This window comes from Bacillus sp. SD075 (assembly GCF_017355165.1).
Classification (GTDB): Bacteria; Bacillota; Bacilli; order Bacillales; family DSM-1321; genus Peribacillus.
This window is the reverse complement of sequence record NZ_JADILK010000004.1, coordinates 173,015-229,243: the sequence shown is the minus strand read 5'-3', so window position 1 is coordinate 229,243 and position 56,229 is coordinate 173,015. Positions and strand designations below refer to the sequence as shown.

The window sequence follows — 56,229 nt, the reverse complement described above, 5'->3', positions numbered from 1 at the left end:
GGACCCGAGCACATCGGGTCCTTTTCAAGTTATATGGATGTCCGTCATAATCCTTTAAAACGGTTTCTCTGATTTAAGCTATGAAGAATTATGAACAAAACAAAAAATAAAATAGGGGAGGTAAAATACAGAGGAATGAGATTCATGATACCGAGTAGCTGGACAAATAGCGACCCGATCAAGAGTATGAGTAGAATAAAGCCTTTCAATTTGGTCACCTCCAACCTGGCAGCAGTAAAAGCCCATCTGCACTTTATTAGATAGTATGTTTTAGAATAAGCAGTATTCTAAGAATATGACAATAATGTGAAGTTACGCACAAAGTTCTTGCAAATAAGGTGTATAATCTGCTATAGTACAGATATAGAAGTTATCACATCCCAAACATATACCCCTTTGTTTGTTCGTCGTGAAATTTCTCCCATCCCCTTATTCGTATAAATAGATGAAAACCCCAGCAAATTTCGCGATTTGCCGGGGTTTTTCATTTGCATCAAAAGTAAAAAGATTAAAATGGAACCGGTTGTAACAAAAGTTGAACAAAAGATAAAGTAATAAAATGAAATGATGATAGATAATTGTGATTTATTTCACAACAATGATTATTCCCTATCCATGATATGAAGCATATATCAAAAATACTTATGAATTTAAATTAAAAAGGGCTCTTATTTAGCTCTATACAAAAAATATATATTGTGAACAATTTGTGAAAAGTTACACATATAGTTGAAACTTAAAGGGGTTATCTGTTATATTATTTATTGTGAAGTAAATCACAAACAAACTTATACCCCTTTGTTTGATCGTGAAAAAATTTCTCCCATCCCCTTATTTCTTATAAAAAAACCATGCAATCTTTTGATTTGCATGGTTTTTTCTTTTTTATATAACATACAAAGAAGCAGTCAAATTCATGACTGCTTCTTTGTATATCTCCAAAACGTTCCGTATTTAGCAGGTATTTTCTCTGCCAACTGTTTTAAAACAAGTTTTTTCATTTCCAACTCGACGTTATTCTTATTCATATTATAAACTGTTTCAATTTCCTTTGTGGCCACTAGTTTGAAACAGCTTAAAAACTCTTCGAGAGAGGGGGGAGTTGCAGGGGCGGGAAGGCCATTCAGCATATCTTCTAAAATTTGAACATATACCTCGTAAGAATAGACACCCGAAACTTTAATTCCCTCTTCTTCAATATTTTGATTGAAAAAAACAAGGGAAGGTATTTCTGTGACTTCCATTTCGCTTGTGATTTTCATGTCACACTGAAAGCCTTTAGCTGCACTGGAAGAATTGATGTCATAAAGGAATTCCTCCACATCCAATCCAACCATTTTGGCACATTCGGTCAAGACTTCGATATTGGATATATCCCTTTTTCCTATGAATACATATTCTTGAAGCTGCCTTAAAAAGCGGATGGCCAATTTACGGCCTTGCAATTCCGCTGCTTTTATTGCGATGGAAGCTGTGTATGGAGAAGAGATTGGGTTTTCGGACCAAAGGCTCCCGTCGCAGGACATTCCCGAGCGGCTGGCTGTCTTTTCCCAAACTTGAGCAATGTTTTCATAATTTTTATTTTTCCCCATATTAAGAGAATCGATTTTACCGCTTAAAACATGGCGTAAACTGAACAATTGGCCATATTCTATCTGTAATTTCCTAATAATTGGTTCTAAGCCCCAGCATTCTGGACAAAGCGGATCAACAAAAACATAAATTTCAATTGGCTTTTTTCCTATATCATAGCAATGCTGCGTCTTGATCCAATCGGAAATATTGAAAACTGGTTTTTGTGCGCTCAACTGTCTTCTCCTTTCCCGTCAGTTCCGGATGTATTGATCATATGCTGTGCCGTCAAATAGAGGCGGTGATAGAAAAACTCCCTAATCTCACCCTCAAGGCCAACTTCGTCCATAGCTTGATACATGCAAGAGAGCCATGCTTTCGCACGTTCTGGTGTAATTTCAAAAGGTATATGTCGAGCCCGCAACATAGGATGGCCATGCTCTTCGGTATATAAAGAGGGACCGCCTAAATATTGAGTCATAAATTGTTTTTGCTTACGGACCGTTTCAGTTAAATCGTCAGGGAATATTGGCTGCAGATCCGGGTGTTGGCTAACGTTGGAGTAAAACACATCAATTAATTTGTGTAATTGCCCTTCTCCAATTAATTCATATGGTGTAGGGTTCCCTTGCATCATGTTGATTACTCCTTTTAAAGAAAGATGGTTGATATTTATTCATATTTTATCAATGACGTACTGATATAACAAATATATAGCTTAAAGAAAATTTTACATCTGTAATATGACACAGGGGAATGATCGGAAACGATAGCCTTCGGATAACTTTCCCGATTGTTATAGGTTCGTGGAAGAAGCATATATAGACATGAAAAAACTGACCCGTCACAAAACACAGGGTCAGTCTGCTTTAGCTTGAAAATGTGCCGTAAACTTTTTGAACATAGTTCTGAGTTTCTTTAAAAGGCGGGATGCCGTTATATTTATCGACGTTTCCTGGCCCTGCATTATAAGCAGCTAGGGCAACTTGGATGTCCCCGTCATAGCGTGCCATCATTTGACTTAAATATTTACTCCCGCCCATGATGTTTTGTTCTGGATCGGTTGCATCATTTACGCCAAGGCTTTTTGCAGTCGCTGGCATTAACTGCATAAGGCCAATTGCACCCGCATAACTGGTGGCTTCAGGGTTGAAGTTCGATTCTTGTTTAATGACAGACATAATCAGTTTTTTCGGGAGATTATATAAACTGGCCGCCTTGCTGATGATATGATCATAGTTTGTTACGGTTTCGGCGCTCTGATTGTTAGGATGGGCAGTGGATATCGGATTGATGTTCATGGATGTCAGGCCGCCGGGTTGAAGAAAGGACTTCGTTTCCGCTTCCACACTGGATAATAAGGAACCCAATGTCTGCGAAGTGCTTTCAAGAGCATCACCCGAAACCAGTTCCGAGAGCATGTCCTGGAAAACGGATCGAGATGAATTTGTATTTATGATGTTGCCATTTGTGAATTGCTGGATTGCCTGCAATTCCATAAAAGTTTTGAAATCTTGGATTTTCAAACTCTCCACCTCCGAATGGGTTCAAACAGGATTATTCCTGAAATTTGGCACGATAAAACCTCTTAACTTTATTTTCGGTTTCCCTTAAGGGAATTTGTAGGGTTTCAAGGAGGGTCAGGAAATTTTTTTTCCCGGCTATTGCATCCGATACTTCATATTCAAGCTCAAAGTCTTCCTGGTTCAAATACGAACTATGATCTAAAACAAGTAAACCCTCTTTGTAAGGACATTCAAAACGGTCCGTCTTTAATGTCCCAAAGCAGGTAAAGTCTTTTGGATCAATTCCGCATTCGAGGATAAGATGTTGGATCTCGCCATCAGGGAATGTGTTATGTTTCAGAAACGCATAGGCGGTTTCTTCAGGAATATCTTGATTCGTTTCCAATAACCCTTCTGTAGCGGGCTGTTTTAAAGTCAGCTCATAACGCCCGTTTTTCTCCCGGATCCTAAGCGCGGATTCTTGATTTTTCAAAGAGAATCCGCGTGTATCGAAGTAATGATTTTGCTGTGTTTTAAAGTTCGATGCCCCGACATCAAAGTATTCGATCAGTTGTCGAAATTCTTTTTCGCTTAAGAGGTTTTTATATTCAATTTCAATATGCTGGTTCATTTGTTCCTTCCTTTCTGGCTGATTCTTAGGTTAATCATATAAGAACCATTCCAGCTGTCAAATTGAATTCAATAATTTTTTTTATTGTACTTGAATATTTAGGAATCAATTGCAGGATATGATAAAATATAAACGTTGAGCATTGGAATTGGATTATCGTATATAGAAATTTAATACATACTTTTTGCTAGATAGAGATTTAATAGGATCCAGTTGTGAATTGGCATAAAGTCATGTGACTCCTGGATTTAGGAGAGCGTTCTGCCCATACCAGAGTTGAACAGGCGCTTTTTAGATAGATATAGGTGGTGTGGCAATGGAGAGTTGGGACGATTTCTTGGCGCCTTATACTCAGGCAGTCGAAGAATTAAAGGTTAAGTTAAAGGGATTGAGGAAACAGTTTGAAAGAGAGAATATTCATTCACCGATCGAATTTGTAACAGGAAGGGTAAAACCGATTGTCAGCATTTTGGATAAGGCGAGCCTGAAGGATATTCCCATTGATAAATTGGGAACTGAAATTCAGGATATTGCAGGGCTTCGCATGATGTGCCAGTTCGTGGATGATATCGAACAGGTAGTTGAACTATTACGAGGCCGCAATGACTTCGAGATAGTCGAGGAGAGGAATTATATTTCCCATAAAAAAGCAAGCGGCTATCGTTCTTATCATGTTGTAATCCGTTACCCGGTCCAGACGATCCATGGCGAAAAAAATATCCTTGCCGAAATTCAAATCAGGACTCTTGCAATGAATTTTTGGGCGACGATTGAACATTCTTTAAATTATAAATACAAAGGCATTTTCCCGGAAGATATTCAACTGCGACTCAAACGTGCGGCGGAAGCGGCCTTCCTGCTGGATGCGGAGATGTCGCAAATCCGTACGGAAATCCAGGAAGCGCAGCGTCTGTTTTCCAGGAAGAAAGATTCTTGAACGCATGAATGGGTAAAAAGGAAGAAATCTAATTTGTAAGGTGGGATTACATGAAATTCGCGATTACGTCAAAAGGAGATGCGAAATCGAATACTTTAATGCAAAGGATGCGGACGTATCTTCAGGACTTTCAGTTGGAATATGACGAGGATCAGCCGGATATTGTCATTTCTGTCGGTGGTGATGGCACTTTATTATATGCTTTTCACCGTTATAAGAATCGATTGGATAAAACCGCCTTTGTTGGTGTACATACAGGACATCTTGGTTTTTATGCAGATTGGACCCCTGATGAAATTGAAAAATTGGTAATAGCTTTAGCAAAAACCCCGTTTCAAATAGTGGAATATCCACTGCTCGAAACGATCGTCCGTTATCAGCATGGAGGACGGGAAGCCAGATTTTTGGCTTTGAATGAATCGACAGTCAAAAGTGTTGAAGGGACGCTCGTCATGGACGTTGAAATACGCGGCCAGCATTTCGAGACGTTCCGTGGAGATGGTTTATGTATTGCAACGCCATCTGGAAGCACGGCTTATAATAAGGCGCTTGGCGGGGCCATCGTCCATCCATCCATCGATGCCATACAGATTACCGAATTGGCATCCATTAATAACCGGGTGTTTAGGACGGTAGGATCGCCTCTTCTGCTGCCGGCGCATCATACATGTATGTTCAGGCCGGTCAATGCCGTCAATTTTCAAATTACGATCGACCATCTGTCCTTGCTACAAGAAGATGTAAAGTCGATACAGTGCCGAGTGGCAGATGAAAAGATCCGATTTGCCAGATTCCGCCCTTTTCCATTCTGGAAGAGAGTGCATGATTCATTTATTGCTAACTAAGGAGATAGACTCACCTCATGTCAAATCAAAACTTTTCTTTGACCTGGTCGGTTTTTGAAGAGGATTCTGGCTCTTTATTGCGAGAGTTCCTCAGCAAATGCGATATTTCAAAACGAGCATTAACGGATATTAAGTTTAAAGGTGGGTATATCCAGTTGAACGGCGAAGAAGTAACCGTAAGAGAACGGATTGAAACTGGTGACATCGTCACCGTCATATTTCCGCCGGAACAGGCAAGCGAAGGTCTCTTGCCGGAACCCATCCCCCTGAATGTCAGGTATGAAGATGAGTTTGTATTGGTGGTGGCCAAGCCTCCTTCCATGAATACCATTCCTTCCCGGGAGCATCCCAACGGCAGTCTGGCGAATGGCTTGGCTGGTTACTATAGGAAGACGGGAATTCAGGCAACGATCCATATTGTTACACGGCTTGACCGGGACACTTCCGGTCTGGTTTTGATTGCCAAGCACCGGCATATCCATCATCTTTTAAGCGAACAGCAAAAATCTGGGAAGGTTAAACGGAGATACCAAGCCATAGCTGAAGGAATCGTTGAAGGACCTATAGGAGAGATAGTGGCACCAATCGGACGAAAATCGACCAGCATCATTGAACGGGAAGTCAGGGAGGATGGCCGGTATGCCTGTACACTATTTAAGGTATTGGCATACACGGATTCCTGTACATTCCTTAATTTGGAACTGCAAACGGGGCGTACTCATCAAATCAGGGTGCATATGGCGCATATTGGTCACCCGCTGGCTGGTGATGATTTATATGGAGGGAACAGGAGAGATATCCCTCGTCAGGCCCTTCATTGTTTTGAATTGAAATTTTTACATCCTTTCACAAAGAAGATGATGTTGTTTCAAGAAGAGTTACCAGAAGATATGAACCGTCTGCTCGAGGGAAGTAAAGGATGGGGCTCCTGACTTGATAACGTGGCGCATTAAAATGAATTCAAGTTTATGAAAAAATCCATAAACGAAAAAAAACTCACCAAGATGGCGAGTTTTTTTGGTTAATCAAAAGATGTCCTGAATTTTTCCGCTATATATGGCATGGTAGAAGGTACCTCTTGAAGATCCATTTCGGGATATCGGACAGCCGTCAGTTTTCCACCGAAGACGCAGCCTGTATCAATGTTGTATGTATGATTGACTCGCCTAGCTTCAGGGACAGGTGTGTGTCCATATACGATCCATGTTTCCCCTTTGTATGATTGGGCCCAGTCTTTCCTGACCGGAGACCCATCGGGATGTTTGGAGCCATTGATATCACCATAGAGGACAAAGGTTTTTACCTTACTGCTATATTGACCAATAAAGTCACTGCGAATTCCTGCATGGGCAATGATCAATCTTCCTTCATCAATGAGTTGATAAAGTGGTGAACGTTCATACAGATCCATGAATTTTTTTCGGATCTTCTTCTGCTCCCGAATGTTCAGTGATTCATATTCAGATACAGTAGTCTCTAAACCGTGGGATATCTGAACTTTATTGCCTGAAAAATAACGATACAATTTATTGCAGTGGTTACCTGGGGCATACCTTGCTATATTTTGGTTAATGACTAATTCATGGACAACCTCGATTACTTGTAGGGAATTTGGACCGCGATCGGTTAAATCCCCTACAAAGCCGAGAATCCTTCCAGAGGGATGTATTGGAAACCCGGACTCCCATGTATAGCCCATTTTTTCTGTCAGCTGCCTGAATTCAGCGAAACATCCATGAATGTCCCCTATGATATCGATGTTCATTTGACACACCCTTTGTTTGTTTTGTATATGTTTATGGTATTAGTATAGTATTATTTAAAAAAATAAAATATAAACGAGGAAATGAAAAAATATCTTTTAGGAGGTGTATGGTTATGGAGGAGATGAAGGACCGGGAGCGGGAGAGTAGTCAAATGAATAATGAGCTTTTGCTTGAAGCGCTTAAAACGGAAAATCTAGCACGATTTCGTACGGAGTTCCTTGAAATGCATCCGTATGATCAGGCTCAATTTTATACAAGCTTGTCAGATGAATTCAGATCCGTCGTTTACACATATTTGTCACCGGAAGAAATGGCGGACCTTTTTGAAAATATAGAAATAGATGAACAGGATTACGAAAGCCTGTTGGCTGAAATGAATCCTTCTTACGCAGCCGATATGCTTTCCCATATGTATGCGGATGATGCGGCTGACGTCCTGAATGAAATCAATGATGAGCAGGCCGTAAGCTATTTGACCATCATGGATGATGAAGCGGCAAGTGAAATCCAGGAGCTTCTGAACTATGAGGAATCTACGGCAGGAAGTATCATGACGACAGAGTTCATTGCCATTGAAGCAAACGAAACGGCTCGATCAGCCATGCAAATCTTAAAAAGGGAAGCACCGGAAGCGGAAACGATATATTATGTGTTCGTTACCGATCAGGATAAGAAGCTGCTTGGTGTTTTATCGCTAAGGACATTGATCATAGCTGATGAAGATGCTTTAATCGGTGAATTAATGGATGACAGGGTAGTTTCCGTACCTGTATCAGAAGACCAGGAAGAGGTGGCACGAAAAATAAGGGACTATAACTTCCTTGCCGTGCCGGTCGTCGATTTCCAAAACCATTTGTTAGGGATTATTACGGTTGATGATATCATTGATGTCATGGATGAAGAGGCATCCGATGATTATTCAAAATTGGCAGGTATATCTGATCTTGATCATGTTGATAAGAGTCCATTTACAGCTGCAAAAAAACGGCTGCCATGGTTGGTCATCCTCTTGTTCTTAGGCTTGCTGACTGCAAGTTTGATCGGCCGATTCGAAGAGACACTAAGCCAAAAAGCGATTCTGGCTGTATTTATTCCATTGATTGGCGGCATGGCTGGAAATACAGGAACACAAGCATTGGCAGTAGCGGTCAGAGGGATCGCGACAGGTGAATTAGAACAGGAAAGTAAGTGGAAACTAGTCCTTCGAGAGGCTGGAACTGGCCTTATTATTGGCCTGACATGTGGAATTGCCATCATTTTTATCGTCTATTTTTGGCAAGATGATTTTATGCTAGGATTATTAGTCGGTATTTCGATTTTCATAACGCTGATCGTTGCCACACTTGCCGGTTCAATTGTCCCACTTCTCATGCATAAAATGAAAATCGACCCAGCGGTAGCTTCAGGCCCTTTCATTACAACTATCAACGACCTTATCAGCATTCTAATTTATTTCGGATTAGCCACATTATTAATGGGCTATTTACAATAAGCCAAAGAAGGCCTACTAGGAGGGTTATTCCCAAAGGACTTTAGAAAACGGTGTTTTTATTAAAGGAATTTTGATATACTGTCATTAGTAGCAGGTACTAATAACTTGTATTAAAAATAGGAGGTCACATACGATGACTTTTTCATTAGAGGGAAAAACGTTTGTCATAATGGGTGTAGCGAATAAAAGAAGTATTGCATGGGGAGTTGCCCGTTCCTTACATAAAGCTGGTGCAAAGCTGATATTCACTTACGGAAAAGACCGTACAGAAAAAAGCGTTAGGGAACTATCTTCTACATTGGAGGGGGAGCCCTCCAGCATTTTGCAATGTGATGTAACAAAGGATGAAAGCATTGAAAAATGTTTTGCGACGATTAAGGAAGAAGCAGGTATCATTCATGGCGTGGCACATAGTATCGCATTTGCTAACAAGGAAGAGCTTGACGGTGAATTCGTCAACACGAGCCGTGAAGGATTCTTGCTTGCCCATAATATCAGTTCATTCTCTTTAACGGCTGTAGCTAAAGCGGCGAAGGAAATCATGCCGGAAGGTGGCAGCATTGTCACAATGACGTATCTTGGCGGAGAACGGGTTATGCCAAATTATAATGTAATGGGAGTGGCTAAGGCTTCACTTGAAGCCAATGTCCGTTACCTATCAAGTGATCTTGGCAAAGATAACATTCGAGTGAATGCAATTTCAGCAGGTCCAATCCGTACCTTATCCGCTAAAGGTGTTCGTGACTTCAATACAATTTTAAAGAAAATTGAGGAAGAAGCACCGCTCCGCCGTACAACGACTCCTGAAGAAGTTGGGGATACGGCAGTATTTTTATTAAGTGACATGTCCCGCGGGATTACCGGGGAAAATATCCATGTGGATTCCGGTTACCATATAATCGGATGACAACAAAAAAGGGGGCCGATATCGGTCCCCTTTTTTGTTGTCCACTCTGCATATCTTGAATTGCTCTGATTTTTTCATCTTCAAATGATTTAGTTTTTCTCCCCTCATCCCCAACATATCCAGAATTGATTACTGTCCTTTTTTTGGGGAGTGGCACATCCCCAGCATAAAGAAGGATGAATCTCATATAAATGATACATAGAGCTGATATTCATTGATTGCGAGAACCGGCAAAAACCTGCTTTCAACCCTATTCGTGAAAAAGGAGGGGCATCATGGACGTAAAGAAAGTTGGTCTGCCTTGCACTGTTGGAAAACAAACCATACACCATACGCTGAAGAGACAAATTATTGTGAATGAAAAAAATATCAGCACTTCATATACCGCCGAGGAATTGGTGGAGCTATTGTCACGACTTCCAGCCTTTGCACCTAAGCCTGTATGTAAGTTCATCATCAATGACCGTATATTATTCGGGAAATTGGAACAAAAAAAAGAATCAAGATTGTTCATAAGGCATAAATTCGGGAAAAAAGTGCTCCAATACCAGATGGAACAGCTGCAGTCTGTGGACATTCTGAAATATTAAGGAGGGTTTTCATGTCAGAGAAAAATGACGATAAGGAATCCAAACCGCTTTTATATGTCGATCAAGCAAAAATATCAGATCTGCGTGGGAATATGCAAAGTGATTTTCGAACGAAAAAGGGTACACCTCAAGACAGCGTTGAGCCGGAACTTCAGGATGGCGAGGATGATAAGGAAGAAAAAATAGAAAAAGTCAAACGCGAATTTGGTGTTTATGAGGCCATGAAGGAAATTGAAAAAGAGATTTCGGGATTAAGGGAAATCACCGAACAATATGTCCCTGAGCAAACTCCGGTTGAACAAATGGCACATCCTGAACAAATAGAACAGGAAAACGAAAAGCCAGTTAAGAGAAAAAGAAAAAAGGCGGAGAAAAAAGAATCTTCACGGGACATTATTTCCCGCCTTTCCAATCATCAAGGTTTTCCGAAGCCATTATGTGAGGCTGTTATTAACGGTGAAACGCTTCAGTTTCATGTGTTGGGAATGAAGGGGGAATCAGTGAAGATTAAAAGAGGGAACCATATTCGTTTCGTGGGTCTGCCGGATATTATCAATGCTAAAATAATTGAAGAATCCAAGTGAAGGAGCAATATTAGATGTATCTCCCACAAAATGAATTTACCTTATTTATTATATTAGGCTTGGCTTCATTCAGGCTTACACGCCTGATCGTTTTCGATAAAATCATGGAGCCGCTGCGCCTCCCCTTTTTTAAAGAGATAGAGGAAAAAAATGAAGAAGGAGAAGTGGAAATATTTTTAATGCCCAAGGAAAAGGGCTTGATTGGCTGGTTTGGACAATTGCTAAGCTGTTTTTGGTGTGTGGGTGTCTGGGTCAGTCTTTTTCTGGTTTTTCTTTATATCCAACATTGGTTTATAGGTGACGTACTGATATTGATCCTTGCCGTAGCAGCATTAGGAGCGATGATTGAGGTTATAATCAGTAAAATTATGGACATTTGATTGGAAACAACTTGTCTCTTCGTTCATATAGTATGTTATAGATCTTAAAGGAGGGTCATAAATTGAATCAGAAACAGAATCCATGGACTTATGCCAAACCGATGAAAAAAGATCAGCCGGTCAAAATCAAAAAGGACTGTGGCTGTAATAATAACAATAAAAATAAAGGCTATTGAGTAAAAAAACCTTTCCGTTTCGGAAAGGTTTTTTTATTTCCTAATCCTACCATTCATAAAAAAACAGTTAAACAAGAAAATAACAATAGAACGATAAATTAGGATGTGATTCAATGTTCAAACAAGGAACGGTTTTTAAGGTCAGCATGCTGGTGTTTATAGTTGTTATGTGTGTGCTTACTGCTTGCAGCAATAAGAATGATGGAACAACGGAGAATTTAGCCATGATTAAACGTACGAATCCTGAACCGATGGATATCATTAATGGAATGGATGAGGAGGATGAAAAGGGACTGATTTCAAAGGTAAAGGAAACAGTGGCTAATGAAGACACGATCTATGACGTGATTGTCGTGAAAAACGATAAAAAGATTATCGTCGCTTATAAAGTTAAGCATTTGCAACGTTTTCATATGAAGAAAATTGAAAAGACTGTGACTGAACATCTGGAAGAGCAGTTTCCCAACAATGATTTTATCGTATCAAGCGATTATAAAATCTTTTTGGAGTCTGTAAGATTGAACGAGTTACTCAAGGACAAAGATGTACCCGAGAAAAAGGCAAGGAAGAAGTTTAAAGAAATTGAAGAACTTCAAAAAGAATTAATTTAGAAGAGAGGTTCGGTACTATGAGCGGCAAGGAGAAAACGACCCCGCTGCAGGATGCGTATCAAGAGCTCCAAGGAAAGCATGAAATTAAAAGACCAATAGTGAAGAATTGTTTGAAAGCCTTTTTAGTAGGCGGCATTTTCTGCATAGTGGGACAATCCATTTCCTACTTCTATATTTACTTTTTCAACTTTACGGAACAGACAGCAGGTGGTCCCACAACTGCTACCATGGTGTTCCTGGCTCTTTTGATGACCGGTTTCGGATTTTATGACCGGATTGGCCAGTTTGGCGGGGCAGGAAGTGCCGTCCCTGTTACAGGATTCGGTAACGCAGTCATTTCGGCAGCAATCGAACATCGGACGGAGGGTTTTGTACTTGGCGTTGGATCCAATATGTTTAAATTGGCCGGATCGGTCATTTTATTTGGAGTATTTTCAGCCTTTGTCGTGGCATTGATAAAAACGCTTTATCAAATGATTGGGGGCTAAGCGGTGTTAAAGGGAAAACAATCATGGATGTTCACCAATAAGCCGGTCATCTTGGAAACAGGGGTAACAGGCGGGCCATTTGAAGCAAATGGAGAAATCGCGGGTGATTTCGATATTCTATTCGATGATTTGTGGATGGAGCAGGATTCATATGAGAAGGCTCATCGACATTTGATTGAAAAAGCGGTTGAGCTTGCATTGGAAAAAGGTAAAATCGACAAGGAACAGGTACAATTTTTATTGGCGGGTGATTTAATCAATCAGGTTACACCTACAAGTTTTGCAGCCAGAACTAATGGAATTCCATATTTCGGCTTGTTTGGAGCCTGTTCCACTTCAATGGAAGGGCTTGCTCTGGCTGCCTTCATCACTAATTATGGTGGGGCTAACTATGTGTTGACAGGCGCCTCAAGCCACAATGCAGCTGTTGAAAAGCAATTTCGTTATCCAACTGAATATGGAGGGCAGAAACCACCTACAGCTCAATGGACGATAACAGGAGCGGGAGTGGCGCTGGTTGCTCCCAATGGAAGCAAGCAAGGGGAATTTCCCCATATTGTCTCGGCCACTATCGGAAAGGTCATTGACATGGGATTGAAAGATCCTTTCAATATGGGGGGAGCGATGGCCCCGGCGGCCGTCGATACGATAATTGCCCATTTTAAAGATACTGGTTTGACCCCGGATGATTACGATTTCATCATTACCGGTGATTTAGGTCAAATAGGGAGGGAGACAGCCATTGACTTATTGAAGCAAAAGGGCTTTGACATCAATCAGGAAAAATTCAAGGATTGCGGATTGATGATTTTTAAAAAGGATCAGCCTGTTTTGGCTGGCGGGAGCGGTGCGGGATGTTCGGCAGTGGTTTTATACGGTCATATACTCAATGAAATGATATCTGGTAAATATAAAAAAATCCTGCTTGTTGCAACAGGAGCATTATTGTCTCCACTTTCCGTCCAGCAAAAGGATACGATTCCCTGCATTGCCCATGCGGTAGCCATTGAATATGGGATGAATTCATGAAAAAGGAGAGATTTCGATGTTAGCAATGTTTTTTTGGGCCTTTGTCATCGGTGGCTTGATCTGTGTAGTCGGCCAGCTTCTTTTTGATGTTGCTAAGCTGACACCAGCACATACGTTAAGCTTATTCGTTGTAATAGGGGCTGTACTTGGCGGATTTGATTTATATGAGCCACTTGTTGACTTTGCCGGTGCCGGAGCAACCATACCGATTGTTTCGTTTGGGAACTCGCTGGTGAACGGGGCGATGATGGAATCGGAAAAACATGGTTTAGTTGGCGTACTGACTGGTATGTTTGAAATTACAAGTTCGGGTATCTCTGCAGCAATCATTTTTGGATTCATCGGAGCTTTGGTTTTCAGACCAAAAGGATAAAATAAGCTAAATAGGCAGCCTGGACTAGGACATGGCCTATACATATTTGTCCAGACCTACATATGTTATCAGTAAGCTTTAGCGAGAGCGAGGTGATATATATGTTTGGTTATGGTGGCTACGGTTGTTGTGCCGGCAGCGGTTATGGATACGGCGGCGGTTATGGCGGAGGATACGGTGGCGGAGGCTCTACTTTCGCGATAATCGTTGTATTATTTATCCTATTGATCATTGTAGGGGCTTCTTTCTGCTAAGGTAAATGGAATAGGCAGAAGAAGCCTATTCCATTTATTTTTTTTGTATGGGCCAAGCACCATTTTTCTGATAATACCATAGGATAGGTACAGAAAAGGGAGGGGCTTAGGTATGGATAATAACTTTTTTAAAAACATAGAAGGTAAAACGGGCGTGAATATGAAAGATGTATTAGAATTGGCAAACTCGCTGCAAGGGGCCAATTTCAAAGATGAAACAACAGTTAGAAACGTCATTAAGCGCGTATCAAAAATAGCGAACAAACCGGTCAATAAGGAAACGGAAGATAAAATCGTCCATTCCATCATAGCTGAAGGGAATAAACTGGATTTCGGGACTATTTCCAATATGATAAATAAAAAGTGACAAAAAGGCCTGCTATCATGCAGGCCTTCAGACTGTAGACAAACTCGAAGAAAAGCGAGTTTGCCTGCAGTCTTTTTATTTAAAAAAACTGTAGTTGATTTCAGAAATCCGCTCCCTTTTCGCCGACTGTCTGCCAAGTCTCATAGCATGCATCTAGTGGGGTCTCGGCTAGCCAGTTATTCGGCAGGAGTGTCGCAAATTACTTCAATCCAATGAGGATTCGTCTCATAATAAAGACTTGGTTAGTGTTTTAAAACCTGGTCTGGTAATGAAAACCTTGATGAAGTTGTGGACCATTCCGAACCTCCCTTTTGTTTTATCCCTCCTTTTCCCAAGGTGGATAGCATCAGCTTTTTGTCAAAGCTTCAGGAAACGTGATGGGTGGGCGTTCCGGCCGCGTCTAGTTTGCAGGATGGAAAGGTAAAGTTCCTTTTTAGCCCTGGTTGCCGCTACATAGAGCAATCGTCTTTCCTCCTCAAGAGGGGATAGTTCCCCTTTTCGGTAAGATTCAAGTGCGAAATCATGAGGAATGCTGCCATCGACAGCAGCAAGGACATAAACGGTTTGATATTCAAGCCCTTTGGAACGGTGTATGGTGGTAAGCTGTATGGCATCCTTAAAATGTTTCGATAGCTGTTTAATCTCTTGGACCATCGCAGTCATATGATCGACATGTTCAAGGAAAGCGGCGACGGTCGGAAAACGCTTTGCTGCCACCTTTAAGTCACGGATATCATCGGACCCTTTTTCCAGGTTCGCATCATTTCCGCGTTTTTTTACATATTCCTGGTATCCTAAATCTTTCTCGATGATTTCTAAAGCTACGAGTGGCGACAAATTTTTTAAAGAGCGGATCTGTCCTGGAACCGTTTTTAATTTTCGTTCCTGAAAAGCATGTCCTGTCTTAACAAAAGCAAATGCATCGATGAAATCACAATCCTGCAATATTGTCATTGCTTTTAACTCCTGTAATATACTTTGCTTTAAGAATAAGGAGGAAAGGACATCAGATGCTGCCTTGCTGTCATGCGGGAACAAACTCAAGCGCATAAAGGCAAGCATGCCGCGAATGACCCTGCGCTGATAAAACGAATCCGCATCCTTTTCAATGACGAATGGCAGGTTGGAAGCGGCTAGCCGTTCAAAAATGGCCCTGGACATCGTGTGTGTCCTGTACAATACTGCAAAGTCCCCAGGATTTGCTCCCTTGGATATTTTCTCTTGGATATCGGATACGATCATCGTTGCTTCCAATTCCTCATCATAAGGATAAAATAAAACAGGGGGTGGGCCTGAATCATGCTGTGCCCTCATCTTTTTCTCCATCCGGTTCTGGTTGCGCTTGATCAATCTGTTCGCTGTAGCGACAATTTCATGGGAAGATCGGTAATTCTCCGTAAGCTTCACAACTTGGGATCGAGGGAAATCATGATTGAAATTCAAAATATACTTCGGATCACTTCCCCGGAATGAATAGATGGATTGGTCATCATCTCCAACTGCACATACATTTTTTGATTCAGCAGAGAGGAGTTTTATCAATTCATATTGAACTTTATTGATATCCTGAAATTCATCTACCAAAAAATAGTTAAACCTTTGCTGATATTTCTTTAAAAAATCCGGGTGGTTTTTTAAAAATACATAACAGCCTACAAGCATATCATCGAAATCATACTTCCCTGTTTGTTGTTTATATTCTTCATATTTCTTATATAAAAATAAACACGACTTCTCCCAATCGTCTTTAGGGTGAATATCTTCTGGAAAGGCTAATGAGTTTTTCCAAAGCCCAATTTGTTGAAGGGCTTGATCATATGCAAATTCCTTATCATCAAGTTCCAATTCCCTTCCAGCCTGTTTTAATACCTTTTCCTTTTCCCACTCCCACTTCAATAGGAAATCGCGCTGCCATTTGGCTGGTTCATGAAAAATCAGGATTTTATAAAAAATGCTATGAAAGGTCCCGCTAACAATTTGAGAAACAAGGGAAGGAGTCATATAGGGATAGCCGAGCAGACGCTGCTGCATTTCCTTTGCTGATTTCGCCGTAAATGTTACAAGCATGATACTTTTTGGATCAATCTTTTTTACTGTAAGCATATAGGCAGTACGTACCGTCAATACGCGGGTTTTCCCGCTGCCTGCCCCTGAAAGGACGAGAATGGGACCATCGATCGTCATTACTGCCTTGAGTTGCTCTGCATCGAGAATAACCCCTGAGGAGGATAATTCTTGAAAGTATGGTTCCTCTGATTGTGCCAGACCATATGATTTATCTGAATAATTTGGATTGCCGGTTATGGGCCGGCTTTTAAGGAACGGTTCTGTAATGGTTTTTGTTTCCGTAATGGTTCGTGATGTAGGAATCCTAAATCCATTCTGTTCCATATATTCTAATGGCTTGTCCCCATCTATTGGATCTGAAATTGGCATTTCACAGGGTCCCTGCAAGGGGTCACTATGATAAAAATAAGGTGTATCTTGGATTCCAATAAATAATTTCACTGGTTTATGACAAATGATACAAGAAAGCTGATCACGTTTTCCTTTTTCAAAAAGTGTCTGCAGCTCACCAGCTGAAACGGTATGTAAATGTACGATTTCATTGCCAGATTTTGCTTGATTCATATAAATGGATACCTCTAATCTATTAAAAATATCGGCAATACTCATCATACCAGAAGATTAGAAAAAAAGAATGCGGAAATCATGTTTAAATATTGTTCTGGACGGGTAATTAAGTGACAACATAACTAGTAAAATATAAGGAGGGGGGTATTATGGGATACATAGCACCTGTCACACAATTTGATTATATTCAATATGCCAACCGGACGGTCGAAGCTTCAGAGAAAGTAAGAATTGTTAAAGGAACGACACCCATTCAACCTATCCGTTTTGATCAGTTGTTGGATAGGGAAAGGGGAAGCGTTGAAGGATTAGATCAAAATCAAGATAATGATCGGGTAAGTACAAATAAATATCAAATGGGCATGAGGGTCAGTAAAGATTTAACGACTGAAATGACAGGAAAAGGAAGGTTTTTCAACGAAATTGTCTAGTTCCTCCATGAAAGACAAAAGAGGACACGTGAAGTGCCCTTTTTGTATTGATTTTCTTATAGAATGTCAATTTCTACGATTAGAGCTAACAATAGTTGCAGTAATAGTTGGATGTTTAGTGCGATTTGTGCATCAGTTGTTGTAATGTCGATATCACGGCTGTTTTCAACAATTGTTTTTTGGCGCGTGATTTGTTTAACATTAGAAGATTGGATTAATTCTTGAGTGATCTTTTCAGCATTATCAGCATCTGCAATGGAAATGCTTACGATGACCGCAATTGCAGCTTGTAGAGCAGCTTGTAGAGAAAGGGCCGCTTTAACATCCGTTGAAGTGACATTTACATTACAAGAATCTTTAATGTAAATAAGTTCTTCAGAAAGCTGAACTTGATTATTATCCTGTCTTGCATCTTGGTCGATCTTTGTGTCATCGTCGTTACAGAATCCTGACAGGGGATGTCTGGAAGCGGAATCTAGAGCCGACCATGATCTTTCAGAGTCATCATTTGTGTTACAGTTGCTACGATATACATTTTGGTTCATGTTGTTTTTTCCTCCTTAGGTTTTATTCCCTATTAAAATATGCTTTGATGGGTAATCGGGTTGGACGAATAAATCAGTTAATTCGTCTATTTTTTAAATACTTAGATAAAGTATTAATGTGTGGGGGGTGAATAATAAAGAAGCTGGAGCTTTAGGAATGAAATGTAAGTGCTGCTATGTCTCGTTTTACTTATTCTCGCCAGCAAGTAAGGTTTGATTAGGTGATATGGTGCGTCATTTATCTTTGGAATCAGTGAATTTGTTGTGAATGGAATTTGTAACTGGATTAACATCATGTTCCGTGATGTTCTTTTCTTGGTTTATGATTTTCAGTGATTGTTCTTGTAAATAACGAATGGTTTCTTTAAGGTTGTTTCTCTCTCTTTCAGTTAGATCGACTTTTTCCTTTTTAAAACCATGTTTTCTCATAGTCCTCGAAACCAGCAGCTCCATCAGTCTTTTTTGAGACTCCTCCAGGTTAAATTCATTGTTACCCATAAAATTTTCCCTCCTTCTTGCTTTCTATATATAGACTATGTATTTCTGCGTAGATTGCCATTGAACGGAAATGGTTTTTTAAATAAAAGGATAAATTAAGTTCCTGAACGAACAAAAAAAGCTGTCCAATCAGAAGACTGAAAGGACAGCTTTTTTAAATCATAAAATGGTTTTCTTCATCGTTTTATGAGGAATGCCAGCATCCATGAATTCGTCGGAAACGATTTCATACCCTAATTTCGAATAAAAAGGGATGGCATGCACTTGGGAATCAAGCTTCAATTGAGGTACTTCCTGCTTGCTTGCATAATCCTCAATAGCATTCATGATCATGGCACCGGCACCATTTTTTCGGCCCGATGATAGTACACAAATGCGCTGGACTTTACCGATGTTGTCAATGACCCTGAAGCGGCCGGCACCGATTGGCTGATTCTGCTCATCATATAAAACGAAATGTGTAGACTCTTCTTCATATTCATCGATCTCTTCTTCAAGAGGGACGTTTTGTTCTTGGACAAACACTTTGTTTCTAATCATATAAGCATTTTCAAGTTCTTGGCTGTTCTCTGCGATCTTTACAAACACGAAATCATTCAGCTCCTAATCTAAATGTTTCATAAACGGTCCATGCCCCGTCTTCAAGTTGATACAGCAAGTGAACTCGTTTCACCTCTTCTTCATGGCTGATGTCAAGCATGCTTAATTGGCCTAAAACATCAGAATGCTCATTATCGGATAAATCTTGAGCGATGGTAATATGAGGGACAAATGGATGTTCACTTTCGCTTTTTATGAAGTCATCATTGTTAAGTGCATCATGCAGCTTTTGAAGCCCTTCGGATAATTCCACTTTGAAATAAATAGTATTGCTTACGGGTTGGAAAGACTTCGTTTTCGTTACGTTCAACGTAAAGGGCATGCACTTTTGAGCAATGCCTTTTAATTGTTCTGCAATTGTTGAAATTTCCATATCCGTCGCTTCGAACGTTGGTTTAAGCGTCAGATGCGGTGGTATGAAGGCATATTTCGTATCATACCGTTTGCGATAGGAGTTAGCTAAATCTTGAAGTTTTTTTGAAGGGAAAATTGCAACACCATATTTCATAAATAAAACCTCCTGATATTTTTTATTGTTGTATTATAGTTGGACATGTTTTTTCTAGAAACCATCTCAACGTGATGATTTCTAGAATGTTAGAACATTTCCAATAGTGCTCGTCTTAAATCTGCCTGCCAGTATTTCCAGGTATGATTACCTTCAAATTCTTCATAGAAGCAAGGAAATCCTTTTTGGTTAATTAATTTATGCAATTCCCTATTTGGTTCTATGAAGTTTACCTTGTTGCCATCCGTGGTCGGAACATCCGTTTCATCAATCCCGATCACATGGTAAAGTTCGAGGAGATGCGGATCCTCAAAATTACGTACAGCATCCATTACTGCTTCATTGGCAAGTGGCGACTGCATGATGCATTTCCCGAATGTATGCGGATACTTTAGTGCGGCCAATAGTGAAACTGTACCGCCAAGAGAGTCACCGATTAAAGTTCGACCATGTCCCATTTGATAGGTTGGGAATTCATCATCTAAAAACGGAACTAGTTCATGGGCAAGAAAACGTATGTATGCAATGTGCTGTTCCCCGTCCGGATGATATTTGCGCCTACGGTCAAAGCGGTCTTTATAGGGAATGCCGACAATGATGATATTCTCGATCTCATCGTTTCCTAACAGTTCATCTGCTACCCGACCAATTCGGCCCATTTGAAAATAATCACGGCCATCCTGAGCAATCACAAGCGAATATTTATACAATGGCGAAAAATTTGCAGGCAAGTAAACAAGTATTTCCAATTCTTCTGCTAAAGCTTCGCTTTTAAACATGTACTCTTTAATTGTGCCTTTGCGTAAACTCATTCTCCCGCACCTCGATGATAATTAATAATGAAAAACAACTTACTTGACTATTTTAGCATAGCCTTGCGACTTTTTCCCGTGACAAGAATTTAGAATATAAAATTTTCATTATAATTTTCTAAAAATTTAAATTATAAGGTGCTATAATACAAGGATATAGAAAAATAATACAAAAAAGGTGGCGAATAAAATGGCAGATGTACACGTACACAGCAGGGAAGTAACAAAGGCGGCTAAGCGAACATTATTAGAGCGTGGTGTCAGTGTGGAGGCAATTGCAAAAATCGTTTATGAATTGCAGTTCCCGTACAAAGCTGATCTTAAGCTGGAGGAATGCATCCACAGCGTTGAGCGTGTCATGTTGAAAAGGGAAATTCAACATGCCATTTTAGTCGGTGTGGAGCTGGATAAACTGGCAGAGCAAAAAAAACTATCAGAACCCCTGCAATCGATTGTTGAATCTGATGAAGGGCTATTCGGAGTGGATGAAACGATTGCCTTTGGTGCAGTACTCGGTTACGGAAGCATTGCTGTAACGACCTTTGGCCATTTGGATAAAAATAAAATAGGCGTCATTCACGAACTTGATAAGAAGCAAGAAGGAATCGTGCATACCTTCCTGGATGATATCGTTGCAAGCATTGCCGCTAGTGCCGCCTCAAGGTTAGCTCATCGTCTTAGAGATGAAGAAGAATCTTTAACTGAACAGGAAAAGGACATCCAGGAAGAAGAAGAATTAATTGGTTGAACCTTGATTAACAATCTTCATCCAGACCTGTCAAACCTGGCTTTAATGAGGCGGGCAGAAAGGATATTGGCCACTTTAAACGTCCGTTTTGTCTGCCTTAGAAAACAGAATGCGTGAATATGGCCTGAATAAATTTCAAGCACCTGAATTTTCCGCTGCGTAATCTTACCTTGTTCGGAGAGATAAATTATCTCCAATGGAGCATTTTCTCCCATATGTTTGCGAAGTATATATTTCATTCCCCGTCACTCCTTTGCTGACTTGCTTGCTATCATTATATGCGAACGTACGTTTTATATGCAAGGAGAATAAGAGCGTTTGTTCGTTTGTGTGAAGAGGATAGAATAAGGTGAAATTAAAACTTTTTTAATATTATGCATAATGCGTCGGTTTTTTAACAAAAAACATATAACAAATTATGCCCTCTAATTATCTTACTGGTTAGTCATTACATACGACTAGTTAGTTCAGCGGGAGAGCACTTCCTTGACTGAACAGGCTGGTCGAGTTTTACTCCGAGTTAAGCTCTTGTCCATTATCATCAACGATTTCAAGTTCATGTATTACATTCTCAGTTAACGACTATACAAATAATAAACTTCTGAATCACTTTTATTTTTGATTTCAAAAAGAAAAGTGATTTTTTGTTGCTTTGCTTTGCTTTGCTTTCAAAAAGGTTATTCATGATTAGGAACTAGAGGGATTAAGAGAGACACCTCTCAATGGTTGCAAATAGCTTTTTAATGATTCCTGAGCTGGACTGTGGTCTCATGACCTTATCTATAAGGATACTCCGCAACGTGTATTCATCCCATTTTGTACGGGGGTGTGAAGGGTGGATCATGTTTTGTCACTTCTTTAAGTTCTTCAAATTCTTCCTTTCTCCTAACGGCGTCTTAGAAGTGCAGTAATTGGTTCTTCATCAACCCAAACTGAAGTGCCAATATACCTCACCTCCATGTCAGATGGAGAAAAAATCTGTTTCCACGATTAATATCCACTAAAATCCTTCCTTATTATTAGCCCTATTAATGTAAATGATCAGTTCGCTTGTGAGAACACACTATAGTACCCAGCTTATGTAATGGAGGATAGGGGGAATAGCCCACTTATAGGGCTGGAATATGGAAGCTTATCGACATTTGGATATCCATCCTTATAAATACATTGAACGTCGATTACAGGACTCAAGTTAACCTTGTTTACGTCAGGTAAGCGAAACTGAAAGGGTCTATACAAATCTAAATGCCCATAGAGCAAGCTTACTAATGTACTTCACCCCCTTTTTGCTAACAACCAATCTTCTTAAAAACGGTATATAAACCAGTAGATTTTTGCTGTGTGAGTTAGATTTATTTTCACTTTTGTACCATATTGTACAAACATCTTTTCTTTTAATGAATAAAATAACCCGAAAATAAAAAAAGAAAAAGGTGATTATAATTAAAAATCATTATCCTATTTCACATTGTAATTCCTTTGTAGACACCACATATCTATATAAGAAATGTGATCAAAAGAAACCGGATGATTCCCATTGTTGTCATAAGAAACACAATGACTGTAAATGTGTTCAGAAGAAACCGGATGATTGCCATTGTTGTCATAAGAAACACAATGACTGTAAGTGTGATCAGAAGAAACCGGATGATTGTCATTGTTGTCATAAGAAACACAGTGACTGTATTTGTGATCAAAAGAAAACCGATGACTGCCATTTGTGCCATAAGAAACATAATGACTGTCACTGTGATTATAAGAAACCTAATCTAGTGAGAGCATCTGCTTTTAGGGCTAATAAGAACACATCACAATTTTACGAAGCAGCGGTTACTCCCACTGTAAAAGTTTTATACCAAACTGAACAATTTGATTTAGCAAATGAATATAATCCGCATGTATCAACATTTATTCCAACGGAGAATGGAATTTATGAAATCACAGCAAAAGTTTCATTTTGTCCGTCAAAAAGAAAAAGCGATAAGTCCTCAAAAAACAAAAAAAATAGTTGCAAATGTGATTATTGCAGAAAAAATCATTCATCAAAAGACAAAAAAAAGCATTGTTCAAAAGAAGGATATGTCGCATCCATTTCAATTAATGTAAACGGAGATGATTTAGATATTGATCATGAGTTCTTTGAGAAATCAAGACCGATTGGTCTATCAGTTACTACAATCCTTCAGTTACAAGCAGGAGATCGTGTACAAGTAAAATTTAGCGCAAGTGCAAACGGAGAGATTTTAGCAGAAGCACCTTTAACTAACTTTCAAGCTGCTAGATTCCCGTCCCCAATGTGAAAATCTTTTGCTTAATCCTTAGATTAAGCTTCTAGACATCATATTTGTTATTTAAAGTTGAGTAAAACTTATGGGTAGGATCCTAGGATTTCCTTATAAAAGGTTAGTTGGGTTCTATTCTAAGAAATTTTGGGGTCAGATCCTGCTGGCTTCTTTTTTTCTTTGACTTTGCTAAAAACGGTTATGGGGAAAAAAGAGAAAACTCTTTTGAACAAGTTCTAAAAAAAATAACCTTACTAAGTGTCAGCCTAACAGTAGAATGATAAAAAAAAGATAACAACAGTATCTGACTATAAAGAAAAGATACGTTCCCAATTTGGCTCATATTGTTTTACGAAGATCTGGAGATAATGGTACAGGAAACTCATAAAGGTAATAGGTTAAATATTGAACGGATTCTTACAAGCTTGCAATTTTCAAGAGTTAACTTCACAGACCACTTACGAAAAAAAGTTAGCAAAACTACTTGTTTTATTTTGAATACCACTATATAATAAATCTTGTTCAGAAAAGTAGTCAGCAACTAAGGTTTAAAAACAAGCTCTAAAGAGCTTGATTTACATACGACTTGTTAGCTCAGTGGGAGAGCACTTCCTTGACAGGGAAGGGGTCGTGGGTTCGAATCCCTCACAGGTCATCATAATTTAAAGGATGAAACCGTTGATATATAAGGGTTTCTAATGATTATACCACTTTTAAGGAAGTGGTATTTTTTATTGAATCTAGTTCGTGGCAACAATATGGCAACAATTAATCTAATTCACCAAAAATAGTTTGATCAAGACGGTTAGAGGCATCACGCTGCATATTAGGAAATAAATGTCCATACGTATCCATTGTAGTTGTAATTTTACTATGACCAAGCCTTTCAGCAATTAACTTCATTGGTTCATTTTGAGCAATCATTAAGGCTGCGTGAGTATGTCGTAAATCATGAAAACGAATATGAGGCAATTCTGCTTTCTTTGTTAGTATATTAAACGTTCTTGTTAAATTACGTGGATGATAGGGTGCACCATTTTCAGCACAAATAACCAAGTCTAGATCACCATATTCTGATGCAAAATATTCTCTTTCAGCATTTTGTTGTTCCTTGTGCTTGAGCAACACTTCCTTAGTGCTAGGTGAGATTGTTACTGATCTCACACCGCTCTTGGTCTTTGCTCCTGTTTTGAATGTTTTACCATCAGTTTCTAAAGTTTGATTAACGTATAATACTTGTTTTTCTAAGTCGACATTTTTCCACAGTAATCCAAGTATCTCTCCTTTTCTTAGTCCAGTCATAATGGCTAAATGAAAGATACAATACATTCTATGATAATTCGAACATTTCAAAAAACGTTGAATTTGATCAACTGTCCATATTTTCATTTCTTTTGGCAATACTTTAGGTTTTTCCACCTTTTTAGCTGGATTGCTAGGTAAATCACCAAAGTTGACAGCATCATTTAAACAAACGTTTACTATATTAAAGATTCTTTTAATACTTGCATCTGCTAATCCTGCTTCATGCATTCCTATGAGAAATTTTTGAATATGCTGTGGTTTCATTTTTGATAATAAAGTATTCCCTAATGATGGTGAAATGTGATTTTTAATACTTCTTTCATATAATGAAATCGTACTGTTACTTAAAGATCTCTTTTTAATAGAGAGCCAATCTTCAATATATTGATTGAATGAAATGTTTTTTGATTCTACATAAGTTCCCTCGTTAAATTGAACTTCTAATTTTCTTAATGCTTCAGTTGCTTCTTTTTTAGTATTGAAACCCCGTTTCCTTTTCTGTTTTCTTTTTCCACTAGCATCGTAAAAATTGACAACATAGTACCACGTTTTGTGTGCGTCATCTCTGTATACTGGCATATATAATTCCTCCTGGATTGCGTCACCCCTTTTCAAATTTGTTACCGATAGTTTCATAGTACAATGAAATAACCTGATTTGAAATCTTGGTGTGCAATATTTTAATAGTTTTGAGTAATTGTAAATGAGTTATGTAGATGTATAATTAGTAGCTCTACATTGTTATGTCGGTAGAAAACTCTGATGGTTTTCTGAGTTAGTTTTCTATGTCTGTTCCTTCTATCCAGTTGATGAATATTTTTCCAGAGATTTTGATACGATTACCTACTTTTACGACATGAAATTCCCTTGAATGGACTAGTTCGTATGCTTGCTTTCGCCCTATGTCTAGAATGTTTTGTATATCTAAAACATTTAAAATTTCTGGATAGTCATTAGAATTTGTTATTTGCATGAGTTGTTATCTCCTTCGAATTTTTATGATGAGTTGTATTTGAGAATGAAAGAAGCACTGTAATCTGTTATATCTTCTAGTGATCATCTGTACTTTTATTTTACTGTTGAACCATAATCAAAGCGAATGCGATTAGTGGGAAGGACAGAATATTTGGTTTAATAGTTGAATGTAGAAGTAGGGGATTTCTCACAGCTCATAGAAACGCTCTTAATTTCGCAAAAAATCGCCCAATTGCTCGAAAATTACCGTAGAAAGTCTTTTTTGTACTTGGTGTTAGCAAAATTTTAAAGAGAATTGTAGATGGCTAAAATTTGTTTTGTAAATAATGGAAAACCCCTATAAAGGGTAAAATTTCAAAAAAATTCTGGAGGGTAGTAGGTTTAACCCAGCTTTCGGCTAGTGGAGTTCGGCGCCCCCCCCTTTTTCTGTGGCAGTATTCTTTATTGATTTACTTTCTGAAAGGAATACTTGTTAGTGATAGAAAATAAAGTTCACATGTTGATCCGTTAACCTATTTAGCCAATGGAGAGAGGAATTGAGAGTAGACATTACGAAGATAAGAATGGATACTTTATATAGAGCGGTAAAAGAACAGTATCGGAGAGCTGACTGAAATAATTCTTAAATAAATAGTGGAATGTATTATGAAAAAAAGTGAGATTATTGCTGACTTTAAAAGTGAACTAAATGCTATAACTGAAACAGTTTTTTGGGCACGTGAAAATATTGATTTGACTGTGGTAAAAAAAGATTAACAAGGATGATATAGAAAACACAAATGGGATTTTTTGGAGATAGAATTATAAGATAATGAATTACAAAGCAAACAAGGCAAAGTGAATTATCAAATTTCACCAACGAATTCAAAAGCCTTACTTGATGAAGAGAACAGAACAGAGGCAGGGCTGCAAAAAGAAAACATAGATTGTATACAGATGCAGGTACATTTATTCATAATAAGTCGTAAGACAAATAGAAACTATTTACTTATCCCCGAAAAGAATGTGATATGCAAATAGTTTCTACGCTATGCAAAAATATGTATACATTTAGTGAACATGGTGATTTTTTGCTTGTTTTATCCATAGCTATTTTAAAACCTGTGTTAATATCCAAAAAAATTATGTAAAGTTTATATAGTAGAAATAATTATTTGAAGGTGTCGTTATGCGTACAGAGTTAGTGAGGAAAATCGAGCAGGAGTTAAAAAATATCTCATCTAAATATTATAAGTTGCTTCTTGTTTGTGAGCATCAAAAAGGGAATTCTGTTCAATACATTGGACAGAGTGAGCATTATACTGTTTTAAACATTAGCCTACTGCTCAGTGAAAGGCTAATGGAGTATCCGAGAAAGCGTATGACAAATCGGGTTCATGCTTTGTTGAGTGAAATCCTCAAGGAAGCAGAAAGTGATGTAATCTGCTTAGAGCACATTGAAATATTGTTTGACCCGAATCTTAATCAAGATGCGATTCAGCTTTTGCAATCCTTCAGTCGAAACTATACGCTCGTCGTCTCTTGGCGAGGCACTTACGATGGTAAGCGGTTTACATATGCAGTACCTGGACATTCTGAATACTATGAGTGTTCGGATTTTGACGGTATCGTAATTACGTGAAAGAGGGGAATATTCAGATGAAGTACCGGGATTTAGTTCAATTTGAACCAATTGAATCTGTTATACATTTGACGGATGCTAATGATAAAGAGCGAGCGTTTCAACTAATTGATACATATGTGATTTCCGAAAGAATGTCTGAACAGCTAGACGAAGCTGTCATTAATCAACTTCAATTTCATCGACCAGTAGATAACAAAGGGTTGTTTATTGTTGGTAACTATGGAACTGGTAAATCGCATTTAATGAGTGTGCTATCAACAATTGCAGAGCTAGAAGGTGCTAGCAATCATATTCAAGATGAAAGAGTAGCTAATAAAGCTAAGGAGATTGAAGGACAATTCAAAGTCATTCGGACAGAAATTGGTGGTGTTCGTACATCTTTACGTGACATTTTGTGTGAAGCTATAGAAGAAGGCCTATACGATATAGGTGTGGATTTTAAGTTTCCTCCTGTGAATCAGATAAGAAATAACAAAGATGCGTTAACTGAAATGATCGGGCTGTTCCATGAAATATACCCTGAACATGGACTTCTACTTGTAGTGGATGAGCTTTTGGATTATTTGAGGGGTCGTAAAGAACAGGAACTGACTTTGGATCTTGGGTTCTTACGTGAAGTCGGAGAAGTCTGTAGCAAAACACGTTTGCGTTTTATTGCTGGTATCCAGGAGATGTTATTTGACAATCCGAAGTTTAGTTTCGTGGCAGATTCACTTCGTCGTGTAAAAGAGCGCTTTGAGCAAGTTCGTATTGTTCGAGAGGATATAGCATATGTTGTATCGCAGCGTTTGCTCAAGAAGGATGAAAAACAGAAAGCTTTAATTCGAGAACATTTAAGTAAGTTTTCTTCTCTATACCATCGATTAAATGAAGATTTAGATACATATGTGAACTTATATCCAATTCATCCAGCCTATTTAGCTACTTTTGAAAAGGTAAACGTTGCTGAGAAGAGGGTGGCCTTAAAGACGATAAGTAGTGAAATTAAACGAATACTTGAAGAGGATATACCTGAGGGGGCACCTGGTCTAATCTCTTACGATAACTACTGGAAATTTATCGAGGAAGACCCTTCTTATAAAAGTAATCCAGACATCCGTGAAGTCCTAGATAAATCACGTATTTTGAAGGATCGCATTCAAAATGCCTTTACAAAAAAAATGTATCAACCAATGGCTATCCGAATCGTGAACGCTTTAGCTGTGTATCGTCTCGCAACAAGTGATATTTTCGATAAGGTGGGCTTGACTCCTGAGGAGCTTCGTGATGATTTGTTTTTATACTCCACAATGAGCTTAGATATGCTGTTAGAAGATGATAATCCGTCAGACTTTCTAAAAACAACGGTGGAGGCGGCATTGCGTGAGATTTTAAAGACAGTCAGTTTTCAGTACATCTCGACGAATGAAAGCAATGGACAGTACTTTTTAGATTTGAAAAAGGATATTGCTGTTGATGATTTGATTGACCAGAAGGCAGAAACGATTGAAGACGATAAGTTGGATAGCTACTATTATGATGTACTTAAGCAAGCGACACAAGTGGTGGATAATACATATGTGACGGGATATAAAATTTGGAAGCACAATTTGCCTTGGGAAGCTCATAAAGTTACTCGCCAAGGTTATTTATTCTTTGGTGCACCGAATGAACGCTCGACGGCTCAACCTGAGAGAGATTTCTATATTTATATGCTAAAGCCGTTTAGTGTCGTGAAATTCAAGGATGAACAAAAGTCAGATGAGGTATTCTTTCAGCTCTCTGTTAAAGATGAACAATTTGTTCATTTACTGAAAATGTATGCCGGAGCAAGAGAGATGGAGATTTCGGCAACATCCGCTACAAAACGATTATATGAGTCAAAATCTGCTTCTTTCTTTAAAAAGCTTGTCACCTGGTTGAATGAAAATTTTGTGCATGTTTTTGATATTATTTATCGTGGAAAAACAGCCAACATATTAGAATTTGGTATATTTCTTCAACCCAATGCGACTGTTATTGAAATTGTAAACTCTGTTGCAGAAGGTTTACTCACCGATTGGTTTGAAGAAAAATATCCTGAATATCCAAAATTTAGAAATATTCAAACTACTTATTTAAATAAAGACAACTTGTCAACTTATGTGGCAGATGCATTGCAGCAAATTTCGGGTAAAGAAACGAGACAGGGAGCTGCCATACTGGATGGATTAGTGTTACTTGATCAAAATGGCAAGTTAAATGTCCGTCAGTCTGGCTACGCTAGGTGGGTTCTTGATCAATTAGACGTGAAAGAGCATGGACAAGTTTTAAATGCCAACGAAATACTAGAAACGGTCACCATTAAAGGGACAGAGGATGTTCGCTATACGATTCAATATAAAATGGAGCCCGAGTTATTTGCCGTTGTACTGGCTGCATTAGTATACAGTGGTGAGCTAGTGGTTACTGTAAGTGGAAAACCATATGATGCGATGAACTATGCAGAATTTTCCCGATTACCATTAGGACAACTCACATATTTTAGTCATGTGAAAAAACCAAGTGGACTTCCTGCTGCAGCAATCAATGCATTGTTTAATCTATTCGATGTGCAGATTCCAAATCTTGAGGAAGCAAACTTAACACATGGTATACGTTTAGTTATTGGAAATGCTCGTGATAAAGTTCAGAAAGTAGTGCGTATGATTCCTACTATTCGAACGGGTTTGCCAATTTGGGAAGGCACATTGTTTACGACAACAGAAGTCCAAGAGTATGTACAGCAGTTAGAGCAATTGAAAGAGTTTTTAGAAGGTATTCAAAGGTATGATACACCAGCTAAATTGCATAATCTTAAGTTTTCAGCGGATGATATTGAATCACAAGTTGATAATCTACATGCACTAGATAAATTAGAAGGACTAGAAGCGAAGGTTAAAGAATACACAAATGTTGCGAATTATCTAGCTCAGGCAAAGCTTCATTTGGATCGAAATCATGAATGGAATGAGAAAGTTGAAGCTGCACTATATGACCTTTCTGTTGTGTTAAAAGAAGGACAAGATTATAGTAATGAAGTTCGTGCTATTGAAGGGTTAAAAGAAGAGTATATTGATTTGTATATGGAACTACATGATAAATCTAGGCTTAACGCTACAGAAGATATGAAGAAAAGTAGTCTGTTAAATAATCAGCGCTTAAAGGCTATGAGAGAGCTGTCACAAAAAATTGATATTCTTCCAAGCCAAGTGTTAACGGATTGGCAAAACAAAATTGAATCTTTAAGAGCCTGCTATCAATTGAAACGTGAAGACTTACAACATACAGCAACATGTCCGCATTGTAAGTTTAGACCGAAGGAAGAAACAGCTATCAATCAGTTTAAGCTTGAGACATTGGAAGATGAATTAGGTGAACTACTAAATAACTGGGTCAGCACGTTGTTAAATAACTTTAATGATTCAGCGGTTAAGGAAAACACTGTATTACTAAGACCAGAGCAGCAGGAGCTTGTACAGCAATTCATCACACAGCAGTCTTTTACAATGCCAATTGACTTACGTTTGATTCAAGCAATCAATGATCTGTTGAAGGGGATTAATAAGGTAGAAATCACATTAGAACAAATTACAAGCATGATGGCTAACGGAAGTCCTTTGACAGTAGAAGAACTTCGTAAGCGCTTTGAGACGATGATACAAGAGACGGTAGGGAATCAACCAACAAATCGTATACGTGTGATGTTGAAAAAATAATGAGGTGAAGAGTGTAATGTCAAAAGAAACGGAACAGCTCTCATTTTTAAATAACGACGCCCAAGCTGACGACCAATCGGTTGTCTGCTTAGGCATGACTTTTAGGAATGATGAAGAGCGGAAAGCTTATTATAGAGAAGAGCTAAGAAAGAAATTGCCGGAATTAAAGAAGATTGAGGGGTTTCCTATTGGTGATGATGAGGATATTGTTGCTTTGTCTGATCCACCTTATTACACAGCTTGTCCGAATCCATGGATTAACGATTTTATTGAGGAATGGGAAAAAGAAAAAGTAACTAAATATGGGCGGAATTTAGAGGAAGAGTATCACAGAGAACCATTTGCTACAGATATTAGTGAAGGCAAAAATAATACTATTTATAATGCTCACAGTTATCACACTAAAGTTCCACACAAGGCAATAATGAGATATATACTTCACTATACTAACCCAGGAGATATTATCTATGACGGTTTTTGTGGCTCAGGAATGACGGGGTTAGCTAGTGAATTATGTGAGAGTAAAGAAGAAATTCAATCCTTAGGTTATATTTTAAAAGGCAAATCAATTATTAATGAGGATAAAGTTGCCTTTTCTAAAATAGGATATAGGCGAACTATTTTAAATGATATTTCTCCAGCTGCTACTTTTATCACACAAAACTACAATAAAAAATCTAACAAAGAAACTAGTGCAAATTATTTATTCAATTTATTAGATAAATTAGAAGCAGATTTTATATGGTTATACAAAACCTTTCTCAATGAGGAAGATGAATTAGAGTTACAAAAAGAAATTGAAAATATAAAATCTATTTCGGACATCAAGGAGTTCGTCAATAGATATAGCAAGTTATTAACCACTACTAATTACTTTATTTGGAGTGAAATTTATATTTGTAGTAACTGCACGGAAGAAATTACATACTGGGATGCAAATGTAAATGAAGATGAAAAATCTATTAAAAAAAATTTAGTATGTCCCCATTGTAATGCTGAACATGAAAAAAAGAATTTAGAAAGAGTTTTCCATACTAAACGAGATTTAATAGATGCAAAATTAATTAGTCAGCCAAAATCGTCACTAATTAAAGTTAACTATAATACAGATAGAGGAAGAAAAGATAAGAGACCAGGAAAATTAGATAAGAAAATTCTTGATATCTTAGAGCTAGATATCAGTTTTAACAAAATAAAACCTACTGAAGTATATAATGGAATCAAGACTATTGAACCTTTACGGCTAGGCATGAATAAAGTTCATCATTTTTATATGGAAAGAGTTATATTAATTATCGCAAATTATTTAGAAACTATTTCAAAAACCAATAATTATAATGAAGGTCAATTCTTATTAGGAAGTGTCCTTCCCAAAATGACCAAAATGAATCGGTATATGCCTCAGTATGCTAGTAAAGAGAAAGGGTTTAGAGCTTTGGTTGGTCCAATGGCTAATGCTTTATATTTCCCACCCCTATCTGTTGAAAATAATTTTTTCTCGCAAATTAGATTTCAGCTTAATAAGATTATAAATGCTTGGAATGAATATTCAGGTAATGTTATCTCTACTCAAAGTAGTACTAAAATAGATGTTAAATCTGAAAGTGTTGATTATATATTTATTGATCCTCCTTTCGGGGCTAATATCATGTATTCTGAATTAAGTTTTGCTAGAGAATCTTGGTTAAAAGTTCTTACTAACAATAAAAAAGAAGCTATCGAAAATAAGGCTCAAGGAAAAAGTCTTAATGATTATTCAAAATTAATAATAGAGAGCTTTAAAGAAGCTTATAGAATCTTAAAGCCTAATAGATGGATTACTGTAGAATTCTCTAATACACAAGCAAGTGTATGGAATGCTATTCAGCATGCTTTGCAAGAATCTGGATTCATTATCGCTAGTGTCGATGCACTTAATAAACAACGCGGTGGCTTTCATGCCATGATTACAACTACTGCTGTAAAACAAGATTTAGTTATTTCAGCATACAAGCCTTCAACAGAAAATGTTAAAAGGATGTTATCAGAGAAAAATACAGTAAATTCAGCTTGGATCTTTGTTGAACAACATTTGCAACAGTTACCTAAATTCCTAGGTTCAAAAGGTGAAGCTTCGATTATTGCGGAGCGTACACCTCGTATCTTATTTGATCGCATGGTTGCATATCATGTTCAAAATGGATTACCAGTTCCTATTTCATCTGCCGATTTCCAGGCGGGTGTTGTCCAACGATTCCCAATGCGTGACGGAATGGCGTTTTTGGAAAGTCAAGTGGCAGAATACGATAAAAAACGTACTCTTGTAAAAGAATTTGCTCAAATGAGTCTATTTGTAACAGATGAAACGAGTGCTATAGAGTGGATTCGTCAACAACTAATGAAAAAACCACAGACTCGTCAGGATTTACATCCAAGTTTTATGAGAGAGATACAACATATTGCTAAGCATGAAATATTGCCTGAGTTAGATGATTTACTATATCAAAATTTCCTTCGTTATGAAGGTGATGATACTGTTCCTGATCAAATTGCTAGCTATTTGCGTAAAAATTATAAGGATTTACGTGGCTTAGACAATAGTGATTCAAAGTTGAAGGAAAAAGCATTAAACCGTTGGTATGTTCCGGATCCAAATAAGCAAGCGGATTTGGAGAAGTTGCGCGAGAAATCATTGTTACGTGAATTTGAAGGTTATATTCAAGAGCTTGAAAACAGCAAGAAGAAGCTGAAGCAATTCCGTACAGAAGCAATTCGAGCTGGGTTTAAAAAGGCATGGAGCGATAAGGATTACCAAAAGATTACGACAGTCGGTGGGCGTCTTCCTGAAAGTGTGATTCAAGAGGATGATAAGTTGCTTATGTATTACGATAATGCTCAAATCAGGCTAGGACTATAAGTAAAGACGAGGGGAATAAAGATGACGAATTGGCAAACTCAAGTTTTAAGACAATTTAATCAAAACAACCCTTTGTATCTTGTTCTTGATCGTGATCAATTGCTATTAGATGAGCTGATTTTAACAAGCTTACAGAAAGAGAATATACAAGTGGTCAATTTTAATGATAGCATTCTTTTTCGTTATGAATTTGAGCGTGAGTATCGAACTAGAATTGACCAGAGAGATGGCTGTCTGCTTGTCAGAGCGGAGGGGCAAGACTATAATGTGTTTCCCTATGACTTACTGCAGTCTGGTCAGCGGGTTCGACTTGATTTAGCCAACATCTTTTCAAAGTTTTCAGCACAGATTATAAGACAGCTTGATGTAGAAGTATTTGATGCCTTGTATGCCGCCCAAGAGCGGTATCAAGGCTCTTCTTCTAATAAAGATACTCGAGATTTTCTAACCAAGCATATTTATAGATTGCCTTATGATTTAGTGTATACACGTGCGGAGCTATGGAAGCTGTTGCTTACCATTCATTACGAATTAGATTTCATTCCAGATGTCGTGAAAGAGTATATCGTGGACACACTTAAGCAGAAGAAGGATTTGATAGAACTACCGATCAAGGAGCTTGTTTTCTCATCTTCTTTTTTCTATAGCTATCTTGAAACAGAATGGAGTACCTTTGTACATCAAGTTCATAATTTAGCAGTGGCACAAAGTGGAGTTGCGACTGAGGATGCAGGGTATTATGAAGCTCATCCCTTCACAACCCCATATATTAAAGGCATATTAGATAATTTGTTCGGAGAAGGCTTACTTCAGCCAGTAGCCGGTCTTCCAGCTAACGGTTTACCTGCTTGGATGCATGTTGGAATGAAGATAGATACGAAAAGAACTGATACAACACAGTTAGAACACTTATATAAACGTTTGAAAGAGTCGACTTTCAACGATTATCGCTATAAGGAATGGAACAAGCTTGCTGAATTATACGGACAGTTTAAGAACCGAGCTATATTAACCGGGACATACACCCAGGAAGTCGCTGAAATTTCTAATCAATTTGAAGTACCATTTGAAAAATGGATGTTGCAGAATTATGGCTCTCTTAGTACCTTACCGCATTTGCCATTGCCTAAGATGGTTCACCATATTCCTCATTATTTAGCGACACAACAGGAAAATAAGTTAGCTTTACTTGTCATGGATGGGGTGGGCTTTGTTCAGTGGGCTCAAATTCGAGAGGAATTGATTAGGGAAGGATTAGCTTTTGAAGAACATGGAGTATTTGCTTGGGTTCCGACATTAACATCGGTGTCTCGGCAATCTATTTTTTCAGGAATGAAGCCATTTTATTTTGCTAACTCGATCTCTACCACTAACAAAGAATCTGCATTATGGAATACTTTTTGGGAGGATCAGGGTGTACCACGTAATAATGTTACTTATCAAAGAAGTCTTGGTCAAGAAACATATGAAAAGGAAAATATTTTGCCATTAAAACAGCCAAATGTAAGGGTGTATGGTGCTGTAATTGATATTGTAGATCGTATGTTACATGGTGCCGTACAAGGAGCAAGAAGTGTGTCTTCTGAGTTAAGGATATGGTTAGAAACCAACTATCTATATCGTTTGATTAAAGACCTGAAGGAAGCAGGATTCACTATCTATATAACTGCAGATCATGGTAATCGAGAGAGTGTTGGAATTGGTCGTATTTCTGAAGGAGTTCTTGCTGAAACGAAGGGTGAACGTGTTAGAATTTATGATTCAAAAGAGTTAAGAGACTTTGCAGCTGAAAAGTATGATCAAACATTGAAATGGAACGATAGTGGCTTGCCAGATCATTTTCATGTACTCTTAGCTAAGAATGGTACTGCATTTGTTAATCGTGGAGAGACGATTATGAGCCATGGTGGTATCAGTATTGAGGAAGTTATTGTTCCATTTATAAAAGTAATATTTTAAGTAAGAGGTAGGTTAATATGGCTAAACCAATAGGATTTGATCAGAAGGTGCTGCTCCATCACCTTGACTTTACAGCAAATGAAGCTAGAAGATTAGAGCGTAAGGAAATGTATGACGTATTGGATAACTTTCTCCGGGCTGATATTCAAGGCGAAAAATCTCGAAAAAATGCAATTACGATGTTGATGAAAATATGGTTTTTAGTTGGGGAAAATCATGCTTCTATTCGTGAAAAAGCTTTAAAGATGTTCCCGGTTTTAAAACAGGAAGAACGGGTTTTACTTCATTGGTGCATGACGATATTAGCATATCCATTTTTTTATGATTTAGTTAGGGAGATGGGACTTCAATTTCGTATGCAGGATACGCTGCCGAGCCAGGTCTTAGGTCGAAAGATGAAAAGCCTTTACGGAGAACGGCGTAGGGTAGAAGTTGCAACAAGTGCTGTACTAACAAGTATTAAGTCTTGGGGAATTACTGAACCTAACAAAAAACATTCTTATTCATTGTCTAAAAAAATTGAGGTACATTCTCCAGAATTGAAAAAGCTAATAGCAGAAGTTTTACTGACATGTATTGATGCACATATTCTGCCATTAGAACTAATGAATAACAATGCTCTATTCTTCCCTTTCGATTACCATATAAAAGTAGGGGACTTGACTGAAAACAGATTTGAACTAGTAAAGAGCATCGATATGACAATGGTAGAGCTGAAAAGATAATTTCCCTTATTCATTTGAATAGGGGAAATTTTATAGGGGGATGTTCATGTTTAGAGCTGGAGATGTAATAAGAGGACCACAGTTTCTTGAAACAGTTGAGATTAAGAAATGTGAAGCCATAGACGAAGTGTTTTACCTTGTCGAGGCAATCGGTAGAAATCAAACCAATTCTTTGAGATATTAGTGGAGAAGGAAGCATTTGCATCGATGGAGTGTATAAATGCGTCAGATTCAACTGAACAGAAGCTTGCTCCATTAGATATTCAACATTATTTATTGTACAATGCGCTCCGCAATGAAGCAAAGTATGCAAAGACAAGAGCATTAGGGTAAAAATGTTATGCCTTTGCCACACCAAATTGAAGCTGTTTATGGACGAATGTTGCTAGTCCCACTAACTAGGAGCACTATATGCCTTAAGAAGAGCATTAAGAGGACCTTGGTGACATGTTGGAGAAGGTTTATATTTATATGATAAAGAATAGGCAAGTAGTAGAAGAACGAGCTATGAGGGAAGAGATATTCATATTTAAGAAATAAAAATACTATAATTGGTAATCCCTGAGTTTCCGACATTTATTAATCTATGAGGAAGCGATGTGCAGAGTGATTCGGTGTTCATTAATATAAGAGAAGCTTGTCAGATTCCATATAAAAAGTAAATAACATTTATCGTTAAAACAAGAGAGGTAAATTACTTTTCTTGTTTTTGTTTAGAAAAAGGATAAAGATAGTAGCTTGCTCCCTTTTCAGAAAGTAAAGTAGTAAACAAAATAATTTCATACTGATAGAATTTTCACCACATTTATTATGAACCTACGGCTACTTGATTCCGCATGGTCCTGCGGGACACGTTCTCTCTCGTTTACATTCGCTACGAGCTTTTATTCAGTATATACCATTCCTCATTGCTTACTGGCGGGCCAGAGTTGTTTCCTGACTCATAATGGCTTATTTAGAAATATGCTTTTCACCTTCTTCTTCTACCATAAGCGATATACCCTTAATGAATAGAAAGGTTTTGACCTTTTGGTCTTAGTTTACCTTAGGGTGGTACTTTATAAAAGTGCAGACTACGGCTAAGTGGTAGTTCCCTTTCTCTCACAGGTTCCTTCCTTGTGAGTGTGCTACCTGACATGTCATACACTATGCTATTCGCTCACCGATTGTTATCTCCTATCTCTCAAGGCAGATTCCATTTGTATCATCCCTGTTTCTTACACTAAGAGTTCCTTTTCTCGTGAGGGTTTGCCCTTCACTGACAGGAACTTGGGGGTTTGCTTTCACTAAGTGCTCACTATCTATATATACCGCTTAAAATGGCGATTTTCTACCTTGGACAAAATCGTTCACAGAACTGTCACAAAGTGTTGGTGTGAATTCTTAAAATAGGAAAGAATTTTGAAAGGGTAGTAGGTATAACAAAGCCTTAGTCAACTAATGATCGGTGCCCCACCGCCTTTTCTTATAAGTGATTCCTGCAAGTTAAGTGAAGGCCATACCGTCTGGTTAACATTCAAAAAATGTGCGGCTTGAATGGCATTAATTGCTTAGGATATTTTTAAGGCAATATGCGGTCGTGGAGTATTAGAAAAGCTTAAGAAGGTTAGTGACAGGGAGTTATGATGTCAAATTTTCGTATTTAGATATATCGATGAATGAAAGAAGAACCATTGCCATCTTGGTAGGATGAGTGGTTCTTTTTCTTTTTAATGTGAGAGAGCAAATAGCTTGATTCTATAACTTTTTGATTTCTTTGCCTACAATTTGTTGATTCTACCTGTCAACTAAATTTTTATTAAACAATGAACTCCAAAACTTTGTTCCTCGATTTAAACTTGGGGCAATATTGTATTGTCTATAGATAAAAGCCTCAATCCCACTCTTCTGTGCAAGAGCTTGTATCATAAAGAGAATATTCGTTAATTTTTATAAAACCAGATGAATTATCGTAAACTTCATATGATTGGTGTACAGGATATTTAGAAAAGTTATGATTATTTATGAAAGTATCTGCTTCTTTGTTCCAAAGTACTGAAGGTTGTAAGAGGTTATTACGAAAACTTTTAGGAAACTTTTCAAGGATATTAATCTTTAACGACTTTTTATAAGCAGAAGTAAAGGTTTCGATCAATTCTCCTGGGGAGTAAACATCAATAAATAATTCATCTCCCCAAATTCCTTCAAAGTATTCTTCCTCCTGGTCTTCAGTGATATCATCATCTAATGCATTTGTTAATTCGTAGATCTCTATATCTGTAATAAGAAGAATATATGCATGATCCTCATTCTTATCAGATGAAGGCTTTGTAACTGCTAGGTATTTCATATCGTGATGCCCACTTGATCTTTTAAGATGTCTGACAAATTGATTTAATATGTCTGTAACCTTTTCATATTCATTTAACGAGATCCGTAAACAGAAGGTTGCTAGCAAAATATCATTTACAAAGTTAGTTAAGAGTAACCTTTTCATATTAGTAATATTGCCATTGAATACATCTCGTTCAAATCGCAACTCTTTAACTTCGCTTCCACTGCATTGAAAATCATACACAAAAACGGTTGCTCCACAATCCACTAATTTTGTCTGTTTTCTCATAGCTGGTTGCCTCCTTCAATCCAGGTTAATAAAACGTTTTTTGACACTTTAATGCGCTTTCCGATTTTTATCACATGAAATTTTCCTGAATGAGAAAGCTCATAAGCCTGCTTTCTCCCAATACCAAGTATTTCTTGGATGTCTGACACATTTAGTATCTCTGGATAATCATCAAAGTTCTTGTACATATTCGAGTAGCTCCTTTGTGTTTTCAACATAGTATTGTTCATATTTAGTCTCTCCAGTATAAGGTGAATGAAAAGTGTTGCCGTCTGTTAGAGTAGGCTGGCAATCATCAAGATAGTTATAAAACTCTGCTGGATTCTTTATTTCAAGAGTGATAGGTTTTTTTAGACCATATGAATGGAAATATCTTTTGTGACCGTTGAGTCGTGGGTCAGTAATTCCCTTATTTAAATAGAAAGCAATCTTTTCATTCGCTACGGCGTTGGATAGAGTGATTGCTTTGTTGACCCAACCATATTGCCAAAGTTGTTGTAAGGTGTCTGAAGGTATGTCAGTAAGGTTACACACAAGATGGTAATGTATTGCCCCCTGTCGTTTCTTGTCTTGGAACTCTGTAACACCTAGATACTTAAAGTCGGGTAGATTGTTTGTTTTTAAGTAATAAGCAAGACGCTTCTTAAAGTCTGCAAACATCTTATTACAGCTTTTGATATCAGTAAGATCTATTTCTTTGGATGGTGTAAAGGTAAGTGTGACAAATGCATATTGATCAGTAAAGTTACACTCTAGTAGTCTTCTAATTTGCTTACGAGCACGATTGATGCCTTTCTTAATATTTACTTGATAGTTCTCCTTACTTTGATTTGTGAAGGGTTTGCGACCTCCTTGAGAAGTTCTACCTGTGGTTGGGAGGTATGATTGTTGGGTGACTTCTACTAACTGGTTACTAATAATAGCTTTCGTATACTGTGGCGTGTTCATATTTTCTCCTAACTGTTAGATTTAGATTTAGATTTTTCGTCAAATTAATCACTATTTATCAAGTTAAATATCTACTGGGTATCTTTTGTGAACTTGTTTACAACTGTGTATTTTGGATTAATTGTCCATGCTCTTATTTTATTTCAGATGTAATTTAAAAGTCTATCTTGCTCTACCGTGGTAACTGATGGATAGAAATTATATAGGAATACCTTCTAAGGGTTTTTGGGTCATTTCTGCTAATTTCGACTAGTTTCTATAGATTCCCCCAAATAACTTAATATTCCGGGAAATCTATAGTGGGTTGGGGTATATACGTTTATAAAATCTGGATAGAATTAAAGTAATTATCTAAAAAAAGGAGTTTCTACATTTATGAATCAAGTTCAAGTACCAGTTGACATACAGTTTTCTTATTTTCACTTTATGGATATGAAACCCGGAGTTTGTATACCCACAGATTGTATGCTCCCTTTGTTTACTGGAATGCCTAGTTATTCCCCTATAATCACTTTATCAAGTAATTGCATTGGTAAAAATTTGAACAAGAATACAAGAGGAGTATATGTAATTTTAATATGGCATCCTCAAAATATATTGTCTCCAGTGTATGTGGGCAGTGGAGACATATACAAACGACTAACGAATCACATTAATTTCTTGAAGAAAGGGAATAATTTTATGGAAAACTCTACACCTAAATATTTTTATGAGTTATTAGAAGATATCGATCAAAGCTATTGGATGGTTACATGGAATGCTTGTGATAATGAAAGGTTTTATGAAAACGAGGTCTATCATGCCTTAAACAATGGTCCGTATTTGGTAAATGCGAGAGCTACTATAAAGGATGAAAGATCATATTGTAGATATCAGAACAAAAAAGCGGAAGAGAGGGTTGAGAATATAAGAATTTTATTTAATCCATATATTAAAAATGTATGAATAAATGTTTCCTCCTTTTTATTGAACCTTTCATTTTCCTGCCTTCATAGTATTATGTGTACTCGATAATGGTTCACTTGTTGCTGTAGGAGTCATTGGGGAAACACATCCTAAAGGACTCTTTTTTTTCTTCCTATAATTAGTGGAAACGTCTTTGTTCCCTTTATTCGCAAGCTGTAGATAGGATTTCAGATAAGTGTACAGCAGTTAAAATCATTGGATAATCTTCGATGTTTTTAGCAATAATTTTTTTTCCTCTTATTTTAATATTAGGTTTAATGGTATTTAATTTGAATTTACTTATTTAATTCGCACACATTATATTATTTGAATTCTGGCGTTGACAAGGGTCTAGAGAAAAAAATAAAAAAAATTTAAAATCCACTTCCAAATGTAATTAGAGCTGGTTATTCTCTTGAAATATAAACTTAGAAGTATGTTTTTTAGGTAGATTTAAAAAGGTAGGGGCAGGTTCACTGCTGAAGGAAAAGTTTAATATTTGGAATTTTCGATAGTTTTCAGAAAAAAGAGGTGTGTAAATTGGGATAATAGATTATTGTACAAAGTAAAGTAGATTATTCTAATATATGTCAATTATTGTTGATATTTTTAATTTGAAATAGATTTTATAGTGGTTTATCGAATATAATGTTTTTGGAAGATTTATCTATTAGTTAATAATATAAACTTTTTTAAAAGTTTAATAGAAAAACGCAGAGGTGACTACATGTCCATTATTAATGAAAAATATGAAACAATTGCACCAAGACTATCATACCTTAGCGACGAAGTCATTATCGCACAAGCTTGGAAAAAATCACACTCCTACATCCGAACGCATAACTGGTATGCGGATATATTAGAATTAGATTGTTCTACTATTGATTTGGAAAATCGGATTAAGACTTGGGCAAAAAATCTAAAAGAAACACTTTATGAAGTGGATGCCATGCGGTTAGTATTGGCACCTAAAAATAAACAATGGCATTTCTTAGAATCGAAGAGTAATGAACCTTTTGATTCTTGGCGGCCTGAACGGGTTAATGAGGAAGGCGATATTATAGGCCAAAAGTTAAGACCTTTAGCACACCTGTCGATAAAGGATCAGACAATATCAACCGCAGTTATGCTTTGCTTAGCTGATGCAGTTGAGACGATTCAAGGTCCAACCGATGAATCAGATTTTCTTTCCGCCCAACGTCAACAAATTTTCAGCTATGGAAACCGACTTCATTGTGATTGGGAGACAAATCCCCATACAAGGAAACAGGCTCATTTTGGGTGGGGCAATTCCCGATGTTACCGCCAGTATTATGAGGATTATAAAACCTTTTTATTGAGGCCGAAAAGCATTTGTCAGCATTATTCTTCAATTATTGCTCCTAATAAAAATTTGTATGTGGTCTCGCTTGATTTAAAGGAATTTTATGATCATATAGATACAAAAGCTCTTATTCGTGAACTAAAGAGGTTATATCACAGCTATTCTGCGGAATTTAACCTAGGAGAGGAACTAAGCGATGACGAATCAAAGGATGAGAAGGCATTTTGGGAGAAAACAGAGCAAGTGTTTTCATGGCACTGGGCAAATAGTGATTCAGAAAATGCCAATATTATGTCCGTAGAAGAGCTACCCAAGGGTCTTCCGCAAGGTCTTACAGCGAGCGGCTTCTACTCCAATGCTTATCTTATTGGCTTTGATAAAATGGTGGGAGATAGAATTAACAAAAAATATGAGGACAATGCTTTTCTTTTACTCGATTATTGTAGATATGTGGATGATATTCGACTGGTGGTTGAGGTGTCGAATGAAATTGAAGTAGATACCGTGAAAAATTCCGTGGTAGATATGATAAACGATTTAATAAAGCAATACCAAAAAAAAATTGGAGCAAAGTTACCTTTGGAGTTAAATAGTGATAAAACTAAAGTAATTTCCCACAGACAGTTATCGAATCAGAACAGTGTGTCATCGCTTATGAATATGTTTCAGAGTGTATTAAGTGGGACTCCCGATGTAGAGTCATTACGGCAGGCTGCGGGAGGCCTTGATGGTTTACTAAGAATGTCAGACCAACTGGTGAGTGATGAACCAGTGACATCCAGCCCACTGGTTTTATCCAAAATTTCAACACCTGATATTGACGTTCGCGACGATACCTTGAAGCGATTCGTCGCAACACGAATGGTTAAGTCACTTAGACTTAGAAGAAGTATGACAGATTTAACCGAGAAGTTGGGGAATATTGATTCCGAGTCTGATAATATGACAGCTGGTCAAATGTTGGACCACGAATTCGAAACGGCAGCGCGTAAGTTAATTGCTTGCTGGGCAGGAAATCCATCATTATCATTACTCTTACGCTGTGCCCTAGATTTATACCCTGATTCCTTGTTGCTTACTCCTGTGATTGATGCATTGAAATCTAAGTTGCATTCTCCATCCCAGGAAAATACATATGTAAGTGAAATGAAAGTGGCTGAATATGTGTCCGCCGACTTACTAAGAGCAGCTACTACAGATATAGGATACCGTGTCGCAGCCATCTATCCTGATTCCGCAGATCTTCCAGAGTTTAGAGAAGAAATCGCCAGTTTTGCTAGAGAACTTCTTGAACATCACTCTAATTCTCCTTGGTATATTAAGCAACAAGCAATATTATTCTTAATATCCATCGGAGATTACGGCTTTATTATTGATTCGAATATCCCGGAGCTAACACAATATGCAATGTTACAAGACGCTGCTCTTTATCGTACTAATAAGGCATGGGAATTGCAAAAATATGTGTCAATCGCGTTAGTTAATCAGCAAATCAATCCGAATCCTAAAAGATATGCATCTTGGTTTATTGAAATGCTGAATAGAGAGGATGAATCAGAAAACCGAAAGAGTGCCATCAATATCGTATTTATGAACCGTCCGGATTTAATGACTGAGATCCTTAAGTCCAAACGGCTGATGACGTCTCAATGGAAAGAAGAAATTCCTGCTGACATTAGAAACGCAATAAAACCTTACGGAATGAAGGAAATTAATTTAAAATCAAATCATAAACTTTCTTTATTGAGAATAATACAAACTGAATCTAATCCTTTTAAGCAAGAAAATGCATTATTGCTGCTTACTCAGTCCATTTTGAGACAGCCGGACGCAGTAGAAAAACTGAAAAAAGGCGCTACGGTTAGCGATATTATGGTTAAATGCCAGGATTGGGACGAGATTCAGAATCCTAAACAAAACGATGATTTTCTAAAGGTATCTTTTGGAAATATACCTAATTCTGCTTTAAATCAAATTCCATCCTGGGTTAAAAAAAAATATTCATGGATATATGTACTAGGAAGTATTTTGCGCTCGAGTATCATAGGTAATTATGATTATACCTCAAACACTTATCTTCTGAAACAAGATTCAAGTTCATATAAAGGCGTTAAATCCACGTGGTTTACCCGTAGGTTTGGTTTAAGCACACAACAAAGAGGACTTCTTAGCGAACCAAGCCCAATTTCTCCGTGGCTAAGTGAATTGTTGATTAGATTGCTTCAATGGCCCGGTATTCGTCAATGGGGAGAATTGATTGATGAGTTTGAAGAAGTACGAAATTCTGGAGATCTTTTAAGTATTATACAAAACAGACTTACCTATCAAAGCAAAATCTTTGGTCGTCTATCCAACACGCCTTTTTACACACTTCCCATCCAAACTGGCACACTAGGCAAGGGTGGGAAAATCCAGGTAGCAGTTGTACAACCACTTCTTCCAAAAATGTCTGATTTTAATATGAAAGATCCTGTTCATTGGACACCATCTTTTCGTGCACTACATCGGAATCATATTGCTTCTATTTGTAATTTAGTAAATAGCCATCTTAAAGCAACACGGGCCGCACAGCAAACTACAGATTTAAGCCCAAGGGGGGATAAGGATATTGATTTAATTGTTTTTCCTGAATTGACGGTTCATCCGGATGATATCGATTTGTTGAGGGGGTTATCAGATGCAACCAAGGCAAATATCTTTGCTGGGCTTACATTTATTCAACCGAATGTTGCAAAGCCTCCGATTAACCAGGCATTGTGGCTCCTTCGATCTGAACGTCCTATGGGTCGAGAATTTACTTATGTTTACCAAGGGAAAAGGCATATGACTAAATCAGAGAAAAAAATGGGCATTGACAGTTATAGACCGTATCAGGTTTTAATTGAATTCAACAATGGTGGACTAAGTAAGACTCGAGTAACAGGTGCAATTTGCTATGATGCGACGGACTTATCTTTAGTCGCAGATTTAAGGGAAGTTTCAGACCTGTTTGTTATAGCTGCTATGAATCAGGATGTTCAAACATTTGACAATATGGTTACTGCGCTCCATTATCATATGTATCAGCCAGTAATACTTGCAAATACTGGCGAGTTTGGAGGGTCAACTGCACAAGCTCCTTTTAATAAATATGCACGGCAAATTGCTCATATACATGGGAATCATCAAGTTGGGGTAAGTGTATTTGAAGTAGATCCAACCGTATTCAAAGGCAAGCCAATTCTTTCAGCGCCACAAGATATAAAGACGCCACCGGCAGGATACAAGGGGCGCGACTGATAGATATTTAATGTTTAAAACAATACCCGCCCTCGGCATTTAGTATAAAAAGATGCTATATAGAAAAACACGACTAATCTCTATGTATTTAAATATACTACAGTCGTGTGGAAGACAGTAATATATGAGTAATCCAAATACATACTGTCATAACGTCAGCCACGCCTTTTCCGGTGGGTGGAGATGCAAAAGAGTATCTGTGGCAACCAATTGGCAACAAACTGAAGATAACTATCGAAAACTAGAGAATAATTTCTTTTGAAAAATGTCCACAAATCCTTTATATATAAGGATTTATGGACACTATCGGTAACAAGAGGCAACAGTAAATAATTTATTAGTAGACCTTGACAGGGAAGGGGTCGTGGGTTCGAATCCCTCACAGGTCATCAACTAACAAAGGCTCAAATCCTTGATATCACAAGGATTTGGGTCTTTTTTTGTTTTCTCTTCCATTTATTTTTTCATGTGTTGTGTATGCATCGCACAAAGTTGCACAGAAACTGCATGTGACGGTGAATCGTTCGTTGCATGACGTTAGCCGCTTTGGTAGACTATGCAGAAGTGCATTTCACTTTGATAGTTAGGATTTTCTATCGAATGGCATAGATAAGAAGTATGATCTTTACATAAATCATGGTCCTTGTAAGTGTTGGGGTGATCCAAACGTAACTTGAAAATGGGACTCCTTTTGCTGCATTCCTGTAGACTTGTGGAAGTAAGGGAGTAAAGGGGGAAAACTCATTACATTTATGCTGCAAACCCATTAACAACTTAACATTTCACATGCGTTTCTAAGGAAAGGCCATCTGTTCCCTCACACAGCAGGAGTTGTATGGGGGCTTGTATTTTATCAAGAACCTGTTTAGATGACTATAAGTAATAAAATAAGGAGGAAGCAATGAACAATTATAAATTGACCATTCAATATGATGGCGGGCGCTATAAGGGCTGGCAGCGACTAGGTAATAGTGACGATACGATTCAAGGGAAAATAGAAAATGTATTAACGGAAATGGCAGGGGAGAAAATTGAAATCATCGGTTGCAGCAGAACGGATGCCGGTGTACATGCCCTTGCACAAATCGCCAATTTTAAGATTGGTGAAAATCTGACGGAAGCTGAAATCATGAATTATTTGAATAGATATTTACCAAGAGATATAAGCATTGTCGATGTTAGGCTAGTTCCTGAACGTTTTCATGCCCGTTATAATGCCAAGGATAAGACCTATTTGTATAAGATCTGGAACGAGCCTTATACAAATCCTTTCATGCGAAAGTACAGTATGCATGTAGAGAAAAAGCTGGATATCACAAAAATGAAAAAAGCATGTCAACATTTTATTGGTGAACATGATTTCACTGCTTTTTCAAATGCAAAATCTAAAAAAAAATCCATGGTGCGTGAAATATATTCCATTGATATAGAAGAAAATGCCGGCTTCATCCAAATTACGGTGCAAGGCGATGGCTTTCTTTATAATATGGTTAGAAAGATTGTCGGAACGTTGATAGAAGTTGGGTTGAATGAAATAGATGCTGAAAATATACCAAGTATTTTAGAGTCAAAAGAAAGAATCCAAACGGGCCGCATGGCGGAGGCAGCTGGATTGTACTTGGTAAAGGTTGATTTTTGACCGAATATTGATGCATCGGTTAATGCATGTGAAGTGTATAGGCAGTAGAAAAAGGGAAGTAGTAGGGAAGAATGGTAAAGGGCAATAGAACGAAAGAAGGAGAGGTTTTCATGAGATTAGCAGGAAAGAAAATAATCAGTCTTGTGCACCATGATTTTGAAGATTTAGAGCTCTGGTATCCGATTTTGCGATTAAAAGAAGAAGGGGCGATTGTTCACCTCGCTGGAGAAAGCGCGAATGAAACATACATTGGAAAATATGGTGTACCAGCTATATCTGATTATGAGTATGGCAGTATTAACGCTGAAGAATATGATGCCATTCTTGTACCGGGCGGATGGGCACCTGACAAAATTCGCCGGTTTCCCGAAGTGATATCACTTATCCAAAGCATGGAAGAAAATAAAAAAACCATCGGGCAAATTTGTCACGCTGGTTGGGTGTTGATCTCCGCTAAAATTTTACAAGGGAAGAATGTAACGAGTACACCGGGCATTAAAGATGATATGGAAAATGCAGGAGCAACTTGGATAGATAAGCCAGTCGTAGTAGATGGAAACCTTGTATCAAGCAGACGCCCGCCTGATCTACCGGATTATTTAAGGGAATTGATAACCGTGATTGAAAAACGCTAATACATTAAAAAGTGGTTTTTCCTTCTGGAAAAACCCCTTTTTAATTATTCCTACTATCCAATTAGCCGAAGGGGAAATATTAAAAGAAAAAAGGAGTATTTTTAAATAGGGTTTCCCTATGGAATGTGTCGAAAAAAATATGATCATCCTTAAATCCGGTTTTTCCAGTAGTAAGTTCTAATTAAAATTGATAAAAGAGTGTTCTGTATGCATCTGCTTTATTCCCGAAGGAAATAATTCTCTCTTTTACAGGTGGGTAAAAGTTTTGGTGTCGTGGTTCGAATCCCACACAGGTCATCCAAACGGCGAAGCATGGATAAGCAATGTTTTCTTGCCGTTTTAAGATACCAACGGATTTCATTCCCTAGAATGATTGGTTCATTTTTAAAAAATGAATGGATCAAGTGTGTAAATAAAACGAAAACTTAGTATATTCATTAGACAAACTAAGTTTATCCTGTTAAAATTATCATGAATTAATTTGTAAGCGATTCCAATAATGTGGGAGGAAATGATAATGAGCCATTTTCAACTGTAATCACATGTGAAATAGGCGGTACGCTCTTGAATATGGTCAAAAAAGGGTACGGTGGTTGGGCATATAAAGGTTTGATAAACGAAGATGTTCTCGACGCTGTTTTTAGATCCGAACAGTATTACTTTTCTTTATTCACATTCAAAATGGAGGGGGGAATAGTGAAGCATTATAAATTATTTAAAAGACCTGATCAGGGTTCCTATAGGGATGATCATTTTTGTTAAAGGTTACGGCATGGATAGGTCGATTTGTTCCCTCATTTAGGTAACCGCTTTCTTTTATTTAATGAAATGCTGATCTAATAAATTATGAATAAAAATCGGAACTCACTTTATATTTTTTCACTTACATTGGTAGCTGCTCTGGGAGGACTACTCTTTGGTTATGATACCGCTGTCATTTCAGGGGCGGAAAAAGCTTTGGAAGTATACTTTATCGATAGTTTGAATTTAAGCCCCCTAGCACATGGAGCCACGACTTCCAGTGCATTAATCGGATGTATAGCCGGTGGCTTGCTGTCAGGTTTTTTCGCAAGTAAATTCGGACGGAAAAATTCATTGATTGTGGCTGCAATCCTTTTTTTATTGTCGGCTCTTGGTTCGGCATATCCCGAGGTGTTTTTTTTTACAAAAGGAGAACCGACCATAGCTCTATTGCTTACATTCAATCTCTATCGAATAATCGGAGGAATCGGTGTAGGGCTGGCTTCAGCGATCGTTCCTATATACATTGGGGAGATAGCGCCGGCTGATATTCGCGGAAAATTGGTGTCTTTCAATCAATTTGCCATTATTCTGGGGATGTTGGTTGTATACTTTGTAAACTGGGCAATCGCGAATGGGCAGCCCATAGAATGGATCAATGACTTGGGGTGGAGATATATGTTTGCCTCAGAGGCAATCCCTGCGTTATTGTTTGCCCTTTTTTTACTATTCGTACCGGAAACACCGCGTTATTTAGCATTGAAGAATCAAGATGCCAAAGCACTGTCCATATTGACCAAAATTAATGGATCGGCGGACGCGAACTCCATCTTCCGTGAAATTAAAAAAACGATGAATGTTTCCTCGGGAAAACTATTATCATACGGGAAATTAGTGATCGTCATTGGGATCATGCTTTCCGTATTCCAGCAGTTCGTGGGTATCAACGTCGCTTTATATTATGCGCCACGGATATTTGAAAGCATGGGAGCGGGGAAGGATGCTTCCATGATGCAAACGATCATCATGGGGATGGTCAACGTGATCTTCACTATCATTGCGATCATGACGGTTGACAGATGGGGACGTAAGCCATTACTGATAGTGGGCTCCATTGGAATGGCCATTGGTATGTTTGGTGTAGCTGGCATGGCATATGCCAATATAATCGGCATAAGCACTTTGTTATTTATCATTGTTTATACGGCATCATTCATGATGTCGTGGGGTCCAATTTGTTGGGTGTTGATTTCCGAAATCTTCCCTAATAAAATCCGTGGACAGGCAGTTGCCATTGCAGTAGCTGCTCAATGGATTGCCAATTACCTGATTTCCGCCACCTATCCAATGATGATGGAATACAGTGGCGCGATGACTTACGGGTTCTATGGGTTAATGAGCGTTCTTTCAGCTTTCTTTGTCTGGAAGTTCATACCTGAAACAAAAGGGAAAAAGCTTGAAGATATGGATAACATGTGGAATGAAACAGCTTGATATGCAGAAGACTCTTTTAAGTAGGGGTTCTGAATGATGTCAAAAAAGGCTAAAGAGCATGATTGTGCAGGATTGGGGGAGATGAAATGGAGGTTTCCGAAAGTGTCTTTGGTGAACTGGATGGAATGGTGATTAAGTCTTATGCTGTGAAAACCAAGAGCGGGATGGAGTTCACTTGTATTGACTATGGATGCATCATTACGAATATATTGATGCCCGATAAAACCGGTATAAAAGAGAGTGTCGTGTTGGGTTTTGATACCCTAGAAGAATATGAAAGGAACTCGCATTATTTTGGGTCAATCATTGGCCGAGTAAGCGGCAGAATTGAAAAGGCTGAATTCACTTTGGATGGGAATACATATAAACTGGCCAAAAATGAAAACGGTAACCACCTCCATGGCGGTCCCAATGGCTTTCACCGAGCAGTATGGGATTCATCATTGGAAAATTCATTGGATGAGGCGCACATTACCTTCACTTATACGAGTCCTGATGGTGAAGAAGGTTTTCCGGGTGAACTCAAAATCGAAGTGACCTATACGGTAAATGAATCAAATGAACTGATCATATCTTACCGAGGCGTATCAAATAAAACAACATTGGTGAATTTAACCAATCATTCATATTTTAATTTAAGCGGGAATCTTAAAAGGGATATTTTATCGCATGAATTAATATTGAAGAGTGATAGATTCCTGGTACTTGACTCTTCTTTCATCCCGACAGGCAGAGTTGAATTTGTGGAAAATACGGCCTTTGATTTTAGGGAAAGCAAGAAGCTAGGTATGGGTATTGACAGCAGTGAACAGCAAATTGAATTGGTCGGTGGCGGCTATGATCATCCATTTCTTTTAAACATCAACAATCAGGAAGAAATATGTTTGTTCGACCGAGAAAGCGGCAGGAAACTTGAAATGGAAACGGACCAACCTTGTGTAGTGATCTATTCAGGAAACTCGTTGCAAGGTGATATCGATATACGTGGGAAAAAAGCACAAAAACATTTAGGGGTTTGTTTGGAAACACAAATCCCCCCGAATATGATAAGCAATCCTTCATTTGCTACTGCCAAGTTGGCAGCAAATGAAATATATGAATCCCGGACGAAATATGCATTCAAGGTTATGCAAGATAAGTGATATTTAGAAGCAAGTAGCATCCCCTTACTTGCTTCTTTTTATTTGGTTTGATTAATCCTTGGATATGTTTACTTAGTATCGATTAAGAAATTTCTTCGAATAATAGTATCAAAATACTTTGCACGGGGGTATGTTTTGAGAAATATTCAGGAAATTTTCATTGACGATTTAAAAAGCATTTATAAAAATTTCTTTGTTTGTATTGTAGTTGTTTTTCTCATGTTCATCCCTTCCATTTATGCGTGGTTTAATATTGTCGCATCTTGGGACCCATATGCAAATACGGAGGGAATTCTTGTCGGTGTTTCCAATAATGATGAAGGTGCGGAGTTAAATGGCGAAGCTGTGAACATAGGTAAGGAAGTCATTGAGGGCTTGAAGGAGAATAAGGATTTAGGCTGGAGATTCACATCGGAAAAAGAGGCGGTAGCAAAGGTGGAAAAGGGAGATTTTTATGCATCCATCATCATTCCGGAGAATTTTTCAGAACATATTGCGACGATCATGACCGATGACCCTAAGAAGGCGGAGATTGATTACTATGTAAATGAAAAAATCAACTCCATTGCTCCTAAAATTACAGCAGCGGGTGCCAACAGCATTGTGGACAATGTGAGCAAAACCTTTATCAAATCAGCCAGTGGGAGTATCCTTGCAATCTTTAATGAACTGGGGATCACCTTGCAAAACGAGTTGCCGACGATTCAAAAAATGAAGAATATGGTGTATTTATTAGAGGGTGAACTCCCTGAGCTTGAACAAACTATCAAAACCGTTCAAACTCATGTTAAAAAGGCTGAAGATATCATTAAGAGAGTTAATGATGGCCTGGATTCAATAGAAGGAATAACGTCGCAGAAGGACAAATTGGTATCGGACGTCTCTAGTTATGTAGATTCAACAAGGCAGGCATTCGAAGGAATCAATCCCCTTTTGAGAAATGATATTGCGAACATCAGGAGCGATAATGAATCCATTCTAGTGCTGGCGAACCGGTTAACGGGGCAGGAGTTGCCTGAAAACGAGTCGGATCAGCTAGTTGAACAAGGGGTAATGAGGATAAATAAAGAGTTATACCTTTTGGACAGTATGTATAATTTATTGATGAGAGTCAATCAATTTAATGAGAAAAACTTGTTTCAGGGAGAAATACAGCTAGTTGATGAACTTAGGGATAATACTTCGAACCAACTCCAAGCGCTGAATAACCGGGCCTTCGGCAATCTTATCGAACTTGGCGGGGATAATGATCAAGTCTTGGCAAGATTCCAGGAGAGTTATTCAAAGGAAACAGGGCCAAAATTCAATGAAATCTGGAATGAAACGGAAACAAGATTGAATAATGTCCAGCTTACGATGGAGGAGGGCAGCAAGGCTCTACCAGAGGTGGCGTTGAATGAGACCAATCGAACATTGGAAACACGTACAGGGGACATTGATAAGTTACAGAATAAGTTTCCGGAAATCGAAACGAAAATAAAGGCTCTAGCTAATAAAATGAGGGAAATCGATAAAGCTTATAATATGGAAGAAGTGATCGATTTCCTAAAGAATGATATCGAACAAGAAAGCGAATTTTTTTCAGAACCAGTACTGCTCAATAAACACAGTCTTTTTCCGATTCCGAACTATGGGTCCGCCATGTCTCCTTTCTTTACGGCACTTTCCCTTTGGGTAGGCGGTACAATATTGATTTCCATGCTTAGTGTGGGAGTTTCTCAAAAAGTCTACAGCCCGTATCAAATTTATATCGGGCGGTATCTTATATTTTTCATCATTGGGGTAATGCAGGCTCTTATTGTTTCCATTGGGAATATCATCCTTATTGGTGTTTATGTAGCGGATAAATTTGAGTACGTCCTGTTTTCCGTTCTGATAAGTACAGTATTTACACTCATTGTCTACACCTTGGTTTCCGTTCTTGGAAATGTTGGAAAAGGAATAAGCGTCGTCTTAATGGTCCTTCAAATATCAAGTTCAGGCGGCACCTTCCCGATTCAAGTCACACCGCCCTTTTTTCAACATATTAACCCTTTCTTGCCATTCACCTATGCAGTGGGTTTACTTCGTGAATCCGTTGGGGGAATAACTTGGAGCGTAGCTGGAAAGGACATTTTTATCTTGATTCTCTTTTTAATAATCACGCTCATCTTAGGTATCATTTTGAAAAAGCCTCTGCATGCAAGGACACAAAAGATGAAGGATAAATTGTATGGAAGCAGGATTTTTTAATGTCAACGACAGAGTGCGGATAACCTGGATAACTTAATTAAAAAAAGATATTCAAAATTAACCTGAGCCTTGGAATGGGCTTAGGTTTTTTATTTGTTGAATGGAATTTGTCCATATGTCTCTTTATGTAAAATTGGAATATTTATCGATGCGTTGATAGTTGGATGGAAAGATACCGATAAATTAGAATTTTTGCATTTTTATAGTTGACAAAAACCATTGGATTAATCATTATTAAGAAATAATGTTTAGTAAATCGATGCGATATAAAAGCGGGGTGACTTTATGTATTTAACTATAGATGGCATTGAAAAAAGTTTTAAGAATGAAAAGAAAGAAAGCATAAAGGTGCTCGATAAGATAAACATAGAGGTCGAGAAAGGAAGCTTCGTTTCGATCGTTGGTCCTTCTGGATGTGGTAAATCCACACTCCTTTATCTAATTGCCGGCCTTGATAAGGCAGATGTTGGTGAAATACGTGTAGCTGGGAAAAAAGTGATGAAACCAGGACCGGAACGGGTCGTAGTGTTTCAAGAGGCGGGGTTATTTCCTTGGTTGACGGTACTTGAAAATGTTACATACGGACTGAAGTTAAAGAAAATTCCCAATGAAGAGGCTAAAGCCAAGGCATTGGACATATTAAAGATGGTTCACCTCAGCCGATATGTTGACTCCTATCCGCATCAACTCTCAGGGGGCATGAAACAGAGGGTGGCTATCGCAAGAGCGTTGGTGATGGAACCGGATATCCTGCTGATGGATGAGCCATTCTCTGCACTTGATGAGCAAACGAGGATGGTCTTGCATAAAGAGTTGCTCGAAATCTGGAGAAAAACTAAAGTGACAATCTTTTTCGTTACCCATAATATTCGTGAGGCTGTTCAGCTTTCCGAAAAAATCATCGTCTTTGCAACCCGTCCCGGGAAAATTAAAGAGACGATTTCCGTCCCTTCCATGAAAGATGGAGTTATGCCGGATAGTGTAACTTTGCATACAGAACAAAGGGTTCTATCGATTTTACAGGAGGAAATTGAAAAAGTGCTGAAGGAGGAAATGGGGAATGATTACAGCTTTAAGACGAATCATATTCATCGCGATGATAGCGGGGATATGGGAAGTCACATCTAGACTTTCCAGTCTTCCGGATTTCATGTTCCCGAGCCTGACTCAGGTTTTGGAAACACTTTTTAATGGACTGATGAGCGGACAAATAACCGAAGCGATCGGAAAAAGCCTTGGTCGTATCCTGATTGGCTTTACGATTGCCATTATAGTAGGGCTAATATTAGGATATTTCATTTGGCGCTTTAAATTGGTTGAAGACACGTTAGGATTCGTCGTGACTGCATTACAGTCCATCCCGAGTATCGTCTGGTTCCCTTTAGCGATCATTTGGTTTGGTTTGAATGATTTTTCGATTCTCTTTATCGTCACCATCGGCGCAACTTGGACGATGACGGTTAATGCAACCAGTGGATTCCGGAATGTACCCCAGCTGTATCAGCGGGTTGCGAAAACATATGGATCGACCGGATTTCATTTTCTTCGCACCGTGATTTTACCAGCATCCGTCCCGCAAATAATATCCGGTCTGCGGATTGCATGGGCCTTTTCCTGGCGTGCATTGATGGCCGGTGAATTACTTGGCGGGGGAGGCGGTCTTGGACAATTGCTGGAAATGGGCAGATCACTGGGACAAATGGATTTGGTCATCTCCGTGATGATCATCATCGCAATCATCGGAACAATTGTGGATAATGTTGTCTTCTCCCGCCTTGAACGTAATGTTCAACTGAAATGGGGAGTGAATCAACGCTAGTTTAATAAAATAATAGTTCAAAAGGAGAGAAAAATATGCTGAAAAAATCATTTTTTGCCCTTATTCTGTCTGTATTGCTAATTGGAATAGTAAGCGGATGCACTCAAACCAGCAGTAATGATGAAGATGGAGAAGCTTCGGGGAAAAAATCCGTGAAAATCGGATATTTTCCTAACTTAACTCACAGTGCAACAATCATTGCACTTGAAAAAGGGTTTTTCGAAGAAGAGTTCGGTAAAGATGTTAAGATTGAAACCAAAACAGTGGCCAATGGCGGATTATTCATGGAAGCAATGGCCACAAACGCTATTGATGTAGGAACGGTCGGACCTGGTCCATTGCTAAACTTTTACGTAAAAAACCCTGAATACCACCTGATCTCCGGGGCTGTTAATGGAGGCGCCGTATTAGTGGCGAGCGAGGGCAGCAAGGTTAAGGATTTAAAAGATTTGGATGGTAAAAAGGTAGCGATTCCCGTGATTGGGAGCACACAGGATGTCATGCTTAGGAAGGCACTTCAAGATGTTGACTTAAAACCAACTACAAATGGGGGGACAGTTGAGCTTTATGCGGCAGCACCTGCTGACACAACCGCCCTTTTTGTCCAAAAATCCGTCGATGCAGCAGCTACCCAGGAACCATGGGGTTATGTATTGGAAAATCA

At 38.2% G+C, this 56,229-nt stretch carries 50 protein-coding genes and 1 tRNA gene (1 of these 51 running past the window's edge); 34 read left to right on the top strand and 17 right to left on the bottom strand.

Going from position 1 to position 56,229, the window contains the following annotated elements; translation table 11 throughout:
* Positions 1-914: 914 nt before the first annotated feature.
* From IOC57_RS05600 to IOC57_RS05585, 4 genes are all read right to left on the bottom strand, one after another.
* On the bottom strand, positions 915-1,808 hold the full coding sequence (locus IOC57_RS05600; protein WP_207437777.1) for a ClpXP adapter SpxH family protein: 894 nt from the start codon (positions 1,806-1,808) through the stop codon (positions 915-917).
* A complete protein-coding gene (locus tag IOC57_RS05595; RefSeq protein WP_053534150.1) occupies positions 1,805-2,209 on the bottom strand; it encodes a globin domain-containing protein in 405 nt (134 codons plus the stop codon). The genes IOC57_RS05600 and IOC57_RS05595 overlap by 4 nt, the downstream gene beginning before the upstream one ends.
* Before the next feature lie 232 nt (positions 2,210-2,441).
* The gene (locus IOC57_RS05590; protein ID WP_309487667.1) at positions 2,442-3,107 is read right to left on the bottom strand and encodes a lytic transglycosylase domain-containing protein; all 666 of its coding nucleotides are present in this window, start codon (positions 3,105-3,107) and stop codon (positions 2,442-2,444) included.
* A 22-nt stretch (positions 3,108-3,129) separates the two neighbouring features.
* Positions 3,130-3,708 (bottom strand): CYTH domain-containing protein, encoded by a 579-nt coding sequence (locus IOC57_RS05585; RefSeq protein ID WP_207437776.1) that lies wholly within the window; start codon positions 3,706-3,708, stop codon positions 3,130-3,132.
* Positions 3,709-4,024: 316 nt separating this feature from the next.
* Here IOC57_RS05585 and yjbM point away from each other — a divergent pair, with 316 nt between their 5' ends.
* The 3 genes from yjbM to IOC57_RS05570 are packed head-to-tail and all read left to right on the top strand — an operon-like array spanning position 4,025 to position 6,422.
* Positions 4,025-4,645 (top strand): GTP diphosphokinase, encoded by a 621-nt coding sequence (gene yjbM, locus IOC57_RS05580; RefSeq protein WP_034314484.1) that lies wholly within the window; start codon positions 4,025-4,027, stop codon positions 4,643-4,645.
* A gap of 50 nt (positions 4,646-4,695) precedes the next feature.
* Entirely contained in the window at positions 4,696-5,490 is a 795-nt protein-coding gene (locus IOC57_RS05575; protein ID WP_207437775.1) for an NAD kinase, read from the top strand.
* Positions 5,491-5,507: 17 nt separating this feature from the next.
* Complete coding sequence (locus tag IOC57_RS05570) at positions 5,508-6,422, top strand: RluA family pseudouridine synthase (protein ID WP_207437774.1); 915 nt, start codon at positions 5,508-5,510, stop codon at positions 6,420-6,422.
* An 89-nt stretch (positions 6,423-6,511) separates the two neighbouring features.
* Here the strand turns inward: IOC57_RS05570 and prpE are convergent, their stop codons facing one another.
* Positions 6,512-7,255, bottom strand: a complete 744-nt coding sequence (prpE, locus tag IOC57_RS05565; RefSeq protein WP_207437773.1) for a bis(5'-nucleosyl)-tetraphosphatase PrpE — start codon at positions 7,253-7,255, stop codon at positions 6,512-6,514.
* A 122-nt stretch (positions 7,256-7,377) separates the two neighbouring features.
* Here prpE and mgtE point away from each other — a divergent pair, with 122 nt between their 5' ends.
* The 11 genes from mgtE to spoVIF all read left to right on the top strand — a co-directional run bounded on the left by mgtE (position 7,378) and on the right by spoVIF (position 14,507).
* Entirely contained in the window at positions 7,378-8,748 is a 1,371-nt protein-coding gene (mgtE, locus tag IOC57_RS05560) for a magnesium transporter (protein WP_207437794.1), read from the top strand.
* 133 nt (positions 8,749-8,881) lie between these two features.
* Positions 8,882-9,655, top strand: a complete 774-nt coding sequence (fabI, locus tag IOC57_RS05555) for an enoyl-ACP reductase FabI (RefSeq protein WP_207437772.1) — start codon at positions 8,882-8,884, stop codon at positions 9,653-9,655.
* 275 nt (positions 9,656-9,930) lie between these two features.
* Entirely contained in the window at positions 9,931-10,245 is a 315-nt protein-coding gene (locus IOC57_RS05550; RefSeq protein ID WP_207437771.1) for a hypothetical protein, read from the top strand.
* Positions 10,246-10,256: 11 nt separating this feature from the next.
* Complete coding sequence (locus tag IOC57_RS05545; RefSeq protein WP_207437770.1) at positions 10,257-10,829, top strand: hypothetical protein; 573 nt, start codon at positions 10,257-10,259, stop codon at positions 10,827-10,829.
* A 14-nt stretch (positions 10,830-10,843) separates the two neighbouring features.
* Positions 10,844-11,209 carry a DUF1360 domain-containing protein gene (locus IOC57_RS05540; RefSeq protein WP_207437769.1) on the top strand — a complete coding sequence of 122 codons (366 nt, stop codon included), beginning with the start codon at positions 10,844-10,846 and terminating at the stop codon, positions 11,207-11,209.
* A gap of 289 nt (positions 11,210-11,498) precedes the next feature.
* A complete protein-coding gene (locus IOC57_RS05535; protein WP_207437768.1) occupies positions 11,499-11,996 on the top strand; it encodes a YhcN/YlaJ family sporulation lipoprotein in 498 nt (165 codons plus the stop codon).
* A 17-nt stretch (positions 11,997-12,013) separates the two neighbouring features.
* A complete protein-coding gene (gene spoVAC / locus IOC57_RS05530; RefSeq protein ID WP_207437767.1) occupies positions 12,014-12,484 on the top strand; it encodes a stage V sporulation protein AC in 471 nt (156 codons plus the stop codon).
* Positions 12,485-12,487: 3 nt separating this feature from the next.
* Entirely contained in the window at positions 12,488-13,513 is a 1,026-nt protein-coding gene (gene spoVAD, locus IOC57_RS05525) for a stage V sporulation protein AD (RefSeq protein WP_207437766.1), read from the top strand.
* Positions 13,514-13,529: 16 nt separating this feature from the next.
* The gene (gene spoVAE / locus IOC57_RS05520) at positions 13,530-13,886 is read left to right on the top strand and encodes a stage V sporulation protein AE (RefSeq protein WP_057278904.1); all 357 of its coding nucleotides are present in this window, start codon (positions 13,530-13,532) and stop codon (positions 13,884-13,886) included.
* Positions 13,887-13,981: 95 nt separating this feature from the next.
* A complete protein-coding gene (locus IOC57_RS05515) occupies positions 13,982-14,140 on the top strand; it encodes a YjcZ family sporulation protein (RefSeq protein WP_396020773.1) in 159 nt (52 codons plus the stop codon).
* Positions 14,141-14,252: 112 nt separating this feature from the next.
* Positions 14,253-14,507 carry a sporulation-specific transcription regulator SpoVIF gene (gene spoVIF, locus IOC57_RS05510; protein WP_207437764.1) on the top strand — a complete coding sequence of 85 codons (255 nt, stop codon included), beginning with the start codon at positions 14,253-14,255 and terminating at the stop codon, positions 14,505-14,507.
* A gap of 357 nt (positions 14,508-14,864) precedes the next feature.
* On the opposite strand, the gene IOC57_RS05505 is transcribed toward spoVIF, so the two are convergent.
* A complete protein-coding gene (locus tag IOC57_RS05505) occupies positions 14,865-17,138 on the bottom strand; it encodes an ATP-dependent helicase (RefSeq protein WP_207437763.1) in 2,274 nt (757 codons plus the stop codon).
* 152 nt (positions 17,139-17,290) lie between these two features.
* Between IOC57_RS05505 and IOC57_RS05500 the strand changes: the two genes are divergently transcribed.
* Entirely contained in the window at positions 17,291-17,572 is a 282-nt protein-coding gene (locus IOC57_RS05500; RefSeq protein WP_207437762.1) for a hypothetical protein, read from the top strand.
* Positions 17,573-17,628: 56 nt separating this feature from the next.
* Here IOC57_RS05500 and IOC57_RS05495 read toward each other — a convergent pair whose 3' ends face one another.
* The 5 genes from IOC57_RS05495 to IOC57_RS05475 all read right to left on the bottom strand — a co-directional run bounded on the left by IOC57_RS05495 (position 17,629) and on the right by IOC57_RS05475 (position 20,535).
* Positions 17,629-18,117, bottom strand: coding sequence for a spore coat protein (locus IOC57_RS05495; RefSeq protein ID WP_207437761.1), 489 nt, complete (start codon positions 18,115-18,117; stop codon positions 17,629-17,631).
* Positions 18,118-18,351: 234 nt separating this feature from the next.
* Complete coding sequence (locus IOC57_RS05490; protein WP_207437760.1) at positions 18,352-18,615, bottom strand: hypothetical protein; 264 nt, start codon at positions 18,613-18,615, stop codon at positions 18,352-18,354.
* A 159-nt stretch (positions 18,616-18,774) separates the two neighbouring features.
* Positions 18,775-19,203, bottom strand: coding sequence for a GNAT family N-acetyltransferase (locus tag IOC57_RS05485; RefSeq protein ID WP_207437759.1), 429 nt, complete (start codon positions 19,201-19,203; stop codon positions 18,775-18,777).
* Positions 19,204-19,207: 4 nt separating this feature from the next.
* Positions 19,208-19,723, bottom strand: coding sequence for a YjcG family protein (locus IOC57_RS05480; protein WP_207437758.1), 516 nt, complete (start codon positions 19,721-19,723; stop codon positions 19,208-19,210).
* Between the two features lie 89 nt (positions 19,724-19,812).
* The gene (locus tag IOC57_RS05475; RefSeq protein ID WP_207437757.1) at positions 19,813-20,535 is read right to left on the bottom strand and encodes an alpha/beta hydrolase; all 723 of its coding nucleotides are present in this window, start codon (positions 20,533-20,535) and stop codon (positions 19,813-19,815) included.
* A 190-nt stretch (positions 20,536-20,725) separates the two neighbouring features.
* On the opposite strand from IOC57_RS05475, the gene IOC57_RS05470 reads away from it, so the two are divergent.
* Positions 20,726-21,283 (top strand): phosphatidylglycerophosphatase A family protein, encoded by a 558-nt coding sequence (locus tag IOC57_RS05470; protein ID WP_207437756.1) that lies wholly within the window; start codon positions 20,726-20,728, stop codon positions 21,281-21,283.
* 17 nt (positions 21,284-21,300) lie between these two features.
* On the opposite strand, the gene IOC57_RS05465 is transcribed toward IOC57_RS05470, so the two are convergent.
* Entirely contained in the window at positions 21,301-21,522 is a 222-nt protein-coding gene (locus IOC57_RS05465; protein WP_207437755.1) for a hypothetical protein, read from the bottom strand.
* Positions 21,523-23,055: 1,533 nt separating this feature from the next.
* Between IOC57_RS05465 and IOC57_RS05460 the strand changes: the two genes are divergently transcribed.
* Positions 23,056-23,583: a hypothetical protein gene (locus tag IOC57_RS05460; RefSeq protein ID WP_207437754.1), complete on the top strand. Its 528-nt coding sequence runs from the start codon at positions 23,056-23,058 to the stop codon at positions 23,581-23,583.
* Between the two features lie 565 nt (positions 23,584-24,148).
* Positions 24,149-24,220 (top strand) — tRNA-Val (locus tag IOC57_RS05455).
* 113 nt (positions 24,221-24,333) lie between these two features.
* On the opposite strand, the gene IOC57_RS05450 is transcribed toward IOC57_RS05455, so the two are convergent.
* A complete protein-coding gene (locus IOC57_RS05450; protein ID WP_207437753.1) occupies positions 24,334-25,449 on the bottom strand; it encodes a site-specific integrase in 1,116 nt (371 codons plus the stop codon).
* 196 nt (positions 25,450-25,645) lie between these two features.
* Complete coding sequence (locus IOC57_RS05445; RefSeq protein ID WP_207437752.1) at positions 25,646-25,843, bottom strand: helix-turn-helix domain-containing protein; 198 nt, start codon at positions 25,841-25,843, stop codon at positions 25,646-25,648.
* Between the two features lie 1,170 nt (positions 25,844-27,013).
* Between IOC57_RS05445 and brxF the strand changes: the two genes are divergently transcribed.
* The 6 genes from brxF (at position 27,014) to IOC57_RS25705 (ending at position 37,098) form a co-directional block, all read left to right on the top strand.
* Complete coding sequence (gene brxF / locus IOC57_RS05440) at positions 27,014-27,466, top strand: BREX-3 system P-loop-containing protein BrxF (protein ID WP_207437751.1); 453 nt, start codon at positions 27,014-27,016, stop codon at positions 27,464-27,466.
* Between the two features lie 17 nt (positions 27,467-27,483).
* Entirely contained in the window at positions 27,484-31,185 is a 3,702-nt protein-coding gene (locus IOC57_RS05435; RefSeq protein WP_207437750.1) for a DUF6079 family protein, read from the top strand.
* Positions 31,186-31,201: 16 nt separating this feature from the next.
* Entirely contained in the window at positions 31,202-34,081 is a 2,880-nt protein-coding gene (locus IOC57_RS05430; protein WP_207437749.1) for a DNA methyltransferase, read from the top strand.
* Between the two features lie 21 nt (positions 34,082-34,102).
* Entirely contained in the window at positions 34,103-36,040 is a 1,938-nt protein-coding gene (gene pglZ, locus IOC57_RS05425; RefSeq protein WP_207437748.1) for a BREX-3 system phosphatase PglZ, read from the top strand.
* A gap of 17 nt (positions 36,041-36,057) precedes the next feature.
* The gene (locus tag IOC57_RS05420) at positions 36,058-36,765 is read left to right on the top strand and encodes a hypothetical protein (RefSeq protein ID WP_207437747.1); all 708 of its coding nucleotides are present in this window, start codon (positions 36,058-36,060) and stop codon (positions 36,763-36,765) included.
* Between the two features lie 207 nt (positions 36,766-36,972).
* Complete coding sequence (locus tag IOC57_RS25705; protein ID WP_286184547.1) at positions 36,973-37,098, top strand: hypothetical protein; 126 nt, start codon at positions 36,973-36,975, stop codon at positions 37,096-37,098.
* 1,540 nt (positions 37,099-38,638) lie between these two features.
* Here IOC57_RS25705 and IOC57_RS05415 read toward each other — a convergent pair.
* The 3 genes from IOC57_RS05415 to IOC57_RS05405 are packed head-to-tail and all read right to left on the bottom strand — an operon-like array spanning position 38,639 to position 40,315.
* Positions 38,639-39,367: a hypothetical protein gene (locus IOC57_RS05415; RefSeq protein WP_207437746.1), complete on the bottom strand. Its 729-nt coding sequence runs from the start codon at positions 39,365-39,367 to the stop codon at positions 38,639-38,641.
* The gene (locus tag IOC57_RS05410) at positions 39,364-39,555 is read right to left on the bottom strand and encodes a helix-turn-helix domain-containing protein (protein ID WP_286184546.1); all 192 of its coding nucleotides are present in this window, start codon (positions 39,553-39,555) and stop codon (positions 39,364-39,366) included. The genes IOC57_RS05415 and IOC57_RS05410 overlap by 4 nt, the downstream gene beginning before the upstream one ends.
* Positions 39,539-40,315, bottom strand: a complete 777-nt coding sequence (locus IOC57_RS05405) for a rolling circle replication-associated protein (protein WP_207437745.1) — start codon at positions 40,313-40,315, stop codon at positions 39,539-39,541. The genes IOC57_RS05410 and IOC57_RS05405 overlap by 17 nt, the downstream gene beginning before the upstream one ends.
* Before the next feature lie 375 nt (positions 40,316-40,690).
* Here IOC57_RS05405 and IOC57_RS05400 point away from each other — a divergent pair, with 375 nt between their 5' ends.
* The 10 genes from IOC57_RS05400 to IOC57_RS05355 all read left to right on the top strand — a co-directional run.
* On the top strand, positions 40,691-41,260 hold the full coding sequence (locus IOC57_RS05400; RefSeq protein WP_207437744.1) for a hypothetical protein: 570 nt from the start codon (positions 40,691-40,693) through the stop codon (positions 41,258-41,260).
* Between the two features lie 727 nt (positions 41,261-41,987).
* Positions 41,988-45,863, top strand: coding sequence for an RNA-directed DNA polymerase (locus tag IOC57_RS05395; RefSeq protein WP_207437743.1), 3,876 nt, complete (start codon positions 41,988-41,990; stop codon positions 45,861-45,863).
* 901 nt (positions 45,864-46,764) lie between these two features.
* Positions 46,765-47,502: a tRNA pseudouridine(38-40) synthase TruA gene (gene truA, locus IOC57_RS05390; RefSeq protein WP_207437742.1), complete on the top strand. Its 738-nt coding sequence runs from the start codon at positions 46,765-46,767 to the stop codon at positions 47,500-47,502.
* 110 nt (positions 47,503-47,612) lie between these two features.
* The gene (locus IOC57_RS05385; RefSeq protein ID WP_207437741.1) at positions 47,613-48,137 is read left to right on the top strand and encodes a type 1 glutamine amidotransferase domain-containing protein; all 525 of its coding nucleotides are present in this window, start codon (positions 47,613-47,615) and stop codon (positions 48,135-48,137) included.
* Positions 48,138-48,983: 846 nt separating this feature from the next.
* The gene (gene xylE, locus IOC57_RS05380) at positions 48,984-50,372 is read left to right on the top strand and encodes a D-xylose transporter XylE (protein WP_207437740.1); all 1,389 of its coding nucleotides are present in this window, start codon (positions 48,984-48,986) and stop codon (positions 50,370-50,372) included.
* Between the two features lie 86 nt (positions 50,373-50,458).
* A complete protein-coding gene (locus IOC57_RS05375) occupies positions 50,459-51,514 on the top strand; it encodes an aldose epimerase family protein (protein WP_207437739.1) in 1,056 nt (351 codons plus the stop codon).
* Between the two features lie 135 nt (positions 51,515-51,649).
* Positions 51,650-53,746, top strand: a complete 2,097-nt coding sequence (locus IOC57_RS05370; RefSeq protein ID WP_207437738.1) for a YhgE/Pip domain-containing protein — start codon at positions 51,650-51,652, stop codon at positions 53,744-53,746.
* Positions 53,747-54,031: 285 nt separating this feature from the next.
* Positions 54,032-54,874, top strand: a complete 843-nt coding sequence (locus tag IOC57_RS05365; RefSeq protein WP_063232114.1) for an ABC transporter ATP-binding protein — start codon at positions 54,032-54,034, stop codon at positions 54,872-54,874.
* Entirely contained in the window at positions 54,807-55,565 is a 759-nt protein-coding gene (locus tag IOC57_RS05360; protein WP_207437737.1) for an ABC transporter permease, read from the top strand. Before IOC57_RS05365 ends, IOC57_RS05360 begins: the two co-directional genes overlap by 68 nt.
* A gap of 35 nt (positions 55,566-55,600) precedes the next feature.
* Positions 55,601-56,229, top strand: partial view of an aliphatic sulfonate ABC transporter substrate-binding protein gene (locus IOC57_RS05355; RefSeq protein WP_207437736.1) — the 5' portion only. 388 nt of this gene lie beyond the right edge of the window; only the first 629 of its 1,017 coding nucleotides appear in the window; its start codon is at positions 55,601-55,603; its stop codon lies beyond the right edge, outside the window.

Excerpts from the sequence above, each read along its gene's own strand:
- pglZ (WP_207437748.1), top strand. The coding sequence starts at position 34,103 with ATGACGAATTGGCAAACTCAAGTTTTAAGACAATTTAATCAAAACAAC.
- yjbM (WP_034314484.1), top strand. The coding sequence starts at position 4,025 with ATGGAGAGTTGGGACGATTTCTTGGCGCCTTATACTCAGGCAGTCGAA.
- IOC57_RS05550 (WP_207437771.1), top strand. The coding sequence starts at position 9,931 with ATGGACGTAAAGAAAGTTGGTCTGCCTTGCACTGTTGGAAAACAAACC.
- IOC57_RS05480 (WP_207437758.1), bottom strand. The coding sequence starts at position 19,723 with ATGAAATATGGTGTTGCAATTTTCCCTTCAAAAAAACTTCAAGATTTA.
- IOC57_RS05435 (WP_207437750.1), top strand. The coding sequence starts at position 27,484 with ATGAAGTACCGGGATTTAGTTCAATTTGAACCAATTGAATCTGTTATA.
- IOC57_RS05490 (WP_207437760.1), bottom strand. The coding sequence starts at position 18,615 with ATGGGTAACAATGAATTTAACCTGGAGGAGTCTCAAAAAAGACTGATG.
- mgtE (WP_207437794.1), top strand. The coding sequence starts at position 7,378 with ATGAAGGACCGGGAGCGGGAGAGTAGTCAAATGAATAATGAGCTTTTG.
- IOC57_RS05595 (WP_053534150.1), bottom strand. The coding sequence starts at position 2,209 with ATGATGCAAGGGAACCCTACACCATATGAATTAATTGGAGAAGGGCAA.
- IOC57_RS05400 (WP_207437744.1), top strand. The coding sequence starts at position 40,691 with ATGAATCAAGTTCAAGTACCAGTTGACATACAGTTTTCTTATTTTCAC.
- truA (WP_207437742.1), top strand. The coding sequence starts at position 46,765 with ATGAACAATTATAAATTGACCATTCAATATGATGGCGGGCGCTATAAG.
- IOC57_RS05405 (WP_207437745.1), bottom strand. The coding sequence starts at position 40,315 with ATGAACACGCCACAGTATACGAAAGCTATTATTAGTAACCAGTTAGTA.
- IOC57_RS05410 (WP_286184546.1), bottom strand. The coding sequence starts at position 39,555 with ATGTACAAGAACTTTGATGATTATCCAGAGATACTAAATGTGTCAGAC.
- IOC57_RS05420 (WP_207437747.1), top strand. The coding sequence starts at position 36,058 with ATGGCTAAACCAATAGGATTTGATCAGAAGGTGCTGCTCCATCACCTT.
- spoVAE (WP_057278904.1), top strand. The coding sequence starts at position 13,530 with ATGTTAGCAATGTTTTTTTGGGCCTTTGTCATCGGTGGCTTGATCTGT.
- IOC57_RS05500 (WP_207437762.1), top strand. The coding sequence starts at position 17,291 with ATGGGATACATAGCACCTGTCACACAATTTGATTATATTCAATATGCC.
- IOC57_RS05465 (WP_207437755.1), bottom strand. The coding sequence starts at position 21,522 with ATGAAATATATACTTCGCAAACATATGGGAGAAAATGCTCCATTGGAG.
- xylE (WP_207437740.1), top strand. The coding sequence starts at position 48,984 with ATGAATAAAAATCGGAACTCACTTTATATTTTTTCACTTACATTGGTA.
- IOC57_RS05575 (WP_207437775.1), top strand. The coding sequence starts at position 4,696 with ATGAAATTCGCGATTACGTCAAAAGGAGATGCGAAATCGAATACTTTA.
- IOC57_RS05505 (WP_207437763.1), bottom strand. The coding sequence starts at position 17,138 with ATGAATCAAGCAAAATCTGGCAATGAAATCGTACATTTACATACCGTT.
- prpE (WP_207437773.1), bottom strand. The coding sequence starts at position 7,255 with ATGAACATCGATATCATAGGGGACATTCATGGATGTTTCGCTGAATTC.
- IOC57_RS05495 (WP_207437761.1), bottom strand. The coding sequence starts at position 18,117 with ATGAACCAAAATGTATATCGTAGCAACTGTAACACAAATGATGACTCT.
- IOC57_RS05450 (WP_207437753.1), bottom strand. The coding sequence starts at position 25,449 with ATGCCAGTATACAGAGATGACGCACACAAAACGTGGTACTATGTTGTC.
- IOC57_RS05475 (WP_207437757.1), bottom strand. The coding sequence starts at position 20,535 with ATGAGTTTACGCAAAGGCACAATTAAAGAGTACATGTTTAAAAGCGAA.
- IOC57_RS05540 (WP_207437769.1), top strand. The coding sequence starts at position 10,844 with ATGTATCTCCCACAAAATGAATTTACCTTATTTATTATATTAGGCTTG.
- IOC57_RS05570 (WP_207437774.1), top strand. The coding sequence starts at position 5,508 with ATGTCAAATCAAAACTTTTCTTTGACCTGGTCGGTTTTTGAAGAGGAT.
- IOC57_RS05365 (WP_063232114.1), top strand. The coding sequence starts at position 54,032 with ATGTATTTAACTATAGATGGCATTGAAAAAAGTTTTAAGAATGAAAAG.
- spoVIF (WP_207437764.1), top strand. The coding sequence starts at position 14,253 with ATGGATAATAACTTTTTTAAAAACATAGAAGGTAAAACGGGCGTGAAT.
- IOC57_RS05360 (WP_207437737.1), top strand. The coding sequence starts at position 54,807 with ATGATTACAGCTTTAAGACGAATCATATTCATCGCGATGATAGCGGGG.
- IOC57_RS05545 (WP_207437770.1), top strand. The coding sequence starts at position 10,257 with ATGTCAGAGAAAAATGACGATAAGGAATCCAAACCGCTTTTATATGTC.
- IOC57_RS05430 (WP_207437749.1), top strand. The coding sequence starts at position 31,202 with ATGTCAAAAGAAACGGAACAGCTCTCATTTTTAAATAACGACGCCCAA.
- brxF (WP_207437751.1), top strand. The coding sequence starts at position 27,014 with ATGCGTACAGAGTTAGTGAGGAAAATCGAGCAGGAGTTAAAAAATATC.
- IOC57_RS05385 (WP_207437741.1), top strand. The coding sequence starts at position 47,613 with ATGAGATTAGCAGGAAAGAAAATAATCAGTCTTGTGCACCATGATTTT.
- IOC57_RS05395 (WP_207437743.1), top strand. The coding sequence starts at position 41,988 with ATGTCCATTATTAATGAAAAATATGAAACAATTGCACCAAGACTATCA.
- IOC57_RS05415 (WP_207437746.1), bottom strand. The coding sequence starts at position 39,367 with ATGAGAAAACAGACAAAATTAGTGGATTGTGGAGCAACCGTTTTTGTG.
- fabI (WP_207437772.1), top strand. The coding sequence starts at position 8,882 with ATGACTTTTTCATTAGAGGGAAAAACGTTTGTCATAATGGGTGTAGCG.
- spoVAC (WP_207437767.1), top strand. The coding sequence starts at position 12,014 with ATGAGCGGCAAGGAGAAAACGACCCCGCTGCAGGATGCGTATCAAGAG.
- IOC57_RS05375 (WP_207437739.1), top strand. The coding sequence starts at position 50,459 with ATGGAGGTTTCCGAAAGTGTCTTTGGTGAACTGGATGGAATGGTGATT.
- IOC57_RS05585 (WP_207437776.1), bottom strand. The coding sequence starts at position 3,708 with ATGAACCAGCATATTGAAATTGAATATAAAAACCTCTTAAGCGAAAAA.
- IOC57_RS25705 (WP_286184547.1), top strand. The coding sequence starts at position 36,973 with ATGGAGTGTATAAATGCGTCAGATTCAACTGAACAGAAGCTTGCTCCA.
- IOC57_RS05470 (WP_207437756.1), top strand. The coding sequence starts at position 20,726 with ATGGCAGATGTACACGTACACAGCAGGGAAGTAACAAAGGCGGCTAAG.
- IOC57_RS05535 (WP_207437768.1), top strand. The coding sequence starts at position 11,499 with ATGTTCAAACAAGGAACGGTTTTTAAGGTCAGCATGCTGGTGTTTATA.
- IOC57_RS05445 (WP_207437752.1), bottom strand. The coding sequence starts at position 25,843 with ATGCAAATAACAAATTCTAATGACTATCCAGAAATTTTAAATGTTTTA.